Here is a 57,184-nt window from a genome sequence, read left to right on the forward strand (position 1 = left end):
GCAGGTGCAGCTCGCAGCTGACCGTGGTGTTCATAAGCGCCAGGGCCTTTCGCTCAGTGTGCGCTCGGGGATTCGCACGTCGGCGAAATCGACATGCCACCTACGGTGCCGTTGTAAACCCCTCTGAGTGTTTTGCGTGTGTTTACGTAACTCTTCCGGCCGAGAACCTGGGCGTGATCTACGACCATTCCGGTGACCGGAATCGCTCAGGTAGGGTTTGGTCGTATGAATACGGGGAGTAACGAACCGGGTGAGGCCGCCGTGGCCTCGGACGGGAGCGAGGTGGACGGGACGGCGACGGACCGGGGGCGCGACGAGCGGGGGCTCGGGTCGCGGGCGCCCGAGTTCGTCAGGGCGCGCCGGGTGCTGCACCTGAGCTGGCAGGTCGGGGTCTTCGCGATCGGCCTGGCGGTGGTGGCCGTCGGCATCGTCCTGCTGCCGCTGCCCGGACCCGGCTGGGTGATCATCTTCGCGGGCATGGCGATCTGGGCCACCGAGTTCGTCTGGGCCCAGCTGGTGCTGCGCTGGACGAAGCGCAAGGTCACGGAGGCGGCCCAGAAGGCCCTCGACCCCAAGGTGCGCCGCCGCAACATCACCCTCACGACGATCGGCCTGGTGGTCGTCGCAGCTGGTGCCGGGATATACCTGTCCAGGTTCGGGGTCGTGATGCCCTGGAAGATCGAGGAGTGACCAGGCCGGCGGCCACGGGCCCCCGGCGACTGGTCGGGGGCACCCCTGACATGGGGTAATGTTCTTCCTGCGCCCGGGCGATTAGCTCAGTGGGAGAGCGCTTCGTTCACACCGAAGAGGTCACTGGTTCGAACCCAGTATCGCCCACCCGGAACCGCGGCCCATCTGCGAGAGAGCAGGTGGGCTGCGGTCGTTTCGGGGTTCGGGGCTCGGAGCAGCGTGGCGGCGGTGCGGGGCGTGCGGCGGTGGGCGGCGCCCGAAGTGGCCATGCTCCCGCCGGGCGGTTGAGCGGCCTGCGCCCGTCCTCGCCCAGGTGGCGGTGGCGGCTACCAGGGCACTGAGCGGTGCGAGGAGTCGCCGCTTCGCCCAGACCTCCGACGACTACCCGCCTCGGCCACGGCCACCCCACCCTCCTCCTCCGCCCTGCGCCGCGCCCGAGCCACCCTCGGAGCCGCCCGCCCCGCTCCGCAGCCCCCTACGCCCCACTCGTCGAAGCCGACCCGTAACCGCCGCCTCCCGTGCGCCACTTCACGTTCGGCCCCCCGACCGCGCGCCCCTCACCTGCGACGTTTCCCGCCTCCCGGCCCCCACGATCGCACCACCCCGTGGCGGCCCTCCGGCCCCGCCCGCAAGAAATTCCTGTGCGAATCATTGACGCCTCACCGGCCCCTCCGTAACTTGTGCCAGCAAGCGCTTACTTGAAACGATTCATGCAGGCGTCGGTGACGCTGCGGGGAGGGGCCCGACTGTGGGAACCAGCAGGAATGTGGAGAGGCGCACCATCCTGAAGGCGGCCGGGGCCTCGGCGGCCGCGTTCGGGCTCGCCGCGACGGCCGGGTGCGGCGGCGGCAGCGGTTCGGGAGACGGAACCGTGACGATCCGTTACTCCTGGTGGGGTGCGGAGGAGCGCGCGCAGAAGATCAACAAGACGATCGCGCTCTTCGAGGCGAAGTACCCGAAGATCAAGGTCAAGACCGACTTTCAGACGTATGCATCGTTCTGGGAGAAGTTCCAGACCCAGGCGGCCGGCGGAAATCCCCCGGATGTTTTCCAAAATGCCGTCACCTTTCTCCGGAAGTACGACAAGCGCGGAATTCTCCTCGACCTCAAGTCACAGGTTCAGGCAGGAAATCTGAGCCTGGATCACTTCCGGGCCGGGGTGACCAAGGTCGGCGAGGTCGACGGAAAGCAGCTCGGAATCCCCGTCGGCTCCAACACCATGGCGCTGGTCATCGACAAGAAGGTCTACGAGAAAGCCGGCGTCGAGCCGCACACGGGCTGGACCTGGGACGACTACTTCAAGGCCCTGAAGACCATCCACGACAGGACCAAGGTCGCGGGGGACACCGGCTACTTCACCATCATGTATCTGTACGACCTCTACCTCCGCCAGAACGGCAAGGCGTTCTACACCGACGACGGGCTCGGCTTCGACAAGGCCGACCTGACGGAGTGGTGGACCGACGGCTACAACCGCGTCAAGGCAGGCATCGTCACCGACCCGAAGGTCGTGGCCCAGGACTTCCCCAAGTCCTCCCTGTCGGCCGGCCACGGTGCCTCGGAGTTCACCTGGGACAACTTCACCGTCCGCTACTCCGCCGAGGGCGACAGCACCTACGGGCTCGCCCCGATCCCGACCACGGACGGCAAGCACACCGGGCAGTACCTCGCCTCCCTGATGCTGAGCGCCTCCGCCCGCACCTCCCACCCCAAGGAGGTCGCGCAGTTCATCGACCTCATGGTCCACGACCCCGAGGTCGGCAAGATCATGGGCTACGACCGGGGCATCCTCGCGAGCACCGAGCAGTACACGGCGTACCGGCCGGCGGACGCGGTGAACAAGGAGATCGCGCAGTACGAGGACGACACCGCCAAGGCCGGCGTCCTCGGCACGATCACCCCGCACCCCTCCGGTGCCGACACCATCGAGGCCGCCTTCCTGCGCATCGGCGGCGACCTCGGCCAGGGCAAGACCAAGGTCTCCGACGCGGTGAAGCAGTTCTTCACCGAGTCCGAGGCTGCCTTCCAGGCCTGATGGGACCGGCCGTGACGCTCGTCAAGGACTCCCTGCCCGCCGCCCGCAAGCCGCGCCCGGCCGCCTCCGCCACCACGGGGCGGCGGCCCGGCCGCCGGCGCGAGAACCTCGCCGGCTACCTCTTCATGTCCCCCTGGATCGCGGGCTTCCTGCTGCTGACCGCGGGGCCGATGGTCGCCTCGCTCTACTTCGCGTTCACCGACTACAACCTCTTCAACACCCCGAAGTGGGTCGGATTCGACAACTTCACCAAGATGTTCGACGACCCCCGCTGGCAGAAGTCGGTGGAGGTGACCGCGAAGTACGTGGTCATCGGCACCCCGCTGAAGCTGCTCCTCGCCCTCGGGGTGGCCCTGCTCCTCGCCCAGAGCCGCCGCGGCCAGGCCTTCTACCGGGCCGCCTTCTACGCCCCCTCACTCATCGGCGCGAGCGTCTCGGTCGGCTTCGTGTGGCGGTCCCTGTTCTCCGACGACGCGATCGTGGACCGCACCCAGTCCCTGTTCGGCTGGCACGTCGGCGGCTGGGTCGGCAACGCCGACTGGGTGCTGTACTCCCTGGTCGCACTGACCGTCTGGCAGTTCGGCGCGCCCATGGTCATCTTCCTGGCCGGCCTGAAGCAGGTGCCGAAGGAGCTCTACGAGGCGGCCGAGATGGACGGCGCCGGACCGCTGCGCAGGTTCTGGAACATCACCCTGCCGATGATCTCCCCGGTGCTGTTCTTCAACGTGCTCCTGGAGACCATCCACTCCTTCCAGATCTTCGGCTCGGCGTACGTCGTCTCCAACGGCACCTGCGGACCGGCCGACGCCACGCTCGTCTACACCTGCTACCTCTACGAGCAGGGCTTCAGGAACGCCCAGATGGGCTTCGCCGCCGCGATGGCCTGGATGCTGCTGGTGGCGGTGGCCCTGGTGACGGCCGTCCTGTTCTGGTCCCAGAAGAAGTGGGTGCACTACGAGGAGGACGCCCGATGAGCGCGACGACCACCAAGCCGGTTCCCGCGTCCACGGCCGGGCAGCCCCTGCTGAGCCGCCGCCGGAGCGGATCTCTCGGCTGGCACCTGGGCGCCCTGCTGATCCTCGCGGTCATCCTCTACCCGGTGGTCTGGGTGATCGGAGCGTCCTTCAAGCCCAGCAAGGACATCATCAACAGCCTCCAGCTGTTCCCGGCCCACCCGATCGTGTCCAACTTCAAGGGCCTGGCAGACGGCATAGCGGACATCAGCATCTGGACGTTCTTCCAGAACTCCCTCTTCTACGCCGGCGGTGCCGTCGTCGGCGTGCTGATCTCCTGCTCCCTCACCGCCTACGCCTTCGCCCGCATCCGCTTCGCCGGCCGCAACCTGCTCTTCTCCCTGATGATCGGCACCCTGCTCCTGCCGTACCACGTCCTGCTGATCCCGCAGTACGTGATGTTCCAGAAGCTGGGCTGGATCAACACCTACACCCCGCTGCTGATCGGCAAGTACCTCGCCACCGAGGCGTTCTTCGTCTTCCTGATGGTGCAGTTCATGCGGAACCTGCCCCGGGAACTCGACGAGGCGGCCAGGCTCGACGGCTGCGGGCACTTCCGCATCTACTGGTCGATCGTGCTGCCGCTGTGCCGGCCCGCCCTCATCACCAGCGCGATCTTCACCTTCATCAACGCCTGGAACGACTTCATGGGTCCGCTGATCTATCTCAACGAGCCGGGCAAGTACACGGTCTCCCTGGGCCTGATGATGTTCCGCGACTCCGACGGCGTGGCCGCGAACTACGGCGGGATGATCGCCATGTCCCTCGTCGCGCTGCTGCCCGTGCTGCTGTTCTTCCTCGCCTTCCAGCGCTATCTGATCGACGGAATGGCGACCTCCGGACTGAAGGGCTGATGACGTCGTGGCCGACGTGCGCGCAAGGCCGTCCGTCTTCGCGGAGCGGTTCGGAGTCTTCGCCGAATGTCTGCTCACCGGGGTCTGGATCGCCGTCGCCTCCCTCGGGATCGTCACCTGTCCGGCCGCTTTCGCCGCCGGCGCCCGGCACCTGCGCCGCCGTACCGGTCAGGTGAAGGGCGGCTGGCGGGAGTTCGTGAGCGACTTCCGGGCCGCCCTGCCCGGCGGCGCGCTCGTCGGGCTCGCCGGCTGGGCTGCGGTCGCCGCCGCCTGGGTGGACGTCCGGGCGGTGCGTGCCGGGCTGCCCGGCGGTCCGCTCGTCGGGGCCGCCGGCCTGTTCGCGGTGATCGGCCTCGCGGTCGCGGTGCTGCGCGCGGCGGCCGTCTGGTCCCCCGGCGACCGCTGGCGCACCCTGCTCGCGGCGGCCGGCCGCCGTACCGTGCGGGACCCTGGCGGATCCTTCCTGCTCGTCGGGGGAGCGGCCCTCGTGGTCTGTTCCGCCCTGCTCATCGCGCCGCTGGCGGTGCCCGTGCTGGGCGCCGTGGCGGCCGCGGCCGTCGCGGTCGAGGAGCGGCACCGGCGTCGCCACGGCTGACCGGCCCGCACCAGGGTGGGCGCCCGGCGCCGCACCTCACTCTGTCATGCCCCTGACCATTTCCATGATCGCCCCTGTATCCGCACGGAAAGGAAAGGCGGACCATGTCTCCCATCCCCCGCAGATCCCTCCTCAAGGCGGCCGCCGTCGCCGGCGCCGCCGCCCAGTTCAGCTGGGCCCTCGGCGCGAAGGACGCGCAGGCCGCGCCCGGAGCCGAGACCGCCGACGCGGACCCGGTGACCCTGGACTGGCTGGAGGACGGCGGCCTCGGCGCCGCCCCCGGTTCGACCGTCGGCGTGCCCTGGCCGATGGGCGCGTTCCGGGCGGACCAGGCCTTCGCGCTGACCGACCAGGACGGCAAGGACGTGGCGGTCCAGTCCTGGCCGATCGCCTACTGGCCCGACGGCTCCCTCAAGTGGACCGCCCACGCGGTGAGTTCGGGCAACGGCAAGCTCACCCTCGCGGCGGGCGAACCGGCAGCCCCCGACCGGAAGGTCACCGTCGACCAGCACGGCGGCACGATCGACGTGTCCACCGGCGTGATCGCCGTGAAGATCGGCAAGGACGGCTCCACGATCATCAAGACCGTCACCCGAGGCGCCACCGAGATCGCCAGGAACGGGCGGCTGGTCCTCATCCGCCAGCCCGAGATCGAGGACGAGGACCAGGGCACGGTCAGGACCGAGCGCTTCGACGGGGCGATCGACTCCGTCACCGTCGAACAGGAGGGCCCGGTCCGGGCCGTGGTCCGCATCGACGGCAAGCACCGCAAGGGAAGCCGCAGTTGGCTGCCGTTCTCCATCCGCCTCTACTTCTACGCGGGCGCCGACTCCTTCCGCATGGTCCACACGATCACCTACGACGGCACGCAGGAGCCGGGCAAGGCGAGCGGTGACTTCATCCGCGGGCTCGGCGTCCGTTTCGGCGTGCCGATGCGCGACGCGGCGTACGACCGGCACATCCGGATCGGAGGTGAGGGAACGGGCCTGCTGCGGGAGGCCGTCCAGGGCATCACCGGGCTGCGCCGCGACCCGGGCGCGGCCGTGCAGGCGGCCCAGTACGCGGGGGAGAAGCTGCCCGACCCGTCCACCTGGGACCAGCGCGTCACCACCCGCCTCCAGTACATCCCGCACTGGGGCGACTACACCCTCGCCCAGCTCTCCGCCGACGGCTTCACCCTGCGCAAGCGCACCAGGAAGGGGTACGGCTGGATCGCGGCCGGCGGCGGCAAGCGGGCCTCCGGGTTCGGATACGTGGGCGGGGCGAGCGGCGGATTCTCCTTCGGCCTGAGGGACTTCTGGGAGAAGTTCCCGGCCCAGCTCGACATCCGCGACGCCCACACCGACGAGGCCGAGGTCACCCTCTGGCTGTGGTCGCCCGAGGCACAGCCCATGGACCTGCGCTTCTACCACGACGGCATGGGCCAGGACACCTACGCCGAACAGCTCGAAGGCCTCAACATCACCTACGAGGACTACGAGCCGGAGTTCGGCACCCCCTACGGCATCGCCCGCACCTCGGAGCTGTTGTTCTGGGCCAACGAGACGACGCCGACACCGCAGGCGCTGGCCGACCAGGTCGACGCGGTCCGGGTGCTCCCGCAACTCACGGCCCCGCCCCAGCAGTTGATCAAGGCCAAGGTCTTCGGCCCCGGCCTCTACTCCGAGCCCGACCGCTCCACCCCCGCCAAGGCGAAGATCGAGGACCACCTCGACTTCCTCTTCACCTACTACAAGGACCAGGTGGAGCAACGCCGTTGGTACGGCTTCTGGGACTACGGAGACTTCATGCACACCTACGACACCGTGCGCCACCAGTGGCGGTACGACGTCGGCGGCTACGCCTGGGACAACTCCGAACTCTCGCCCGACCTGTGGCTCTGGTACGCCTACCTGAGAAGCGGCCGCTCGGACATCTTCCGGTTCGCCGAGGCGCTCACCCGGCACACCGGCGAGGTCGACGTCTACCACATCGGCCAGTGGGCGGGGCTCGGCACCCGGCACGGCGTCCAGCACTACGCGGACAGCGCCAAGCAGCAGCGCATCTCCAACACCACCTACCGGCGCTTCTACTACTTCCTCACCGCCGACGAACGCGTCGGCGACCTCATGGCCGCCAACGTCGACTCCGACGAGACCTTCCTCGTCCTCGATCCGCAGCGCAAGGTCCGCACCGACCCCTACACCCCCGACCGGCACGCCCTCTCCATCGGCTTCGGCACCGACTGGAGCGGCCTGGTCTCGGCCTGGCTGACCGAGTGGGAGCGCAAGGGCCCCAAATGGGAGAAGGCCAAGGCCCGCGTCCTGTCGACCATGGAGGGCATCGCCGCCCAGCCCAACGGCTTCGTCCAGGGCAGCGGCCTCTACGACCTCGACACCGGCAGGTTCGCGACCGCCACCACCCCGGTGGTCTCCGTCTCCCACCTCTCGGCCGTCTTCGGCCTCAACGAACTCTGCGCCGAACTCATCTATCTGGTCGACATGCCGGAGTTCAATCAGGCGTACTTGGACTACTGCCGCTACTTCAACGCCACCAAGACGGAACAAGCGGCACGCTACGGCTCCAACTTCGGCACCCTGCTGCTGTTCCAGGGCCACTCGCGCCTCGACGCGTACGCCGCCGTCCAGACCGGCGACGCCACGCTCGCCCGGCGCGCGTGGACGAAGTTCTACAGCTCGGACGGCTACACCGAGTCCTCGCCGTGGAAGACCGAGCCGCTCTCCGGTCCGGTCACGCTCGTCGCGGGCAGCGAGGCCGGCTGGGTGTCCTCCAACGACACCGCGCTGTACGGGCTCGCCGCGATCGAGAACCTGGCCCTGCTCGGCGACAAGATGCCCTCGTAGAGGGAGTGGGGGAGCGCCGTCGCACGGGCGGCGGCGCTCGTACCGGTGAGTGTGGTCCAGGTCACTTCGAACGGGCATGAGTACGCGTACTCAGATCCGCGGTCTGCGACAGACTGCCGCCATGGACTGGAACCACTACCGTTTCCGCAGCCTGTGGTCCCTCCCGGTACCGCTCACCACCGTGTACGAGGCGCTGCGGGAGGTGGAGGAGTACCCGCGGTGGTGGCCCCAGGTGCGCGCGGTGAGGCGGCTGGACGACACCGCCGCCGTCCTCACCGTCCGCTCGTTCCTCCCGTACGACCTCACGTTCACCGCACGCGAGGCGCGGCGCGACCCGGAGGCCGGCGTGCTGGAGATCTCGATGACCGGTGACATCGAGGGCTGGGCGCGCTGGATGATCACGGCCGACGGTACCGGCAGCCTCGCCCGCTACGACCAGGTGGTCGACGTCCACAAGCCGCTGCTGCGGCGACTCGCCCTGCTGGGGCGGCCGTTCTTCCGGCTCAACCACCGGATGATGATGAGCTCCGGACGGCGCGGACTGCTCGGGCACCTCCAAGCGGTTTGAACGACACCCGCCGGTACCTGTATCGTTCACTGCGTTCCCGGGCGATTAGCTCAGTGGGAGAGCGCTTCGTTCACACCGAAGAGGTCACTGGTTCGAACCCAGTATCGCCCACCACCGGGAAGGCCGGTCCGCCCCTGCGGACCGGCCTTTTTGCTGCTCGGCCAGCCGACTCTCGCAGCCCGGCGCAGTGACTCCGGTGAGCCGAAGCCGGTGCGCCGGGCCACCGTGGCCATGGGGTCGTCGCTGCCTTCATCGCCTGGGCGGCTTCCATGCGGATCCGCTCGACATAGCGGGCCGGGGTCGTCCGCATCTCGTCGCGGAACAGCCGCGTCATGTGACGGGGGCTCACACCCGCCCGGCGCGCCATGGCGGCCAGGGTGTGGGGGGCGGACGGTCCTCGGCGACCGCGTCCAGGACCCGGCGCAGCATCTCCTGCCTCGCGTGCGGGGGTGTGCGTGCGGACACTCGGCTGCGACTGGCCGCCCGGTCGGCATGAACACGACCATGTCCTTGGCCGTGGCGCGGGCGGCATCGGCACCGAGGTGCTCCTCGACCAGAGGGCGAGTCAAACTTCCCGCCGTGGCGGCCGCTCCATGTCCTGGTGTGAGGGCGTCCTGGCGCGTGCTGCTCTGGGGCGGGATCTCCGTCGCGCCATACGTTCGAAGGCGTCGGCCGCCCGACGGCCCCGGCCGCGGTCGGACCGGCGCCCGAGAAGATCCGGCACAAGAAGAGAAGGCCCTGCACGTCGTGGCACCCCACACCAGCACCACCCAGGCGGTCCCGCCCCAGGGCGGCCCGGATCCGAGCAGTTCCGGACGAGCCCGGGCCCGGCCGGCCGGGGCGGACGGCACAGGGCGACGGCCGCTCGGGCCCGGCTGGTTCGCGGCCGTCATGGGCACCGGGATCGTCGCCGTCGCGGCCGCCACCCTGCCGCGCACCCTTCCCGGGCTCCGCCCGGCCGCCACGGTGGTCTGGGCGGCGGCCGGACTGCTGCTGATCGTGCTGGCCGTGCGGTATCTCGGGCAGCGCAGGCTCCGGGTACACGCCGGTGATCCGCTGCTTGCGCAGTTCCTCGGGGCGCCACCGATGGCGCTGCTCACCGTGGGCGCCGGGACGCTGCTGCTCGGCCCGCGGCTGCTGGGGGAGCGGGTGGCGCTGGACGTGGACCGGGTGCTGTGGTCGGCCGGTACGGTGCTCGGCCTCGCCAGCGCCTGCGCGGTGCCCTGCCTGATGGTCACGCGGCACCGGTTCACGCCGGACGCGGCGTCCGGCGGCTGGCTGCTGCCGGTGGTGCCGCCGATCGTCTCCGCCGCGACGGGTGCCCTGCTCGTCCCGCGGACGCCGGCCGGGCAGCCGCGGCTCGCCCTGCTGCTGGGCTGCTACGCGATGCTCGGGCTCGGGCTGGTGGCGGTCCTGCTGGTACTGGCCATGGTGTACAGCCGTCTGGTGCACCACGAGGCGCCCAGCGGTGCGGCGGTGCCCACCGTGTGGATCGGAGTGGGGGCACTGGACCAGGCGGTGACGGCGCTGGGCGCCCTCGCCAAGGCCGCGCCGAGCACACTGCCCGCCCCCTACGCGCGCGGCAGCGCGGTCGCGGCGCTCCTCGGCGGACTCGGGATATGGGGCTTCGCCCTGCTGTGGCTGGTGCTCGCCCTGACGCTGACCGTGCGAGAGGTCCGCAGAGGGCTGCCCTTCGCACCCACCTGGTGGTCCTTCATCTTCCCCCTGGGCGCCTGCGTCACCGGCACCAGCGCCATCGCCGCGCGGACCGGCTCGGAGCCGTTCGTCTGGAGCGCCGTCGCCCTGTACGTGCTGCTGGTCGCCGCCTGGGTGGTGGTCGGCTGGCACTCCCTGCGGCACGCCGCCGGACTGCGGCGCCGGGCCGGTGGGCCGCCCGCGCACAAGGCTTCCTGACCAGGGCCGCGCCTCCGGGGGCGCCCGGTTCGGCGAGGTGGCGGCGACGGAACCCGCCGAACCGGTGCAAGCGGTCACCCGGAGGCCGCCGCCACGAGATCCTGGCAGACCTCGCCCGAGCACAGCAGTACGCGCACGACCCGGGCGGGGTCCACCGTGTCGTCCGGCAGCACCGCGCGGAAGCGGCCCTGAGTGAACTCCGCGAGCGGGGAGGCGGCCGCCGCCTTCGACCGCAGCATCGACTTCTCAGGACGCGTGGGTGCACGGTGCAGCCCGGCGGCAGGTCCCGGCCCTCCGGGACGGCCGCGGCCGGCGGGGCCGCGAAGAAGACCCGCCACGTCTGGTCGACCGAGTCCGGGTCGTGCAGGTAGCGCTGCCGCTGTTCGTCCACGACCCGTTGGTTGAGTCCGAAATCCAGCCCGTGCACCGCGGCTGGAGCGGTTTCTGATGGCGACGTCATGGCGCGGAACGCCTTCTTCCCTGTGAGCAGTCGTCGGATCCCGGCGCGGCCCGGCGGCCGTCCGGCCGTGTCGGGCTGTCGACGCTAGAGCGCGGGAAGCGCGGAGACGGACGGCCCCGCAGGTCGCATTTGCCTCACATCGGGACATCGGGCGACGTGCTGCGCCTGGTGGCGTCGGGGTGGGGCGCCGGCGGCGGCGCCCCACCCGTCACGCCGCCGTCGGCAGGTCCGGCCGCAGCGGCCAGTACGTGTTCACCGTCTCCGGCGTGCCGCTGCGGGTGAACCACGCCTGCAGGCCCCGCGCCTGCGCCGCGTGCCAGGTCGTCTGCAGGGTGTGCAGCTCGGCCGGGGTCAGGCGCTCCAGGCGGGCCGCGAAACGGCGGCCCAGCGCCCGTACGAGCTCCAGGGACGCGAGAGCGTCCGCGCCCGCGTCGTGCGCGCCCTCGAGGGTGACCTCGTAGTGCGTGCACAGGTCGGTCAGCGTCCTGCGGCCCTTGCGATAGCGGTCCAGATGCTTGTCCAGGACCCGGGGGTCGAGGACGAGCAGGGGGCTCGCCTCGAACCAGCGGTCCAGTGCGGACGCCCGGTGCCGGCGCAACTCCCGGTCCAGAAGCGTCAGATCGAACGGCGCGTTCATCACCACCAGCGGGCGGTGCATCGCCGCGTGCTCGGCCAGTTCCTCGGCTATCTCATGCATCACCGGCGCCGGCCAACGGCCGTTGCGCTGGAGGTGTTCGTCCGTCAGCCCGTGCACCGCCGTCGCCGCCTCCGGCACCGGCACACCCGGGTTGACCAGCCAGCGGGTCACCCGGGGGCGGGTGCCCGGGGCGTCCTGGACGACGACCGCGGCGGACACGATGCGGTCGGTCTCCACGTCCACGCCCGTGGTCTCCGTGTCGAAGGCCGCCAAGGGCCCCTCGTACCAGCACGTCATGCCAATACAACTCCTCGTTCACCCACGGCAGGTGACGTTCCGTCTTCTGCCCCTTTGGTGATACCCGGGCCGTTTGCGACGTACGCCGGAAGGACACAACAGGAGTGCGGGTCTTTGCAGTTCAGGGGCCCGCCACGGGGAAACTCTTTGGCTGGGAAGGCTGTTGGTCATGGCGATAGCGCAGCCCGAACGGGGCGGGCTGCTGCCCGAACGTACGGGCCCCCATCGCGGCACACTCGCGACCACCGCCTGCATGGAGACACTGCAGGTGGGCTATCTGCATGCCGTCGCGGCGGCGGCCGGCTGCTCGCTGTCGCAGCCCTTCCCGGACAACGGCATCGACTGGCACGTCAGCCACGGTTCGCCGGGTCACACCGTCGACGACGAGGTGACGATAAAGGTGCAGCTCAAGTGCACGTACCAGCTCGCACCCAACCCGCCCACCCGTCTCCCACCACCACCCTCAACGGAGAGGGCTGCGCCCCCGCCCCCCCGATTGGGACGTTTCTTCTCCTTCACGCTGGACAACGACCACCTGCGCAAGCTCGCCCGCACACCGGTGTCGGTGCACAAGATCCTCGTGGTGATGCTGGTACCGCGCTCCCAGGACGACTGGCTGCGCGCCAGCCACGACCGGCTCGATCTGCGCCACTGCTGCTACTGGGTCAACCTGGCAGGGCACCCGATCACCGGCCGGCACCGGACCACCGTGCGGGTTCCGACCTCGCGCATCTTCGACGACCGGGCGCTCTGCGAGATCATGACGCGGGTCGGGACGGGAGGCAGACCATGAGGCACCGTCCGTACGAGGAGCAGCTGCGGGAGGTCCGGCCGCACCCCGACGATCTCCACGGGCCCCACTGGAGCAGTCCCCCCGAGCCCGCCGAGGTCGACCCGGCCGTGCTCGGCGCCCTGCTGCGCCGGCACGGCTGGCAGCGGCGCGGGGGAGCCCCCGGGCGCTACGGCCGCTGGACCCCACCCGGGCCGGGCAGCACCGGCACCAGCCTGCTGGTACCCGAGAGCCGCGCCTTCCCGGACAGTGACGACCTGCTCGGGGAGGCGCTCACGGCTCTCGTGCGCAGCGGTACGCCTGCCGCGCGCGAGGTGCTGGTCGGGCTCGCCGTGCCCAGTGACGAGATCCGCTGGTGGCGGGACGTGCCCGGCGGGCCGGTGGACGCCGCGTCCTGGACCGTCGAGGAGCAGCTGCGCACCGCCGCCCGGCAGACCCTGCTGGCCGGCGCGCTCGCCACCCGCGCGCGTGCCGGCTACTACGGCGCCCGGCACAAGCGCGCGGCCGCCGCCATGCTGGAATCCGTCCTCGTGGGCTCGGCGGACGGCGGCCGCGGCCTGGCCGCGTTCGTGCCCGTCGGCACCGGACGGCCCCTCGCCGTACGCCTCCACCAGGCCCTGTACGCCGCCCGCGAGGCGATCGACTACCAGCGGGCCACCGGGGGCATGGACGCCTTCGACGGAGCCGTCGAGGCGGGCGTGAGCAGGGAGCTGACCGATGCCCTCGTCACGCTCGTACGCGGCGCGGAGGGCGCCCGCGTCTCCGTGGAGTGGGCGCCGGGCGCCGGCGTCCCCGACGACTGCGCGGCCAACCCCGAGCCCATCGAGTTCTCGCCCGGCGACCTGCCCGTGCTGCGCGAGGCCGGCGCCCGCTATCTGCGCGACGAACCCTCGGTCGCGGTCCGGGTCACCGGCACCGTCGTCCGCATGCGCCGCTCCGAGCCGCGCGGCGAGGGCGCGGTACGGCTCCGGGTGATCGCCGGGGCCGAGGTGCCCTACGTCCGCGTCACCCTCGACGAGGAGGACTACCGGATCGCCGGCCAGGCGCACCTCGTGGGGCTCCCGGTGCGGGTGCACGGGCGGCTGGAGAGCCGGGGCGGCTTCCGGCGGCTGTCCGGCGCCTTCGGGGTCGTGCCGGTCCAGGTGGACGAGGCCGAACGCGACCGGCTGGTGAAGTCGCTCCAGGAGAACCTCGACTTCTTCGAGGAGGCGTGCACCGGGGACGACTGCGACTGACCGGAGACTGTCGGTAACCGTTTCGCGGACGGAGGGTCGGGGTCGGTACGATCCCCTATTGCGCGCGCTCCTGGTATGGCGCCGCATCCACCTTCAGTCAGGAGAGACCGGTGTCAGACGTCCGTGTGATCATCCAACGCGATTCCGAGCGGGAAGAGCGCGTGGTGACGACGGGCACTACGGCCGCCGAGCTCTTCGCCGGCGAGCGCTCGATCATCGCCGCCCGGGTGGCCGGTGAGCTCAAGGACCTCGCGTACGAGGTGAAGGACGGCGAGACCGTCGAGGGCGTCGAGATCTCCTCCGAGGACGGCCTCAACATCCTGCGCCACTCCACCGCGCACGTCATGGCCCAGGCCGTCCAGGAGCTCTTCCCCGAGGCCAAGCTGGGCATCGGCCCGCCGGTCAAGGACGGTTTCTACTACGACTTCGACGTCGAGAAGCCGTTCCACCCCGATGACCTCAAGGCCATCGAGAAGAAGATGCAGGAGATCCAGAAGCGGGGGCAGAAGTTCTCCCGCCGCGTGGTGACCGACGAGGCGGCCCGCGCGGAGCTCGCGGACGAGCCGTACAAGCTGGAGCTGATCGGCCTCAAGGGCTCCGCGTCCAGCGACGACGGCGCGGACGTCGAGGTCGGCGCCGGTGAGCTGACGATCTACGACAACCTCGACGCCAAGACCGGCGAGCTGTGCTGGAAGGACCTCTGCCGCGGTCCCCACCTGCCCTCCACCCGCCTGATCCCGGCGTTCAAGCTGATGCGCAACGCGGCCGCCTACTGGCGCGGCAGCGAGAAGAACCCGATGCTCCAGCGCATCTACGGCACCGCCTGGCCGTCCAAGGACGAGCTGAAGGAGTACCTGGACTTCCTCGCCGAGGCCGAGAAGCGCGACCACCGCAAGCTGGGCAGCGAGCTGGACCTGTTCTCCGTCCCGGAGCAGATCGGCTCCGGCCTCGCCGTCTTCCACCCCAAGGGCGGCGTCGTGCGCCGCGTGATGGAGGACTACTCGCGCCGCCGGCACGAGGAGGAGGGCTACGAGTTCGTCTACACCCCGCACGCCACGAAGGGGAAGCTCTTCGAGACGTCCGGGCACCTGGACTGGTACGCCGACGGCATGTACCCGCCCATGCAGCTCGACGAGGGCGTGGACTACTACCTCAAGCCGATGAACTGCCCGATGCACAACCTGATCTTCGACGCGCGCGGCCGGTCCTACCGTGAACTGCCCCTGCGCCTCTTCGAGTTCGGGACCGTGTACCGGTACGAGAAGTCGGGCGTGGTGCACGGCCTGACCCGGGCCCGCGGCTTCACCCAGGACGACGCGCACATCTACTGCACCAAGGAGCAGATGGCGGAGGAGCTCGACAAGACGCTCACCTTCGTCCTGAACCTGCTGCGCGACTACGGCCTGACCGACTTCTACCTGGAGCTGTCCACCAAGGACCCGGAGAAGTTCGTCGGCTCCGACGAGGTGTGGGAGGAGGCCACGGAGACGCTCCGCGCGGTCGCCGAGAAGCAGGGCCTCCCGCTCGTCCCCGACCCGGGCGGCGCCGCCTTCTACGGCCCGAAGATCTCCGTGCAGACCAAGGACGCCATCGGCCGCACCTGGCAGATGTCGACCGTCCAGCTCGACTTCAACCTGCCCGAGCGCTTCGACCTTGAGTACACCGCCGCCGACGGCTCCAAGCAGCGCCCGGTGATGATCCACCGCGCCCTGTTCGGCTCCATCGAGCGGTTCTTCGCGGTGCTCCTGGAGCACTACGCGGGCGCCTTCCCGGCGTGGCTCGCGCCGGTCCAGGCGGTGGGCATCCCGATCGGTGACGGGCACGTCGAGTACCTGCAGAAGTTCGCCGCCGAGGCGAAGAAGCAGGGGCTGCGGGTCGAGGTGGACGCGTCCTCGGACCGCATGCAGAAGAAGATCCGCAACGCCCAGAAGCAGAAGGTGCCCTTCATGGTCATCGCGGGCGACGAGGACATGGCGGCCGGCTCGGTCTCCTTCCGCTACCGCGACGGCTCCCAGGAGAACGGCATCCCGTTCGACGAGGCCATCGCCAAGATCGTGAAGGTGGTCGAGGAGCGGACCCAGGTCTGATCCGCCTCACCTCGGGCCCCCGGAGATCAGTTCTCCGGGGGCCTTCTCTCGTCCTCGCTCCTCGAGAACCGCTGCAGCATCCAGGACGAGAAGGACCCTGTGACCGTGCCCAGCAACGCCAGACCGCAGGCCATCAGCCCCGCGGCGATGAACCGGCCCAGGGTGGTCACCGGGACGTAGTCGCCGTAACCGACCGTGGAGAGGGTCGAGCAGGTCCACCAGAGGGAGTCGCCGAAGGTGCGGATACTGGCGTTCGGGGCCGAGCGTTCGACCTGGTAGACGGCGAGGGCGCCGGAGAACCCCAGCAGTGAGATCGACAGCGTCGAGTAGAGCGCCACGCGCGCGTGCAGCGGGAGCCGGGGTTCCCCGCGCCGGCGCTGGATCGACTCGTAGGTCCGCACGACCCGCAGCGGCCGCAGCAGGGGCAGCACCAGGACGAGCGTGTCCAGCCAGTGCCGCCGTACGAACCCCCGCCCCTCGCCGCTCAGCCGCCAGCGCACCGCGTAGTCGACGGCGAACATCGCCCAGGCCGTGTACATCAGCGACAGGAAGAGGGCGTGCGCGGCCGCCGGCAGGCCCGGCTCCAGCACATGCACCGCGTACGAGCCGAGGAAGACCAGCGACGCGACGCCGAGCGGCAGGTCGGTCCTGCGGTCCCAGCGGTTCAGCCGGCTGTCGTCGTGCATCCCTCCAGCTTCGCCGCCGGGGGCTTTCCTCCTGCCCCGGCGACACGCCGCGAACGGGCGAAGCCATATGCTGCGTAGCATGACGAGTGAGCCGGAGCAGCAGATCGGAGTGGGGACGCAGGACGCGTTCCAGCGCCTGTGGACGCCCCACCGGATGGCCTACATCCAGGGCGAGAACAAGCCGACCGGTCCTGGGGCCGATGACGGCTGCCCCTTCTGCTCCATCCCGGCCAAGTCCGACGAGGACGGGCTGATCGTCCGGCGCGGTGAGCACGTCTACGCGGTGCTCAACCTCTACCCGTACAACGGCGGTCACCTGATGACGGTCCCGTACCGCCATGTCGCCGACTACACGGACCTGACCGGCCCGGAGACGGTCGAACTGGCCGAGCTGACCAAGCAGGCGATGACCGCGCTGCGCACGGCGTCCGGCGCCCACGGCTTCAACATCGGCATGAACCAGGGCACGGTGGCGGGCGCAGGCATCGCGGCCCACCTGCACCAGCACATCGTCCCGCGCTGGGGCGGCGACACGAACTTCATGCCGGTGGTGGGCCACACGCGGGTGCTGCCGCAGCTGCTGGCGGACACCCGGAAGATGCTGGCCGAGGCCTGGCCGTCGGCACACTGAGCAGCCCGTCCGGGGGGTGCCCCCTCTGGTGGAGATCGAGGGCGCGGCCGTTCAGGCCGGACCGCCGGAGGCTCACGCGTCGTAGGTGTCGGCCTTCTTCGGTGACGCCTCCTGGACCGCCCCGCTGAGCGCTCCCGCCCGCGCGTTGAACTTGTCCATGTTGACGTCGTGATCCTTCAGCACGGTGAACGCGGCCCGGTGCACCGCCCGGAGCACCGGCGTGGCCGCGCGCAGCGCGTCGTCGGCCATGAAGCGGTGCTTCCAGGGCTGGTCGGCCCAGGCGTGCCGGAGGCCGAAAGGCTCGGGCAGGCCTATGGAACCGCCGAGCCACTTCAGCAGCGGCGGATACCAGCTGATCGCCGCCCGGGCGGCGAGCCGCACCACCTCGTCCGGGGTGACCAGGGGCAGCTTGACGGTCCGGGTCTCCCAGAACCGGACGGTCTTGGCGACCGTCTTGGTGGGGGCTTCCGGCTTGCCGCTGAACAGGCCGTTGACCGGACCGAGGGCGTGGCCGGTGACCTCGATCCGCAGGGTCTCCTTCAGCACGGTGACGGTGGTCATCATCGTGATGATCAGGCCGCCGTCCCACAGGTGCGGCCACTGCACGCCCAGGTAGTGCCGTTCGCCCTTGCCGAAGTGGTTGTTGTTGCAGATCCGCTCCACGTCGGCGGGTCCCACCTGGTAGTCGGTCCCCTCGGGCCTGGAGACCTCCTTGGCGCCCTCGCCGACATGGGTGACGATCCAGTGCTTGACCTGAGGTGTCGGGAAGCCGCCGGTCTTGAGGTGCTGCCGGTGCAGCACGCTCAGCTCCTTCTCGATCTCCCGGACCACCGTCCAGGCGCGGAACTCGTGGACCCCCTTGACCGGATCGAGCGGGACCAGCTCCTCGGCGAGGTGCCAGGATCCCCAGCGGGTGCCCATGCCGAGTATGCCCTTGGGGCCTGCGTAGAAGACCGAGTTGGACTGCTGCTCGGCGCTGAGCCGGGCCAGGGACTGGCGCAGCTGCTCGGCGGCGGCCTGGTCGGGGCTGGTCGGCACCGCCTCGGGGACCTTCGCGCCGACGCTGCCGCCGGAGAGCAGGCCGTCCCAGGCCTCGCGCAGATCCCTCGCGGTGCGCTCGCAGAGCCGCTTGGCGAGGTACCAGCCGACGACCGGGAGCACGATGCAGCCGCGTGCGTACCAGCCCCAGAAGCCGGCGAGGGGCATCCGGATCAGGAAGACGATCGCGAGGACGCCGACGGCGGCCAGCAGGGCGCTGCCGAACCCGGAGACCCGCTTGTTGTCCGCCTTCAGCATGGTGGCCCGGAGCTGGAAGACGCCCAGCCAGACCAGCAGTCCGGGCAGGAAGAGCACACCGAACACGGACATGACGGCGGTGAGCCGTGTGTCGCGTTCCCGGCGGATGCGGTTGGCGGCCAGGCAGTGCTCGACGACCACCTGGGGTTCGCTGCCGAAGGACTGGACGAGGGGTTTGCGGCCGACCCCCAGCATGCGGTCGATGACCGCCTGGGAGTACGCCTCACCGAAGTTGGGCCGGAATATCTTGGCCCACCTGCGGCCCTCCTTGACCTCGGACTGGTGCCACTCGTTGTCGGCCTTCTTGATCTCCTCCATCGGCGTGTCCCGGTAGGCCGCCGAGGCCAGGGCATAGGTCGGTGCCTGTGCCTCACCGCCCGGCCTGGGCACCTGTGGCCCGAAGAAGTCCTCGAAGCTCATTCCCGCCCCCACTTGCCGCCGTCCCGCTCCTGCGGCCTTCCCGACTTCCGTACTCCGCACACCTGTTGATCAAGTACTCAGGGTATCCCCAGCCACCGACAACCGTCGGCGGACGGCCGAAGCCGCCCGCCGAACACGTGCTGTGACACCGGTCAGGAGGGTTCTTTGGCCTGTTGGCGGATCTTCTCGGCGATCTGCGGGGGCATCGGCTCGTGCCGGGCGTACGAGCGGCTGAAACGCGCCGTGCCGTGCGACAGCGAGCGCAGGTCGACCGCGTACCGGCCGATCTCGAACTCCGGTACCTCGGCCTTGACGAGGGTGCGCCCGCCGCTGGTCTGCTCGGTGCCGAGCACCCGGCCGCGCCGCCCGGACAGGTCGCTCATCACCGCGCCCACGTAGTCGTCGCCGACCAGCACGGACACCTCGGCGACCGGTTCGAGGAGATGGATCTTCGCGTCCGCGGCCGCCTCCCGCAGGGCCAGTGCGCCCGCCGTCTGGAAGGCCGCGTCGGAGGAGTCCACCGAGTGCGCCTTGCCGTCGAGCAGGGTGACCCGCACGTCGACCAGCTGGTAGCCGGCGGCGACCCCCTTGGCGGCCTGGGCCCTGATGCCCTTCTCGACCGACGGGATGAACTGCCGGGGCACCGCGCCGCCGACCACCTTGTCGACGAACTCGATGCCGGAGCCGCCCGGCAGGGGTTCCACCTCGATCTCGCAGATCGCGAACTGCCCGTGCCCACCGGACTGCTTGACGTGCCGGCCGCGCCCGGCGGACTTGCCGGCGAACGTCTCCCGGAGGGACACCTTGTGCGGTACGACGTCGACCTGGACGCCGTAGCGGCTGCGCAGCCGCTCCAGGGCCACGTCCGCGTGCGCCTCGCCCAGGCACCACAGCACCACCTGGTGGGTGTCCTGGTTCTGTTCGAGCCGCATGGTCGGGTCCTCGGCGACCAGCCGGGCGAGACCCTGCGAGAGCTTGTCCTCGTCGGCCTTGCTGTGCGCCTCGATGGCGAGCGGCAGCAGCGGGTCGGGCATCTCCCACGGCTCCATGAGCAGCGGGTCGTCCCTGGCCGAGAGGGTGTCCCCGGTCTCCGCGCGGCCGAGTTTCGCGACGCAGGCCAGGTCACCGGCGATGACGTGGGTGACCGGCCGCTGCTGTTTGCCGAACGGCGTGGACAGGGCGCCGATCTTCTCGTCGACGTCGTGGTCCTCGTGGCCGCGGTCGGCCAGCCCGTGCCCGGAGACGTGCACCGTCTCGTCGGGGCGCAGGGTGCCGGAGAAGACCCGCACCAGCGAGACCCGGCCGACGTACGGGTCGGAGGCGGTCTTCACCACCTCGGCGACCAGCGGGCCACCGGTGTCGCACGGCTTGATCTCGCGCGGTGTGCCGTCGACGGTGGTGACCCCGGGCGTGGGGTGCTCGAACGGCGTCGGGAAGCCGCCGGTGACCAGCTCCAGGAGCTCGACCGTGCCGAGGCCCTGGCGGGCGCCGTCGGCGGCCGGTGCGGCGGCCAGGACCGGGAAGAAGGCCCCGCGGGCCACGGCCCGCTCCAGGTCCTCGATCAGCGTCTTGAGGTCGATCTGCTCGCCGCCCAGATAGCGGTCCATGAGGGTCTCGTCCTCGCTCTCCGCGATGATCCCCTCGATGAGCCGGTTGCGGGCGTCCTCGATGTCCGGCAGCTGGTCGGGGCCCGGCTCGGACTCCTTGCGCTCCCCGGTGGAGTAGTCGAACAGCTTCTGCGTGAGCAGCCCGACCAGACCGGTCACGGGCGCGTGCCCGTCCGGGCCCTGCGGGCCGTGCAGCGGCAGGTAGAGGGGGAGCACGGCGTCCGGGTCGTCGGCGCCGAACGCCTCGGCGCACACCCGGGTCATCTCCTGGAAGTCCGCGCGGGCGGCCTCCAGGTGCGTGACGACGATCGCCCGCGGCATCCCGACGGCCGCGCACTCCTCCCACACCATCCGGGTCGAGCCGTCCACCCCGTCCGAGGCCGAGACGACGAAGAGGGCCGCGTCCGCCGCGCGCAGACCGGCCCTCAGCTCACCGACGAAGTCGGCGTATCCCGGGGTGTCCAGGATGTTGATCTTGATTCCGTTCCAGTCGACCGGTACCAGCGACAGCTGTACGGAGCGCTGCTGCCGGTGCTCGATGTCGTCGTAGTCCGAGACGGTCCCGCCGTCCTCCACGCGGCCCGCGCGGTTCACCGCTCCCGCGGTCAGCGCGAGCGCCTCCACCAAGGTGGTCTTGCCCGATCCGGAGTGGCCGACCAGCACCACATTCCGTACAGACGCGGGGTGGTCGGCCGCCCTTGCCCTGCCGGCGGCTCCGGGGTGTTCCTTGACCTTGTCGCCCATGGTTATGCCTCCCGTGCACGGTGAGGTCTCTGTGGGCGCGGGCGAGCATGCCGGGCCGCGTGCGGTGGCGGCTCCGATGACGCCCGCGGTTATTCGAGCTTTCCACTCCCGTCACGGTGCGTCCATACGAAGGACGTGATCGTGCCCGCGGGACCCCTGGCGACGGGCCGCCGGTGCCTCCTGAGAGTGCCCACCCGTCGCACACACGCGCGCGTGGCTACGATGGGCCAGCCGGGGTGGCCAGCAGGGGCCGCACGGCGCAACGACCGTCGGGAAGGCCATGCTGAACAAGTACGCGCGTGCATTCTTCACGCGTGTCCTCACACCGTTCGCCGCGTTTCTCATCCGCCGGGGCGTGAGCCCGGACACGGTCACGCTCCTCGGCACGGCCGGAGTGGTCGCGGGCGCGCTGGTCTTCTTCCCCCGGGGCGAGTTCTTCTGGGGCACGATCGTGATCACGCTGTTCGTCTTCTCGGACCTGGTGGACGGCAACATGGCCCGCCAGCTGGGCCGCACCAGCCGCTGGGGCGCCTTCCTGGACTCCACCCTGGACCGGGTCGCCGACGGCGCGATCTTCGGCGGCTTCGCCCTCTGGTACGCCGGCAACGGCGACAACAACGTCCTGTGCGCCGTATCCATCTTCTGCCTGGCCAGCGGCCAGGTGGTGTCGTACACCAAAGCGCGCGGCGAGTCGATCGGGCTGCCGGTGGCCGTCAACGGTCTGGTGGAGCGCGCCGAGCGCCTGGTGATCTCCCTGGTGGCGGCCGGTCTGGCCGGCTTCCACAAGTTCGGGGTCCCGCACATCCAGATCCTGCTGCCGATCGCCTTGTGGATCGTCGCCGGGGGCAGCCTGGTCACCCTGGTCCAGCGGGTCGTCACGGTCCGCCGGGAGTCCGCCGAGGCGGAGGCGGCGGCCGAGCGGGAGAAGGCCTCGCACGGGAGCGAGGCCTCCCAGTGACCGCCGCCGACCGGCTCACCGACTCCCTGTACGGTCTCGGCTGGAGCACCGTCAAGAAGCTTCCCGAACCGGTCGCCGTGCGCCTCGGCGACTCCATCGCGGACCTCGCCTGGAAGCAGCGCGGCAAGGGCGTCCAGCGGCTCGAGTCGAACTACGCGCGCGTGCGGCCCGACGCGAGCCCCGAGCGACTGCGCGAGCTCTCCCGGGCGGGCATGCGCTCGTACCTGCGCTACTGGATGGAGTCCTTCCGGCTGCCGTCCTGGAGCGAGGAGCGGATCCGCACCGGCTTCGTCCCCAAGGACGTCCACCACCTCACCGACGGCCTCGCCTCCGGCCGTGGTGTGATCCTCGCGCTGCCGCACCTGGCCAACTGGGACCTGGCCGGCGCCTGGGTCACCACCGAGCTGGAGACCCCGTTCACGACGGTCGCCGAGCGGCTCAAGCCGGAGACCCTGTACGACCGTTTCGTCGCCTACCGCCAGGGCCTCGGCATGGAGGTCCTCCCGCACAGCGGCGGCACCGCCTTCGGCACCCTGGCCCGCAGGCTGCGCGACGGCGGCCTGGTCTGCCTGGTCGCCGACCGTGACCTGTCCGCCTCCGGCATCGAGGTCGGCTTCTTCGGCGACACCGCGCGGATGCCCGCCGGGCCCGCCCTGCTGGCCCAGCAGACCGGCGCGCTCCTGCTGCCCGTGACGCTCTGGTACGACGACACCCCCGTCATGAAGGGCCGGGTGCACGCCCCGATCGAGGTACCCGAGTCAGGTGACAAGGCGTCGAGGACGTCTGTCATGACACAGGCGCTGGCCGACGCCTTCGCCACCGGGATCGCCGACCATCCGGAGGACTGGCACATGCTCCAGCGCTTGTGGCTCGCCGACCTCGACCCCGCGAAGGGACCGTCGTGAGGATCGGCATCGTCTGCCCCTACTCCTGGGACGTCCCGGGTGGCGTCCAGTTCCACATCCGCGACCTCGCCGAGTACTTCATCCGCCTGGGCCACGAGGTCTCCGTCCTCGCCCCCGCCGACGACGACACTCCGCTCCCGCCCTACGTCGTCTCGGCCGGCCGCGCGGTCCCGGTGCCGTACAACGGCTCGGTGGCCCGCCTCAACTTCGGCTTCCTGTCCGCCGCGCGGGTGCGCCGCTGGCTGCACGACGGCGCGTTCGACGTGGTCCACATCCACGAGCCGATCTCCCCGTCCCTCGGCCTGCTGACCTGCTGGGCGGCGCAGGGTCCGATGGTGGCGACCTTCCACACCTCCAACCCGCGCTCCCGCGCGATGATCGCCGCGTACTCGATCCTCCAGGCGGCCCTGGAGAAGATCAGCGCCCGGATCGCCGTCAGCGAGTACGCCCGCCGCACCCTGGTCGAGCACCTCGGCGGCGACGCCGTCGTGATCCCCAACGGCGTCGACGTCGACTTCTTCGCCAGGGCCGAGCCGCGCCCCGAGTGGCAGGGGGACACCATCGGCTTCATCGGCCGCATCGACGAGCCCCGCAAGGGCCTCCCGGTGCTGATGAAGGCCCTGCCCAAGATCCTCGCCGCCCGCCCGGGGGCCCGGCTCCTGGTGGCCGGCCGGGGCGACGAGGAGGCCGCGGTCGAGTCCCTGCCCGCCGAGCTGCGCTCCCGTGTCGAGTTCCTCGGCATGATCAGTGACGAGGACAAGGCCCGCTTCCTGCGCAGCCTCGACCTGTACATCGCCCCGAACACGGGCGGCGAGAGCTTCGGGATAATCCTGGTGGAAGCCCTGTCCGCGGGCGCCCCGGTCCTCGCCTCCGACCTCGACGCCTTCGCCCAGGTCCTGGACCAGGGCGCGGCGGGTGAGCTCTTCGCCAACGAGGACGCGGACGCGCTGGCGGAAGCGGCGGTACGGCTCCTTTCGGACCCCGAGCGCCGGGCCGAGCTGCGGGAACGGGGAAGCGTCCACGTGCGCCGGTTCGACTGGGCGACGGTCGGCGCGGACATCCTGTCCGTCTACGAGACGGTGACGGCGGGGGCGGCGGCGGTGGCGGCGGACGAGCGGTCGGGGCTGCGGGCGCGGTTCGGGCTGGCGCGGGACTAGGCGCTCCGCTGGAAGCGCCGCGATGTGTCGTCTGCCGTCCGTAGTGTGCGGCGCCGTCGTGGCTTGGCGCGCCCCCCCAGCCTTCGGCCGGGGGTGCCCCCAGCGCCCCTGACGGGGCGCTGTCGTGGGCGTCTGCTATAGCGTTCCGCCCGTGAGCGCTTCCCTCGTCTGGACTCTCTGGATCCTTGCCGCCCTCGTGGTGGTCGGCCTGTACCTGAGCTGGACCGCAGGCCGGCTCGACCGGCTGCACTCGCGTATCGACGCGGCCCGTGCCGCCCTCGACGCCCAGTTGCTGCGGCGCGCCTCGGTGGCACAGGAGCTGGCGACCTCCGGGGTGCTGGATCCCGCCTCCTCGATCGTGCTGTACGAGGCCGCGCACGCGGCCCGGCAGGCCGAGGAGGAGCAGCGGGAGGTCGCGGAGAGCGAGCTGAGCCAGGCCCTGCGGGCCGTCTTCGAGCACCCGCAGCAGGTCGAGGAGGTCCGCCAGGCCCCCGGCGGCGACGCCGCCGCGAGCGAGCTGGCCGAGGCCGTACGCCGGGTCCCGATGGCCCGCCGTTTCCACAACGACGCCGTCGGCGCGGCCCGCCGGCTGCGCGAACACCGCAAGGTCCGCTGGTTCCGGCTGGCCGGGCACGCCCCCTTCCCGCTGGCCTTCGAGATGGACGACGAACCGCCTGCCGCCCTGGTGGACCGCACGGCCTGACCGGAAAACGATCCACCGCCTTCCCATTGGCCCTTGCTGTGGACTGGTCCACTCGCGTTTCCTCGGTGTTTGCAGAAACCCTCTTTCAGCGAGTGAGGTCACCCGTGTCCACCAGTGAGAACCAGACCCCCGAGACCGGCACCGCCCGTGTGAAGCGCGGCATGGCCGAACAGCTCAAGGGCGGCGTGATCATGGACGTCGTCACGCCGGAGCAGGCGAAGATCGCCGAGGACGCGGGCGCCGTCGCCGTCATGGCCCTGGAGCGGGTCCCGGCCGACATCCGCAAGGACGGCGGGGTGGCCCGGATGTCCGACCCGGACATGATCGAGGGCATCATCGAGGCCGTGTCGATCCCGGTGATGGCCAAGTCCCGGATCGGCCACTTCGTCGAGGCCCAGGTCCTGCAGTCGCTCGGCGTCGACTACATCGACGAGTCCGAGGTCCTCACCCCGGCCGACGAGGTCAACCACTCCGACAAGTGGGCCTTCACCACCCCCTTCGTCTGCGGCGCGACCAACCTCGGCGAGGCCCTGCGCCGGATCGCCGAGGGCGCGGCCATGATCCGCTCCAAGGGCGAGGCCGGCACCGGCAACGTCGTCGAGGCCGTCCGCCACCTGCGCCAGATCAAGGGCGAGATCGCCAAGCTGCGCGGCTGCGACAACAACGAGCTGTACGCCGCCGCCAAGGAACTGCGCGCCCCCTACGAGCTGGTCAAGGAGGTCGCCGAGCTCGGGAAGCTGCCGGTCGTGCTGTTCTCCGCCGGCGGCGTCGCCACCCCCGCCGACGCGGCCCTGATGCGTCAGCTCGGCGCCGAGGGCGTCTTCGTCGGCTCCGGCATCTTCAAGTCCGGCGACCCGGCCAAGCGCGCCGCCGCCATCGTCAAGGCGACCACCTTCTACGACGACCCCAAGATCATCGCGGACGCGTCCCGCAACCTCGGCGAGGCCATGGTCGGCATCAACTGCGACACCCTCCCCGAGGCCGAGCGCTACGCCAACCGCGGCTGGTAAGGCCAGAGGGTTTCGCAGACATGACCGACGCACCTGTCATAGGCGTCCTGGCCCTCCAGGGCGACGTACGGGAGCACCTCATCGCCCTGGCCGCGGCCGACGCCGTGGCCAGGCCGGTCAGGCGCCCCGAGGAACTCGCCGAGGTGGACGGCCTCGTCATCCCCGGCGGCGAGTCCACCACCATCTCCAAGCTGGCCGTCCTGTTCGGCGTGATGGAGCCCCTCCGCGCGCGTGTGCGCGACGGAATGCCCGTCTACGGCACCTGCGCCGGCATGATCATGCTCGCCGACAAGATCCTCGACCCGCGCTCGGGCCAGGAGACGATCGGCGGCATCGACATGATCGTGCGCCGCAACGCCTTCGGGCGGCAGAACGAGTCGTTCGAGGCGGCGGTCGACGTCCGCGGGATCGACGGCGATCCTGTAGAGGGCGTGTTCATCCGCGCTCCCTGGGTCGAGTCGGTCGGCGCCGGGGCAGAGGTGCTCGCCGAGCACGACGGCCACATCGTCGCGGTCCGCCAGGGCAACGTGCTCGCCACCTCGTTCCACCCGGAACTGACCGGCGACCACCGTGTGCACGCCCTGTTCGTCGACATGGTGCACGCGAACCGGGCGACGGAGTCCTAGTAGGATCTCTGGCGTTCGTTGTTGGATGGGTTACGCGAAGGAGACAGGCAGATGTCCGGCCACTCTAAATGGGCTACGACGAAGCACAAGAAGGCCGTGATCGACGCCAAGCGCGGCAAGCTCTTCGCGAAGCTCATCAAGAACATCGAGGTCGCGGCCCGCATGGGCGGGGTCGACATCGAGGGCAACCCGACTCTCTACGACGCCATCCAGAAGGCGAAGAAGCAGTCGGTCCCGAACAAGAACATCGACTCCGCGGTCAAGCGCGGCGGTGGCCTCGAGGCCGGTGGCGCCGACTACGAGACGATCATGTACGAGGGCTACGGCCCGAACGGCGTCGCGGTGCTCATCGAGTGCCTCACGGACAACCGCAACCGCGCCGCCTCCGACGTCCGCGTCGCCATGACCCGCAACGGCGGTTCGATGGCCGACCCGGGCTCGGTGTCGTACCTCTTCAACCGCAAGGGCGTCGTGATCGTCCCCAAGGGCGAGCTGAGCGAGGACGACGTGCTCGGCGCGGTCCTGGACGCGGGCGCCGAGGAGGTCAACGACCTCGGTGAGTCCTTCGAGGTGCTGAGCGAGGCCACCGACCTGGTCGCCGTCCGCACCGCCCTCCAGGACTCCGGGATCGACTACGACTCCGCCGAGGCCAACTTCGTCCCGACCATGCAGGTCGAGCTGGACGAGGAGGGCGCCAAGAAGATCTTCAAGCTGATCGACGCCCTCGAGGACAGCGACGACGTGCAGAACGTCTTCGCCAACTTCGACGTCAGCGACGAGGTCATGGAGAAGGTCGACGCGTAGCGCAGCCTCGGGCTGAGCGGACTCGGCGGGCCGGTGGGACACGTCCCACCGGCCCGCCGCCGTTGTCGGTGGTAGCGACTAGCCTGGCACCATCCGTCGATCACCGTCCATGGACCGCAACCATCAATTGAGGAACCACGACGGCGCTCAGCCAGGTCCGCGAGAGCGGCGGCGGCTCAGCCGCAAAGAGGGGAGGGGCGCGGTGCGCGTACTGGGGGTGGACCCCGGGCTGACGCGGTGTGGTGTCGGCGTCGTCGAGGGTGTCGCCGGGCGGCCGCTCACCATGGTCGGCGTGGGGGTCGTACGGACACCCGCGGACGCTGAGCTCGGCCATCGCCTCGTCGCCATCGAGCAGGGCATCGAGCGGTGGCTGGACGAGCACCGGCCCGAGTTCGTCGCCGTGGAGCGGGTGTTCAGCCAGCACAACGTACGGACCGTGATGGGCACCGCCCAGGCCAGCGCCGTCGCCATGCTGTGCGCCGCCCGCCGGGGCATCCCGGTCGCCCTGCACACCCCCAGCGAGGTCAAGGCCGCCGTCACCGGCTCCGGGCGCGCCGACAAGGCCCAGGTCGGCGCCATGGTCACCCGGCTGCTCAGGCTCGGCGCCCCGCCCAAGCCCGCGGACGCCGCCGACGCCCTCGCACTCGCCATCTGCCACATCTGGCGCGCCCCCGCGCAGAACCGACTCCAGCAGGCCGTCGCCCTGCATGCAGCCAACGCAACGAAAGGCCGTACGGCATGATCGCGTTCGTCAGCGGCCCGGTCGCCGCCCTCGCCCCGGACTCGGCCGTCGTCGAGGTGGGCGGGATCGGCATCGCCGTCCAGTGCACCCCCAACACGCTGTCCGGACTGCGCACGGGCCAGCCCGCCAGGCTCGCCACCTCCCTGGTCGTACGCGAGGACTCGCTCACCCTCTACGGCTTCGTGGACGACGACGAGCGCCAGGTCTTCGAGCTGCTCCAGACGGCGAGCGGGGTCGGCCCGCGGCTCGCCCAGGCCATGCTCGCCGTGCACAGCCCGGACGCGCTGCGCCGCGCGGTCGCCACGGGTGACGAGAAGGCGCTGATCGCCGTCCCCGGCATCGGCAAGAAGGGCGCGCAGAAGCTGCTGCTGGAGCTGAAGGACCGCCTCGGCGAACCCCTGGGATCCGCCCCCGCGATCGGCGCCCCGGTCACCCAGGGCTGGCGCGACCAGCTGCACGCCGCCCTGATCGGCCTGGGGTACGCGACCCGGGAGGCCGAGGAGGCCGTCACCGCCGTGGCCCCGCAGGCCGAGGCCGCCGGGGGCAACCCCCAGGTCGGCCCGCTGCTCAAGGCGGCCCTGCAGACCCTCAACCGCGCCCGCTGACCCCACCACCGCTGAGGCACATCACTTATGAACTGGGACGACACGACCGACACCGGCGCCGACGGCGAGCGGCTGGTGGGCGCCGTCGCCGACCGTGAGGACCAGGCCGTCGAGGCCGCCCTGCGCCCCAAGGACCTGGGCGAGTTCATCGGCCAGGAGAAGGTCCGCGAACAGCTCGACCTGGTGCTGCGCGCCGCACGCGCGCGTGGCGCCACCGCCGACCACGTGCTGCTCTCCGGCGCCCCCGGCCTGGGCAAGACCACCCTCTCCATGATCATCGCGGCCGAGATGGGCGCCCCGATCCGCATCACCTCGGGCCCCGCCATCCAGCACGCCGGCGACCTGGCCGCGATCCTCTCCTCCCTCCAGGAGGGCGAGGTCCTCTTCCTCGACGAGATCCACCGCATGTCGCGGCCCGCCGAGGAGATGCTGTACATGGCGATGGAGGACTTCCGCGTCGACGTCATCGTCGGCAAGGGGCCGGGCGCCACCGCCATCCCCCTGGAGCTGCCCCCGTTCACGCTGGTCGGCGCCACCACCCGCGCGGGGCTGCTGCCGCCTCCGCTGCGCGACCGGTTCGGCTTCACCGCGCACATGGAGTTCTACGAGCCGCGCGAGCTGGAGCGGGTGGTGCACCGCTCGGCCAACCTGCTGGACGTCGGGATCGACCCGGCCGGCGCCGCCGAGATCGCCGGCCGCTCGCGCGGCACGCCGCGCATCGCCAACCGGCTGCTGCGCCGGGTCCGCGACTACGCGCAGGTCAAGGCGGACGGACTGATCACCCGTGAGATCGCGCACGCGGCGCTCGCCGTCTACGAGGTGGACGAGCGCGGCCTGGACCGGCTGGACCGCGCGGTCCTGGAGGCCCTGCTCAAGCTGTTCGGCGGCGGGCCGGTCGGCCTGTCCACCCTCGCCGTCGCGGTGGGGGAGGAGCGCGAGACGGTCGAGGAGGTCGCCGAACCCTTCCTGGTCCGCGAGGGCCTGCTGGCCCGCACCCCGCGCGGCCGCGTGGCCACCCCCGCGGCCTGGGCCCACCTGGGCCTGACCGCCCCGCGCGGCGCGGCGGGCGGAACCGGCCAGCAGGACCTGTTCGGCACCTGACACCGACCCGGCGGGGCCGCGGACCTCCGGGCCGCGGCGCTGCGAGAACCGGCCCACCGCCCCGGAACCCGGTGCCCGGACCCGCGCGGGTCCGGGGCCCGATCCGCCCCGGTTCCGGGACCTGGCCTCGTGTACCTCCGGTTCCCGAACCATTGCCGATGAGAACGCCTCGTGCCCGTCGTATCCCGGGACCGGCCCCGGACCCGGGCCCGCGCCGCCCGGACGGTCGGCCGCCCGCCGACCAGGTTCCCGCCGCAGACGTGATCGCTTCGTGACGGCGGGGCATTGGCGGGCCCAGGAACCCAGGTGCCATGCTGAGCGTTGTTCCATGCGCGCGGACTCGCTTAGACTCCGCCGATGCCGCCTATGCGGGCGGCGCCGACCACACCCCCATCATCCAGGCCGCTCACCGCCGCGGCTGCGCGAAGGAAATTCCGTCCCGTGAATAGCTTGCCTCTTCTCGTGTTCATCGTCCTCATCGCGGCCATGTTCCTGATGACGCGTTCCACCCGGAAGCGCCAGCAGCAGGCCACGCAGATGCGGAACGAGATCCAGCCCGGCAACGGGGTCCGCACCATCGGGGGCATGTACGCGACGGTCAAGGAAGTCAACGAGGACACGGTCCTCCTCGACGCCGGCCCGGGTGTCGAGCTCCTCTTCGCGAAGAACGCGATCGGCGCCATCCTCACGGACGACGAGTACAACCGCATCGTGCACGGTATCGAGCACGACCTGAAGTCCGACGCCGACGTCGTCCCGGACGACGCCTCCTCCCTCACCGAGACCGACGACGAGCCTGCCGACGCTGCCGCCGCCTCCGACGACAAGCCCGTCGACCTCGGGAAGAAGGACGCCGCAGGGGACAAGGCCGCGGACGCGGAGAACAAGACCGACGGGCCGGCCGAGTCCGCGACCGCCGAGGCGAAGGCTGACGAAGAGCCGAAGAAGACCGACGGCGACTCCGACGCGAAGTAGCCGTGTCCCGGGGAGCGGTGCGTACATCCCACGCGCACCTCGCACCCCGGGCGCGTCTGTTTCCCGCACGGGATCCCGACACCATGTCATGGCCGACCGCACCGACCAGGCGCGCGGCGGCCCGAGAGGGAGTACGAGAAGGTGGCAGCACCTAAGAGGGGCCGGAGCGCGAGCGCCCAGAGCAAGCCAGGGCGCTCGCTGGCCCTCATCCTGATCGCCATCGTGGCGCTCACCGGCGGAATGTTCGCCTCCGGAAACACCACTCCGCGTCTCGGTATCGACCTGGCCGGTGGTACGAGCATCACGCTGCAGGCGAGGAACGAGCCGGGCCAGCCCAACGCGATCAACAAGACCAACATGAACACCGCGGTCGAGATCATGAACCGCCGTGTCAACGGTCTGGGCGTGTCCGAAGCGGAGGTCCAGACCCAGGGCACCAGCAACATCATCGTCAACATCCCCAAGGGCACGAACTCCGCAGAGGCCCGCCAGCAGGTCGGCACCACCGCGAAGCTGTACTTCCGCCCGGTCCTGGCCCAGGAGGCCAGCGGCGCCGCGGCGTCGAGCGCCTCCCCGAGCGCGTCCGCCAGCGGCAGCTCCACCGCCTCCCCGAGCGCCTCCCCGTCGAGCAGCGCGTCGACGTCCCAGAAGGCCACCGGGTCGTCCGCCTCGCCGTCCTCCTCGGCCACCTCGCAGGGCCGCGCGGTCACCGACGCCCTGAAGGCCGGCTCCACGTCGTCGTCCTCGGCGTCCGCCTCCTCCTCGGCGAGCCCCTCCGCCACCTCCTCGGCCGACGCGAGCGCCTCCGCCGCGGCCTCGAAGCTGGAGGCCGAGTACACCGCGCTGGACTGCACCAAGGCCGCCCAGCGCGCCACCGCAGGCAAGAGCGCCAAGCCGACCGACACCACCGTGGCCTGCGGCAAGATCGGCGGCGCCTGGTTCAAGTACGTGCTCGGCCCGGCCCGCGTCGACGGCACCGATGTCAAGAAGGCCCAGGCCGTCTTCGACACGCAGGGCGCCGCAGGCTGGCAGGTCCAGATGACCTTCACCGGCAGCGGATCCAAGAAGTTCGCGGACGTCACCGGCGAGCTCGCCAAGAACACCACACAGCCGACGAACGAGTTCGGCATCGTCCTCGACGGCGAGGTCGTCTCCAGCCCGACCGTGAGCCAGTCCATCACCGGCGGCTCGGCGGAGATCTCCGGCAGCTTCACCCAGCAAGAGGCCCAGAGCCTCGCCAACGTGCTGTCGTACGGCGCGCTCCCGCTCTCCTTCAGGACGGAGAGCGTCACCACGGTCACCGCCGCCCTCGGCGGTCAGCAGCTGCACGCCGGTCTGCTGGCCGGTGCCATCGGCCTCGCGCTGGTCATCATCTACCTGGTGGCCTTCTACCGCGGCCTGTCGCTGATCGCGATCCCCTCGCTGCTGGTGTCCGCGATCCTGACCTACACGATCATGTCGCTGCTCGGCCCCACGATCCACTTCGCGCTGAACCTGCCCGCGGTCTGCGGTGCGATCGTCGCGATCGGCATCACGGCGGACTCGTTCATCGTGTTCTTCGAGCGCATCCGGGACGAGATCCGCGAGGGCCGTACGCTGCGCCCCGCCGTCGAGCGGGCCTGGCCGCGCGCCCGGCGCACCATCCTGGTCTCCGACTTCGTGTCGTTCCTGGCCGCGGCCGTGCTGTTCATCGTGACCGTCGGCAAGGTCCAGGGCTTCGCGTTCACGCTCGGTCTGACCACCGTGCTCGACGTGGTCGTCGTCTTCTTCTTCACCAAGCCGCTGATGACGATTTTCGCCCGGCGTAAGTTCTTCGCGAGCGGCCACAAGTGGTCCGGGCTCGACCCGAAGGGTCTGGGCGCCAAGGCCCCGCTGCGCCGCACTCGCCGTCCCGCCGGCCCCGTCGCCGGCCCTGTCGACCCGAAGGAAGCGTGAGCGATGTCGAAACTCGGCAACCTCGGCGCCCGACTCCACCGCGGCGAGATCAGCTACGACTTCGTCGGCAAGCGCAAGATCTGGTACGGCGTCTCCATCCTGATCACCATCACGGCCATCGTCGGCCTGGCGGTGCGCGGCCTGAACATGGGCATCGACTTCCAGGGCGGCGCCGTCTTCACCACCTCGAAGACCAGCGTCTCGGTCTCCCAGGCGGAGAGCTATGCGCAGCAGGCCTCCGGCCACGACGCGGTCGTGCAGAAGCTCGGCACGGGCGGTCTGCGCATCCAGATCGCCGGCATGGACACCGAGAAGTCGGACGCGACCAAGGCCGCGCTGGCCAAGGACATGAAGGTGGACCCCGAGTCCATCAACTCCGACCTGGTCGGCCCGAGCTGGGGTGACGAGATCGCCAACAAGGCCTGGGAGGGCCTCGGCATCTTCATGGTCCTCGTGGTGATCTACCTGGCGATCGCCTTCGAGTGGCGCATGGCGCTCGCGGCCCTGGTCGCGCTGATCCACGACATCACCATCACGACCGGTATCTACGCCCTGGTCGGCTTCGAGGTCACGCCCGGTACGGTCATCGGTCTGCTGACGATCCTCGGTTACTCGCTCTACGACACGGTCGTCGTCTTCGACAGCCTCAAGGAGCAGACGAAGGACATCACCAAGCAGACCCGCTTCACCTACAGCGACATCGCCAACCACTCGATCAACGGGACCCTGGTCCGTTCGATCAACACCACGGTGGTCGCGCTGCTGCCGGTCGCGGGCCTGCTGTTCATCGGCGGCGGCTTCCTCGGCGCGGGCACGCTCAACGACATCTCGCTGTCGCTGTTCGTCGGTCTCGCCGCCGGTGCCTACTCGTCGATCTTCATCGCCACGCCGCTCGTCGCCGACCTCAAGGAGGCCGAGCCGCAGATGAAGGCCCTGAAGAAGCGCGTCCTCGCCAAGCGTGCCCAGGCCGCGGCCGAGGAGGAGATGGCCGACGCCCGGGTGGGCGGCTCCGACGAGGGACCCGAGGACGCCGCTCCGGCCGTCGTCGGCCCGCGCAACCAGCCCGCCTCCCGCAACCGGGGCGGCCGCGGCCGTCCGTCGGGGAAGCGCCGGTGACCGACATCAAGGAACTGCTGCTCAGCCGTATCCGGGACGTCGAGGACTACCCGGAGCAGGGCGTGATGTTCAAGGACATCACCCCGCTCCTGGCGGACCCCGCCGCGTTCACCGCGCTCACCGACGCCCTCGCGGAGATCGCCGAGCGCACCGGCGCCACCAAGGTCGTCGGCCTGGAGGCCCGGGGCTTCATCCTGGGCGCCCCGGTCGCCGTCCGCGCCGGTCTCGGCTTCATCCCGGTCCGCAAGGCGGGCAAGCTCCCCGGAGCCACCCTCCGCCAGTCCTACGAGCTGGAGTACGGCTCGGCCGAGATCGAGGTGCACGCCGAGGACCTCGGGGCGGACGACCGGATCCTGATCGTCGACGACGTGCTCGCCACCGGCGGCACCGCCGAGGCCGCGATCCAGCTGATCCACCGGGCCGGCGCCGAGGTCGCGGGCGTCGCGGTCCTGATGGAGCTGGGCTTCCTCGGCGGCCGCGGCCGCCTGGAGCCCGCCCTGCGGGGAGCGCCGCTGGAGGCCCTCCTCCAGGTCTGAGCGGCCTACGACCGACGCGGCGGCCGTCCCCTCGGGGGCGGCCGCCGCGCGTTCCGCGGGACCCGGGGCCACCGGCAGGACACCCCTGCGGAATCCCACCGCAGCCTCCGGTGTTTCTCCCGTATACGGTCCTCTGTCCGGCCTGCAGGCGATGACATGGCCCAGGATCGCTACCATGGGCACTCCGGAGCCTGACCGGGGGACCCGGATCGCGCACGAGGAGCCCTCTTGCCAGACGAGGCCCAGCCACTGACAGCCGCCAAGCCCGAGTCCGCCTCGGCGCCCGCGGCCAAGCCCGCGCCGAACGTGTCGCAGACGAAGAACGACACCCGTGGGCCGGTCGAGCACGCCCAGTCCGCACCGGTCGAGAAGTCGGCCGAGACCTCGCGCCCGAAGCCGGCCCCGCCCGAACGCCCCGCGACCCGCCCCAACAGCGGCCAGCCCGCACGCTCCGGCTCCTCCAACCGCGTCCGGGCCCGCCTCGCCCGCCTCGGCGTACAGCGCGCGAACCCGTACAACCCGGTCCTGGAGCCGCTGCTGCGCATAGTCCGCAGCAACGACCCCAAGATCGAGAACGCCACGCTCCGCCAGATCGAGCGCGCCTACCAGGTCGCCGAGCGCTGGCACCGCGGCCAGAAGCGCAAGAGCGGCGACCCGTACATCACGCACCCGCTCGCGGTGACCACCATCCTCGCCGAGCTGGGCATGGACCCGGCGACCCTGATGGCGGGCCTGCTGCACGACACCGTCGAGGACACCGAGTACGGCCTGGAGGACCTGCGCCGCGACTTCGGCGACGTCGTCGCGCTGCTCGTCGACGGCGTGACCAAGCTGGACAAGGTCAAGTTCGGCGAGGCCGCGCAGGCCGAGACCGTGCGCAAGATGGTCGTCGCCATGGCCAAGGACCCGCGCGTCCTGGTCATCAAGCTCGCCGACCGCCTGCACAACATGCGCACCATGCGCTACCTCAAGCGCGAGAAGCAGGAGAAGAAGGCGCGCGAGACGCTGGAGATCTACGCGCCGCTCGCCCACCGGCTGGGCATGAACACCATCAAGTGGGAGCTGGAGGACCTCGCGTTCGCGATCCTCTACCCCAAGATGTACGACGAAATCGTCCGGCTGGTCGCCGAGCGCGCACCCAAGCGCGACGAGTACCTCGCCATAGTGACCGACGAGGTCCAGGCCGACCTGCGCGCGGCCCGGATCAAGGCGACCGTCACCGGCCGCCCGAAGCACTACTACAGCGTCTACCAGAAGATGATCGTCCGCGGCCGGGACTTCGCGGAGATCTACGACCTGGTGGGCATCCGCGTCCTGGTGGACACCGTCCGCGACTGCTACGCGGCCCTGGGCACCGTCCACGCGCGCTGGAACCCGGTTCCGGGGCGCTTCAAGGACTACATCGCGATGCCCAAGTTCAACATGTACCAGTCGCTGCACACGACGGTCATCGGCCCCAACGGCAAGCCGGTCGAACTCCAGATCCGCACGTTCGACATGCACCGCCGCGCCGAGTACGGCATCGCCGCGCACTGGAAGTACAAGCAGGAGGCCGTCGCCGGCGCCTCCAAGGTGCGCACCGACGTGCCGAAGTCGGCCGGCAAGGGCAAGGACGACCACCTCAACGACATGGCGTGGCTGCGCCAGTTGCTGGACTGGCAGAAGGAGACCGAGGACCCCAGCGAGTTCCTGGAGTCCCTGCGCTTCGACCTGTCCCGCAACGAGGTCTTCGTCTTCACGCCCAAGGGCGACGTCATAGCGCTCCCGGCCGGGGCCACCCCGGTCGACTTCGCCTACGCCGTCCACACCGAGGTCGGCCACCGCACGATAGGGGCCAGGGTCAACGGCCGTCTCGTCCCGCTCGAATCGACGCTGGACAACGGCGACCTGGTCGAGGTCTTCACCTCCAAGGCGACCGGCGCCGGACCGTCCCGCGACTGGCTCGGCTTCGTCAAGTCCCCGCGTGCCCGCAACAAGATCCGCGGCTGGTTCTCCAAGGAGCGCCGGGACGAGGCGATCGAGCACGGCAAGGACGCCATCGTCCGCGCGATGCGCAAGCAGAACCTGCCGATCCAGCGCATCCTCACCGGCGACTCGCTGGTCACCCTCGCGCACGAGATGCGCTACCCGGACATCTCCTCGCTGTACGCGGCGATCGGCGAGGGCCATGTGGCCGCGCAGAACGTCGTGCAGAAGCTGGTGCAGGCGCTCGGCGGCGAGGAGGCGGCCACCGAGGAGATCGACGAGTCGGTCCCGCCGACCCGCGGCCGCCGCAGCAAGCGGCGCAGCAGCCAGGACCCCGGCGTGGTCGTGAAGGGCGTCGACGACGTCTGGGTCAAGCTGGCCCGCTGCTGCACCCCCGTGCCCGGCGACCCGATCATCGGCTTCGTCACGCGCGGCAGCGGGGTCTCGGTGCACCGCAGCGACTGCGTCAACGTCGAGTCACTGTCCCGCGAGCCCGAGCGCATCCTCGACGTCGAGTGGGCGCCCACCCAGTCCTCGGTCTTCCTGGTCGCCATCCAGGTCGAGGCACTGGACCGCTCCCGGCTCCTCTCGGACGTCACCCGCGTCCTGTCCGACCAGCACGTCAACATCCTCTCCGCGGCCGTCCAGACCTCCCGCGACCGGGTGGCCACCTCCCGCTTCACCTTCGAGATGGGCGACCCCAAGCACCTGGGCCACGTCCTGAAGGCCGTACGGGGCGTGGAGGGCGTGTACGACGTCTACCGGGTCACCTCGGCGCGCAGCCGGTCGTAGCGGCGTACAGGCATACGACGAAGGGGCCCCGTACGCCGTGTACGGGGCCCCTCGTAGAACATCCTGCGGAGGTTCAGCCGCCGAACTCCTGGAGGCCCTTCAGGGCCTGGTCCAGGAGCGCCTGGCGGCCCTCCAGCTCACGCTCCAGCTTCTCCGCCTTCGACGCGTTGCCCTGGGCGCGGGCCTGCTCGATCTGCGTATGCAGCTTGTCGACGGCGGCCTGCAGCTGGCCGGTCAGGCCCGCGGCACGCGCGCGTGCCTCCGGGTTGGTCCGGCGCCACTCGGCCTCCTCGGCCTCCTGGATGGCCCGGTCGACCGTGTGCATCCGGCCCTCGACCTTCGGACGCGCGTCGCGCGGCACGTGGCCGATGGCCTCCCACCGCTCGTTGATCGAGCGGAAGGCGGACCGCGCGGACTTCAAGTCCGTGATGGGCAGGAGCTTCTCGGCCTCGGCGGCCAGCTCCTCCTTCAGCTTCAGGTTCTCCGTCTGCTCCGCGTCCCGCTCCGCGAAGGCGGACCCGCGCGCCGCGAAGAACACGTCCTGGGCGCCGCGGAAGCGGTTCCACAGGTCGTCCTCGTGCTCGCGCTGGGCGCGGCCGACGGCCTTCCACTCGGCCATCAGCTCGCGGTAGCGCGCGGCCGTCGGACCCCAGTCCGTCGAGTCCGACAGCGACTCGGCCTCGGCGACCAGCTTCTCCTTGGCCTTGCGGGCGTCCTCGCGCTGGGCGTCCAGCTGCGCGAAGTGCGCCTTGCGGCGCTTGGAGAACGCCGAGCGGGCGTGCGAGAAGCGGTGCCACAGCTCGTCGTCCGACTTGCGGTCGAGACGCGGCAGGCCCTTCCACGTGTCCACCAGGGACCGCAGCCGCTCACCGGCCGCCCGCCACTGGTCGGACTGCGCCAGCTGCTCCGCCTCGGCGACCAGGTCCTCCTTGGCCTGGCGGGCCTGGTCGGACTGCTTGGCACGCTGCGCCCTGCGCTCCTCGCGGCGCGAGTCCACGGTCTTCACCAGCTCGCCGAGCCGGGTGCGCAGCGCCTCCAGGTCACCGACCGCGTGGTGCGCCTCCACCTGCTCGCGCAGGTGCTCGATGGCGGCCTGGGCGTCCTTCGCGGACAGGTCGGTGGTCTGTACTCGCTTTTCGAGGAGGCCGATCTCGACAACCAGGCCCTCGTACTTGCGCTCGAAGTAGGCCAGCGCCTCCTCGGGGGAGCCGGCCTGCCAGGACCCGACGACCTGCTCGCCGTCGGCCGTACGCACGTACACGGTCCCCGTCTCGTCGACGCGGCCCCACGGGTCGCTGCTCACAGCGCCTCCTCCACATGATGCCCGCGAGGGGCCTCAGCGCCCCCGGGCATCGTCCACAGTTTCGTCACGGCCAACATAGGCGACCGGCGGGTTGCCTGTCCGCATCCCGCGCGACCGAAATTTCGCAGTTCGTGGTCAGGATTTCGTGACCGTGGCCTTGTTGATCACGACCGTTGCGTTCGGGGCTCCGTCACCCTGTCCCGTGCTCTCACCCGCGGCGGCGATTTTCTTGAGGATCTTCAGGCCGGCGGCGTCGACCGTGCCGAACGGGGTGTAGCTGGCCGGCAACTGGCTGTCCTGGTAGACCAGGAAGAACTGGCTGCCGCCGGTGTGCTTCTGGCCCGTGTTGGCCATCGCGACGGTGCCCGCCGGGTAGACACCGCCCTTCAGACTCGTGTCCTTCAGGTTCTCGTCAGGGATCGTGTACCCCGGACCGCCGCTTCCGGTACCCGTCGGGTCGCCGCACTGCAGCACGTAGATGCCGTTGGTGGTGAGCCGGTGGCACTTGGTGTGGTCGAAGTAGCCCTTCGACGCGAGGAAGTCGAACGAGTTCACGGTGTGCGGGGCCGCCGACGTCTTCAGCGCGATGCCGATGTCGCCGCAGGTCGTCGACAGCGTCATCGTGTACTTCGCCGACGTGTCGATCGTCATCGCCGGCTCCTTCTTCCAGCTCATCTTCTTCACCGAGCCGGCCGCGGCCTTCTCGCACGGGTCAGGAGCCTTGCTGGGCGAGGCGGAGGCGCTGGGAGTCGTCTCCGAACCGGCGTTCACCTTGTCGTCGTTGCCCTTCAGCGCACCGGTCGTGTAGAGCGTGACTCCCACGATCACGACCACGCCGAGCACCGAAGCGATCACCGAGTTGCGCATGCGTGTCTTGCGCCGTGCGCTGGTACGCCGTTGCTGCTGCCGCAAGAACTTCTCCCGGGCGAGCTGACGCCGCCGCTGCTCCTGGCTGACCACCGGGTTCTCTCCTCATGCGTGTCGTGTGTCGACCGGTACGCGTGCGTCCTGTGCGCTGTGTGAGCCGACTGCTGCGTGTAGCCCCGTACCGTATATGGGTTCGCTGAGGAAACGGCAGCGCCGGTAGGCTCTGGACCACAGCTTGCAGCCACCCGAACCGACACAACGAAGGACGATCGTGCTCATTGCCGGGTTCCCCGCCGGGGCCTGGGGGACGAACTGTTATCTCGTCGCCCCCGCCGCCGGTGCGGAGTGCGTGATCATCGACCCCGGCCACCAGGCCGCCGAAGGCGTCGAGGAAGCACTGCGGAAGCATCGGCTCAAGCCCGTCGCCGTCGTCCTCACTCACGGCCACATCGACCACGTGGCCTCGGTCGTCCCCGTCTGCGGAGCGCACGGCGTACCGGCCTGGATCCACCCCGAGGACCGGTACATGATGAGCGATCCCGAGAAGGCGCTCGGCCGGTCCATCGGCATGCCGCTGATGGGCGAGCTGACGGTGGGGGAGCCGGACGACGTCTTCGAACTGACCGACGGCGCGAAGCTGGAGCTGGCCGGACTCGAACTCTCCGTCGCGCACGCGCCGGGCCATACCAGGGGGTCGGTGACCTTCCAGATGCCGGAGACGGCCGACATTCCGTCGGTCTTCTTCTCGGGCGATCTGCTCTTCGCCGGCTCCATCGGACGCACGGACCTGCCGGGCGGCTCCATGGACGACATGCTGGCCTCGGTGGCCCGCGTGTGCCTGCCGCTCGACGACTCCACCGTGGTGCTGTCCGGCCACGGCCCCCAGACGACCATCGGCCAGGAGCGCGCCACCAACGCCTACTTGCGGCGGGTGGCCGCCGGCCAGGGAGCGACGGACGCTCCCCGACGAGGAATGTGACGAGAGACCTCCCGTGAGCACCTTTCAGGCCCCCAAGGGCACCTACGACCTGATCCCGCCGGACTCCGCCAAGTACCTCGCCGTCCGCGAGGCGATCGCCGCGCCGCTGCGCAACTCCGGCTACGGCTACATCGAGACCCCGGGCTTCGAGAACGTCGAGCTCTTCGCGCGCGGTGTCGGTGAGTCCACCGACATCGTCACGAAGGAGATGTACGCGTTCGAGACGAAGGGCGGCGACAGGCTGGCCCTGCGTCCCGAGGGCACGGCCTCCGTGCTGCGCGCCGCACTGGAGGCGAACCTCCACAAGTCCGGCAACCTCCCCGTCAAGCTCTGGTACTCCGGCTCGTACTACCGCTACGAGCGCCCGCAGAAGGGCCGTTACCGCCACTTCTCGCAGGTCGGTGCGGAGGCGATCGGCGCCGAGGACCCGGCGCTGGACGCCGAGCTGATCATCCTCGCCGACCAGGCGTACCGCTCGCTGGGGCTGCGCGACTTCCGCATCCTGCTGAACAGCCTGGGCGACAAGGAGTGCCGCCCGGTCTACCGTGCGGCTCTCCAGGACTTCCTGCGCGGCCTGGACCTGGACGAGGACACCCTGCGCCGGGCCGAGATCAACCCCCTGCGCGTCCTGGACGACAAGCGCGAGTCGGTCCAGAAGCAGTTGGGCGACGCGCCTCTCCTCCGTGACTACCTGTGCGACGCCTGCAAGGCGTACCACGAGGAGGTCCGCGAGCTGATCACGGCGGCGGGCGTCGCCTTCGAGGACGACCCGAAGCTGGTCCGCGGCCTGGACTACTACACCCGCACCACCTTCGAGTTCGTCCACGACGGTCTGGGCTCCCAGTCCGCGGTGGGCGGCGGCGGCCGCTACGACGGCCTCTCCGAGATGATCGGCGGGCCCGCGCTGCCGTCCGTCGGCTGGGCCCTGGGCGTGGACCGCACGGTGCTGGCGCTGGAGGCCGAGGGCGTCGAACTGGACATCCCGTCCGCCACCAGCGTCTTCGCGGTACCGCTCGGCGAGGAGGCACGCCGCGTGCTCTTCGCGAAGGTCACGGAGCTGCGCCGGGTGGGCATCGCGGCGGACTTCTCCTACGGCGCCAAGGGCCTCAAGGGCGCCATGAAGAACGCCAACCGCAGCGGCGCCCGCTACACGATCGTCGCCGGTGAACGGGATCTCGCGGAGGGCGTGGTCCAGCTGAAGGACATGGAGTCCGGCGAGCAGTCCGCGGTGGGTGTGAACGAGATCGTCGCGGAGCTGGAGTCGAGGCTCGGCTAGCGGGACCGGGTGGCCGGTCGCCCCCGCCACCGGCCGGTCAACTCGCCGAGAACTGGGCGCAGTTGACCGGCACGGTAAACGCTTGGCGATGTCTCCGAACAGGTGTGCGTGGCCTCCCTATGCTGCGCGCATGAAACTCTTCCGGTCGCGCGACCGCGTGGACACCCCACCCCCGGCGGGCTCTCCCCTGCACCTGGCGAACGACCACTTCCGGGCCGGGCGGTACGCCGAGGCGGCGGCCGAGGCGCGGGCGGTGGCCGAGGGCGATCCCCGGCACGCTCCGCCGGCTCGGAGCATCGTCGCGACGGCCCTGGGCGCCCAGGGCCGTCATGCCGAGGCCCTCGCCGAGTACGACGCGCTGCTGCCCGTCTTCGGCAGGAAATACGGCGCCGAACACCTGCTGACGCTGCAACTGCGCTCGAACCGCGCCCAGACGCTGATCGCGCTCGACCGGTACGCCGAGTGCGAGGTGGAGTGCGCCGCCGTCGCCCGGGCCGCGGTCCGCGGCACCGGACCGCAGATCCCGATCCTGGCGGGAGCCGCCCGCAACGGACAGATCTACGCCGTCAACGCACAGGGCCGGCACGAGGAGGCCGAGGCGCTCGCCCGCGACGCCCTGACCGCCCGTGACTCGCCCGACCGGCTCACCCTGGCCCTGCGGCTCGGCCTGGCCCGCAGTCTCAACGGGCAGGCCCGCCACGAGGAGGCCCTCACGGAGGCGCAGCGCGCCGAAGATCTGCAGCGGAGTCTGTCCGAGGCCCAGCGCCGCCCGGAGACCGGTGCCGTCGAACTGGCCACGGCCACCGCCCTCGTGGGGCTGGGCCGCAGCGCCGAGGCCCGCCCGCTGGTGGTGGCCGCCCGGGACGCCTGCGTCGCCGCCTTCGGGCCGGACCACTACCGCGTCGCCGAGGCCCGGGCCCTGCTCGACCGCATCGACGGCGCCTGACCGGACGTGCGTCACCGGTCGAGCAGCCCGCACTGCATGGCGCCGGTGGCGGCCGCCGTGCGGTCGGACACGCCCAACTTGCAGCTCGCGGACCGTCAACTCGGCGGGCGCCGATTCGTCCTGCCAGACGATGCCCACCCGGGACCGCCACGCGCGCGTGCCCGTCGCCGGGTCCGCGCCCGGGTCCGACACCTCGGCCGCGTCCCGGCCCCGGTCGCCCTGGAGGATCTCCACCGTCGTGCTCTTGCCCGCCCCGCCCCGCCGGATGCCCAGGTCGATGCCGTCCACCGCGGTCACGCCGCCGTACCGCTTGCGCGGTCCGCGGACGTCCACCCCGAGTTCGTACCCGTGTGCTGTCATGGCCCCGAGCATCGGCCGGAACCGAGCTTTCCGGGACGACCGTGCGTACTTCCTTATGTCCACCGAACGGTGGGCAGGGCGCCTCGTGCGGCACAATGGCCCCTGCCCGAAGAAGTTCCAACTCTCAAACAGACGGAATCGGCGTGATGAGCAAGACGACAGTCAAGGACGTCTCCACCGAGCCCGAGCCCGAGCACGCCTCCGCGGCAGCGCGGACCGAGGGCGGCAGCCGCGCCTTCGCGCTGCTGCTGATCATCACCGGCGCCGCCGGACTGCTCGCCGCGTGGGTCATCACGATCGACAAGTTCAAGCTGCTGGAAGCGAAGGTCGAGGGCAAGACGTTCACCCCCGGGTGCAGCCTCAACCCGGTGGTCTCCTGCGGCAGCGTCATGGAGTCCAAGCAGGCCGCCGCCTTCGGCTTCCCGAACCCGATGCTCGGCCTGGTCTGCTACGGCATCGTCATCTGCGTCGGCATGAGCCTGCTGGCCCGCGCCCGCTTCCCGCGCTGGTACTGGCTGACCTTCAACTTCGGCACGCTCTTCGGCGTGGGCTTCTGCACCTGGCTGCAGTTCCAGTCCCTGTACCGGATCAACGCGCTGTGCCTGTGGTGCTCGCTGGCCTGGGTCGCCACCATCACCATGTTCTGGTACGTGACCTCCTTCAACATCCGCAAGGGCTTCCTGCCGACCCCGAAGTGGCTGAAGTCGTTCTTCGGCGAGTTCACCTGGGTGCTGCCGGTCCTGCACATCGGCATCATCGGCATGCTGATCCTGACCCGCTGGTGGGACTTCTGGACCAGCTGACGACCGGGGCCGCCGGCGGCCCCGGCCGGATTGTCAGTGCCGTGACTTAGGGTTTCAGCGTGGAACCCGACCTGTTCACCGCCGCCGCAGAAGAACGCCAGGAGAAGGACCCGACCGGCAGCCCCCTGGCGGTGCGGATGCGCCCGCGCACCCTCGACGAGGTGGTGGGCCAGCAGCATCTGCTCAAGCCGGGATCCCCGCTGCGCAGACTGGTCGGCGCGGGCTCCGGCGGCCCGGCCGGACCGTCCTCCGTGATCCTCTGGGGGCCGCCCGGTACCGGCAAGACGACCCTCGCGTACGTCGTCTCCAAGGCGACCGACAAGCGGTTCGTGGAGCTCTCGGCGATCACCGCCGGCGTCAAGGAGGTCCGCGCGGTCATCGACGGCGCCCGCCGGGCCACCGGGGGCTACGGCAAGGAGACCGTCCTCTTCCTGGACGAGATCCACCGCTTCAGCAAGGCCCAGCAGGACTCCCTGCTCCCGGCCGTCGAGAACCGCTGGGTCACCCTGATCGCCGCGACCACCGAGAACCCGTACTTCTCGGTGATCTCCCCGCTCCTGTCCCGCTCCCTGCTCCTCACCCTCGAACCGCTCACCGACGACGACGTCCGCGGCCTGCTGCGCCGTGCCCTCACCGACGAGCGGGGCCTGAAGGACGCCGTCGCCCTCCCCGGGGACACCGAGGAGCACCTGCTGCGCATCGCCGGCGGCGACGCCCGCCGCGCCCTGACCGCCCTGGAGGCCGCCGCCGGGGCCGCCCTCGACAAGGGCGAGACGGAGATCGGCCTGGCGACCCTGGAGGAGGTCGTCGACCGGGCCGCGGTGAAGTACGACCGCGACGGTGACCAGCACTACGACGTCGCCAGCGCCCTGATCAAGTCCATCAGGGGGTCGGACGTCGACGCGGCCCTGCACTACCTGGCCCGGATGATCGAGGCCGGGGAGGACCCCCGCTTCATCGCCCGCCGTCTGATGATCTCGGCGAGCGAGGACATCGGCCTCGCCGACCCGAACGCCCTGCCCATAGCCGTGGCCGCCGCCCAGGCCGTCGCCATGATCGGCTTCCCCGAGGCCGCCCTCACCCTCAGCCATGCCACCATCGCCCTCGCCCTGGCCCCCAAGTCCAACTCCGCGACCACCGCGATCGGCGCCGCCCTGGAGGACGTCCGCAAGGGCCTGGCCGGACAGGTGCCCCCGCACCTGCGCGACGGCCACTACAAGGGCGCCGCCAAGCTGGGCCACGCGCAGGGCTACGTCTACCCGCACGACCTGCCCGAGGGCATCGCCGAGCAGCAGTACGCCCCGGACACCGTCAGGGACCGGGAGTACTACACCCCGACCCGGCACGGCGCCGAGGCGCGGTACGCCGACGCGGTCGAGTGGACCAGGAAGCACCTCGGTCGCAGGCGGTCCTGAGCAGCCTGTAGACTGCCCGGAAGCGCCGAGTCCCGCGCAGTCAGAGCGGGACAGCCGGCCGGAACCCCCGCGAGGGGGCTCCAGGAGCGTCGCGCACCGTCGAACGGTGTCGCGGGCAGCCCACCACCACTCGCCGCACGGCGGAATCGGTCGGTGGGCCACTCGCGTGCTGCACGTATGTGCCCAGACCAGGGGAGCGGCTGCCCACCAGGCCCGGCAACGGGTTGTGGAGGGTTTCCCCGGCTGCGGATTGCGACCTCCCTCAACCCTGACGAGCCGAATAGTCAGAAGGAAGAAAGAGACAGTGGCGAACCAGTCCCGCCCCAAGGTCAAGAAGTCGCGTGCCCTCGGCATCGCGCTGACCCCGAAGGCCGTCAAGTACTTCGAGGCCCGCCCCTACCCGCCGGGTGAGCACGGTCGCGGTCGCAAGCAGAACTCGGACTACAAGGTCCGTCTGCTGGAGAAGCAGCGTCTGCGCGCGCAGTACGACATCTCCGAGCGTCAGCTGGTCCGTGCCTACGAGCGTGCCTCCAAGGTGCAGGGCAAGACCGGTGAGGCCCTGATCGTCGAGCTGGAGCGCCGCCTCGACGCGCTGGTCCTGCGTTCGGGCATCGCCCGCACGATCTACCAGGCCCGCCAGATGGTCGTCCACGGCCACATCCAGGTCAACGGCCAGAAGACCGACAAGCCGTCCTTCCGGGTCCGCCCGGACGACGTCGTGCAGGTCCGCGACCGTTCCAAGGACAAGACGCTCTTCCAGATCGCCCGTGAGGGCGGCTTCGCCCCCGACGGCGAGACCCCCCGCTACCTGCAGGTGAACCTCAAGGCCCTGGCGTTCCGCCTGGACCGCGAGCCGAACCGCAAGGAAGTTCCGGTCATCTGCGACGAGCAGCTCGTCGTCGAGTACTACGCCCGCTGATCACCGGCCGGGTGTAGCACCTCAGCGTCAGCCCGCCGTCTCCCCGCCCTTCCGGGCGGGCGAGGCGGCGGGCTTCCGCATGTGTGTGCTCGGTCCGTACGACCGCTTCCCACAACTCCGCTCTCCGCGCGCGCTAATCCGGTACGGACCCCGAGCCCCGGCGCGATAGGCTCGGTGCAGACTTTTCGTGGTAGATCCACGTTGATCCACGGAGGAGTTGATCCACGTGGTCCGGGACGAGACAGGGAGCGGGTGCGCGCGGTGTCCGGTGGAGAGGTGGCCGGGATCCTGGTGGCCGTCTTCTGGGCGATCCTGGTCTCCTTCCTCGCGGTGGCTCTCGTGAGGCTGGCCCAGACGCTCAAGGCGACCACCAAGCTGGTGGCGGACGTGACCGACCAGGCCGTCCCGCTGCTCGCCGACGCCTCCGCGGCCGTACGCTCCGCGCAGACCCAGATCGACCGGGTCGACGCGATCGCCTCCGACGTCCAGGAGGTCACGTCCAACGCCTCCGCACTGTCCACCACGGTCGCCTCCACCTTCGGCGGCCCGCTGGTCAAGGTCGCGGCCTTCGGCTACGGCGTGCGCCGGGCGCTGGCCGGCCGCAAGGCGGACGTGCCCGTGAAGGAGCCCAGGCGTACGGTGATCGTGGGCCGGACCGTCCCCGCCGCACGTCGGAAGAACCGGGGAAAGTAGGAGCCAGGCCATATGTTCCGCCGTACGTTCTGGTTCACCACCGGTGTCGCCGCCGGAGTGTGGGCCACCACCAAGGTCAACCGCAAGCTGAAGCAGCTGACCCCCGAGAGCCTCGCCGCCACCGCCGCGAACAAGGCCCTGGAGACCGGCCACCGGATCAAGGACCGGGCGGTCGGCTTCGCGCTCGACGTCCGCGACAACATGGCCCAGCGGGAGGAAGAGCTGGGCGACGCGCTGGGCATCAACGCGAATCCCGAGCTCCCCGCGCCCCGGCGGCTCGCCGCCATCGAGAACCGCAGCAACCCGAAGTACGCCGATGACAGGACGACGTACTCGTACAACCGGAATGAGGACCACTGATGGAGTCGGCTGAGATCCGCCGCCGCTGGCTGAGCTTCTACGAGGAGCGCGGGCACACCGTCGTCCCTTCGGCGTCGCTCATCGCGGACGACCCGACTCTGCTCCTCGTCCCGGCCGGCATGGTGCCCTTCAAGCCCTACTTCCTCGGTGAGGTCAAGCCGCCCTGGGCGCGCGCCACCAGCGTGCAGAAGTGCGTGCGCACCCCTGACATCGAAGAGGTCGGCAAGACCACCCGGCACGGCACCTTCTTCCAGATGTGCGGCAACTTCTCCTTCGGCGACTACTTCAAGGAAGGCGCCATCAAGTACGCCTGGGAGCTGCTCACCACGCCCCAGGACAAGGGTGGTTACGGCCTGGAGCCGGACCGGCTGTGGATCACCGTCTACAAGGACGACGACGAGGCCGAGCGCATCTGGCACGAGGTCATCGGCGTGCCCAAGGAGCGCATCCAGCGCCTCGGCATGAAGGACAACTACTGGTCCATGGGCGTCCCCGGCCCGTGCGGCCCGTGTTCCGAGATCAACTACGACCGCGGCCCCGAGTTCGGCGTCGAGGGCGGCCCCGCCGTCAACGACGAGCGGTACGTGGAGATCTGGAACCTGGTCTTCATGCAGTACGAGCGTGGCGAGGGCATCGGCAAGGACAACTTCGAGATCCTCGGCGAGCTGCCCAGCAAGAACATCGACACGGGCCTCGGCCTGGAGCGTCTCGCCATGATTCTGCAGGGCGTGCAGAACATGTACGAGATCGACACTTCCATGGCCGTCATCAAGAAGGCCACCGAGCTGACCGGCGTCCACTACGGCGACGCCCACGCCTCGGACGTCTCGCTGCGGGTCGTCACCGACCACATGCGCACGTCGGTCATGCTCATCGGTGACGGCGTCACCCCCGGCAACGAGGGCCGCGGCTACGTGCTGCGCCGCATCATGCGCCGTGCCATCCGCAACATGCGGCTGCTCGGCGCCACCGGTCCGGTCGTCCTCGACCTGATCGACACCGTGATCGCCATGATGGGCCAGCAGTACCCGGAGCTGGTCACCGACCGCGAGCGCATCGAGAAGGTCGCCGTCGCCGAGGAGAACGCCTTCCTCAAGACGCTGAAGGCCGGTACGAACATCCTCGACACCGCCGTCACCGAGACCAAGGAGTCCGGCGGCTCGGTGCTGGCCGGCGACAAGGCGTTCCTGCTCCACGACACCTGGGGCTTCCCGATCGACCTCACCCTCGAAATGGCCGCCGAGCAGGGTCTCTCGGTGGACGAGGAGGGCTTCCGCCGCCTGATGAAGGAGCAGCGGGAGCGCGCCAAGGCCGACGCCCAGGCCAAGAAGACCGGGCACGCCGGCGCCGGCGCCTACCGCGAGATCGCCGACAGGACCGGCGAGACCGACTTCATCGGCTACAGCGACACCGAGGGCGAGACCACCATCGTCGGCATCCTCGTGGACGGCGTCTCCTCGCCGGCCGCCGGTGAGGGCGACGAGGTCGAGATCGTCCTGGACCGCACCCCGTTCTACGCCGAGGGCGGTGGCCAGATCGGCGACACCGGCCGGATCAGGGTCGACTCCGGTGCCGTCATCGAGGTCCGCGACACCCAGAAGCCGGTCCCGGGCGTCTACGTCCACAAGGGCGTCGTCCAGGTCGGCGAGGTCACCGTCGGTGCCAAGGCCCACGCCTCGATCGACTCCCGGCGCCGGACCGCCATCGCCCGCGCCCACTCGGCCACCCACCTCACCCACCAGGCGCTGCGCGACGCCCTCGGCCCGACGGCCGCCCAGGCCGGTTCCGAGAACCAGCCCGGCCGCTTCCGCTTCGACTTCGGCTCGCCGTCCGCCGTTCCGACGGCCGTGATGACCGACGTCGAGCAGAAGATCAACGAGGTGCTCGCCCGCGACCTCGACGTGCGCGCCGACATCATGGGCATCGACGAGGCCAAGAAGCAGGGCGCCATCGCCGAGTTCGGCGAGAAGTACGGCGAGCGGGTCCGTGTGGTGACCATCGGCGACTTCTCCAAGGAGCTGTGCGGCGGCACCCACGTGCACAACACCTCCCAGCTCGGCCTGGTGAAGCTGCTCGGCGAGTCGTCGATCGGCTCGGGTGTCCGTCGTATCGAGGCCCTCGTCGGCGTCGACGCCTACAACTTCCTCGCCCGTGAGCACACGGTCGTCGCCCAGCTCCAGGAGCTGATCAAGGGCCGTCCGGAGGAGCTCCCGGAGAAGGTCTCCGCCATGCTCGGCAAGCTGAAGGACGCCGAGAAGGAGATCGAGAAGTTCCGCGCGGAGAAGGTGCTGCAGGCCGCCGGCGGTCTCGTCGAGTCCGCCAAGGACGTCCGCGGGATCGCCGTGGTGACCGGGCAGGTCCCGGACGGCACCACCGCGGACGACCTGCGCAGGCTGGTCCTCGACGTGCGCGGCCGCATCCAGGGCGGACGCGCCGCCGTGGTCGCCCTGTTCACGGTCAACAACGGCAAGCCGCTCACGGTCATCGCCACCAACGACGCCGCCCGCGACCGCGGCCTCAAGGCCGGTGACCTGGTCCGCGCCGCCGCCAAGGCCCTCGGCGGCGGCGGTGGCGGCAAGCCGGACGTCGCCCAGGGCGGCGGCCAGAACCCGGCCGCGGTCGGCGAGGCCATCGACGCCGTCGAACGCCTCGTGACCGAGTCCGCCAAGTAAGGAAACGGTCGGAAATGCGCAAAGGACGTCGACTCGCGATCGACGTCGGGGACGCCCGGATCGGGGTCGCCTCGTGCGACCCCGACGGGATCCTCGCCACCCCGGTCGAGACGGTCCCCGGCCGCGACATCCCGGCGGCCCACCGCAGGCTGCGGCAGCTGGTCGAGGAGTACGAACCGGTCGAGGTCGTCGTCGGGCTCCCGCGCTCTCTCAAGGGAGGCGAGGGCCCGGCCGCCGTCAAGGTCCGGGCCTTCGCCCAGGAGCTCGCCCAGGGCGTCAAACCGGTGCCGGTCCGGCTGGTCGACGAGCGGATGACGACCGTGACGGCCAGTCAGGGGCTGCGCGCGTCGGGGGTGAAGTCCAAGAAGGGGCGCTCGGTCATCGACCAGGCCGCCGCTGTGATCATCCTCCAGCAGGCGCTGGAATCCGAACGGGTGTCAGGTAAACCACCCGGCGAGGGCGTCGAAGTAGTCATCTGATCGCGATACGGTAACGTTCCGCGCGATGCGATGGTTTTCGAACAGCCACCGCACAGCAAGAGGCGGAACGGTCGGTCGGCCCACCAGCCGCGTGACGCGCCGCCTCGCGGCTCTAGGGGATCGATGACTGAGTATGGCCGGGGCCCAGGCTCCGAACCGTGGCACCCGGAGGACCCGTTGTACGGGGACGACGGGTGGGGAGGACAGCAGGCCCACGTGGGTCAGCAGTCCCCCTACGGCGGCCAGCCGCAGCACTACCCGCAGCAGTCGCAGCAGGAGCAGTACGGCGACTGGGGCCAGCACCCGCAGGGCGGGTACGACCAGCAGCAGTACGCGTACTACGACGAACAGGGCCAACTCCAGTACGCCGACGGGCACGGCCAGCACGCCCACGGGCACGGGCAGCCGCAGTACGACCAACAGTACGTCGGCCATGCCCCGCAGCAGTACCACCAGGGCACCTGGGACGCGACCGGCACCCACGGCCACGTCCCCTACGCCGCCGACCCGGGCGACCCCTACGGGCAGCAGCCCGTGGCCTACGGCGCCGAACAGCCCGACTTCTACGGCACCGAGGACGCCTACCCGCCCCCGGAGCCGCCCGGCCGCCGGCGCCCCGAGCCGGAACCGCAGCCGGAGCCGGCCGTCGAGGAGGAGGAAGAGCAGCACCCCTTCTTCACAGGCGCCGACGACGATGACGACGACGGGGACGACGACCCGAAAGGGCGCCGCGGTGGTGGCCGCGGCAAGGACGCCAAGGGGGGCAAGGGCGCCAAGAAACGCCGCAGCGGCTGTGCCTGCCTGGTGGTCTGCCTGGTCTTCGGCGGCGGCGCGGCCACCGTCGGCTACTTCGGCTGGCACTTCTACCAAAATCGTTTCGGCGCGGCCCCGGACTACGCGGGCGGCGGCACCGCCGAGACCGTGACCGTCCAGATCCCCAAGGGCGCGGGCGGATACGACATCGGCCGTCGGCTGAAGGAGGCCGGTGTCGTCAAGAGCGTCGACGCGTTCGTCCACGCGCAGACGCAGAACCCGAAGGGCAACACGATCCAGGCGGGTGCGTACACCCTCAAGAAGGAGATGTCCGCCGCCAGCTGCGTACTGCTGATGCTCGACCCGAAGAGCCAGGCCAATGTGGTGGTCACCCCCGGCGAGCGTGCGGCGGCCGTCTATGTGGCCCTCGACAAGAAACTCGGCCTTTCCGCCGGCTCCTCCAAGAAGATCGCCAGGGCCGAGTACAAGAACCTCGGCCTGCCGAGCTACGCGAACTCCAACAGCAAGATCATGGACCCGCTGGAAGGATTCCTCTACCCGGGTACCTATCCCGCGGCCAAGGGCATGAAGCCCGACGCGATCCTGAAGCAGATGGTCGCCGCGGCCAAGGAGCAGTACGCCGGCTACGACCTCGAGGCGGAGGCCAAGAAGTACGACCTGGACAGCCCGCTGCAGGTCATCACGGTCGCGAGCCTCGTCCAGGCCGAAGGAAAGACACACGACGACTTCCGCAAGATGGCGGAAGTGATCTACAACCGTCTCAAGCCCACGAACACCGAGACGAACCAGAAGCTGCAATTCGACTCGACCTTCAACTACCTGAAGGGCACCAGCAACATCCACATCAGCGAGTCGGAGATCAACAGCAACAGGGACCCGTACAACACCTACACCCAGAAGGGGCTTCCGCCCGGTCCGATCGGCAACCCCGGCGAGGACGCGCTGAAGGCGGCACTGAATCCGACCGACGACGGCTGGATCTACTTCGTGGCGACCGACGGCCAGAACAACACCGAATTCGCCAAGACCTACGCGGAATTCCAGCAGCTCAAGGAAAAATTCAATGCCAACTCGGGCAACTGACGCCCGCCGGGCCGCCGTGCTCGGTAAGCCCATCGCCCACTCCCTCTCCCCGGTGCTGCACCGGGCCGCGTACGACGAACTCGGGCTCACCGGCTGGTCCTACGAGCGCATCGAGGTCGACGAGGCCGGACTGCCCGGCTTCCTCGGGGCGCTGGGACCGGAGTGGGCGGGGCTGTCGCTGACCATGCCGCTGAAGCGGGCGGTCATCCCGCTGCTCGACGAGGTCAGCGAGACGGCCGCCTCGGTCGACGCGGTCAACACCGTCGTCCTCACCGAGGACGGGCGACGCATCGGTGACAACACCGACATCCCGGGCATGGTCGCCGCGCTCCGTGAGCACGGCATCGAACAGGTCGGCTCCGCCGCCGTCCTCGGTGCCGGTGCCACCGCCTCCTCCGCCCTGGCCGCCCTGGCCCGGATCTGCACCGGCGAGGTCGTCGCCTACGTCCGCAGCGAGGAACGCGCCGCCGAGATGCGGCACTGGGGCGAGCGGCTCGACGTCGAGGTCCGCACCGCCGACTGGGCCGACGCCGAGCAGGCCCTGCACGCCCCGCTGGTGATCGCCACCACCCCCGCGGGCACCACCGACGCCCTCGCGGCAGCCGTGCCGGAGCGCCCCACCACCCTCTTCGACGTCCTCTACCACCCCTGGCCCACCGCTCTGGCTGCCCGCTGGTCCATGTCCGGAGGCGCCGTCGTCAGCGGCCTCGACCTCCTGGTGCACCAGGCCGTGCTGCAGGTCGAACAGATGACCGGCCGCGCCCCGGCGCCGCTGGACGCCATGCGGCGGGCCGGCGAGAAGGCGCTCGCCGAGCGCTGACCTGACAGATCCGCGTCCGTCTGCTGGACCGGGGACCGGGTCGAGGGCCCGGACGTGGGAGGATCGGACATGACGGACCGGGGCCCGCGCACCCGGTCGGCCGTCGCCGTACGCGAGGACGCGCGTACGCAGGGCAGTACCAGGGCGCGAGCACTGAGGAGCATCGTTGAGCAGGCTGCGTTGGCTGACCGCGGGGGAGTCCCACGGTCCCGCACTTGTCGCGACGCTGGAGGGCCTTCCCGCCGGCGTGCCGATCACGACCGAGATGGTCGCCGACCACCTGGAGCGGCGGCGGCTCGGCTACGGCCGCGGTGCGCGCATGAAGTTCGAGCGTGACGAGGTCACCTTCCTCGGCGGTGTCCGGCACGGCCTCACCCTCGGCTCCCCGGTCGCGATCATGGTGGGCAACACCGAGTGGCCCAAGTGGGAGCAGGTCATGGCGGCCGACCCGGTCGACCCCGAGATCCTCGCCGGGCTGGCCCGCAACGCCCCGCTGACCCGGCCCCGTCCCGGCCACGCCGACCTGGCCGGTATGCAGAAGTACGGCTTCGACGAGGCCCGGCCGGTCCTGGAGCGGGCCTCCGCGCGGGAGACCGCGGCCCGGGTGGCGCTCGGCGCCGTCGCCCGGTCCTACCTGAAGGAGACGGCGGGCATCGAGATCGTCTCGCACGTCGTCGAGCTGTGCTCCGTGAAGGCGCCGGCCGGCGTCTACCCCACCCCGGCCGACGTCGAGAAGCTGGACGCCGATCCGCTGCGCTGCCTGGACGCGGACGCGTCGAAGGCGATGGTCGCGGAGGTCGACCAGGCCCACAAGGACGGCGACACCCTCGGCGGTGTGGTGGAGGTGCTGGCGTACGGCGTCCCCGTCGGCCTCGGCTCGCACGTCCACTGGGACCGCAAGCTGGACGCCCGGCTCGCCGGGGCCCTGATGGGCATCCAGGCGATCAAGGGCGTCGAGATCGGCGACGGGTTCGAGCTGGCCCGGGTGCCCGGCTCCCAGGCGCACGACGAGATCGTCGGGACGCCGGAGGGCATCCGCCGGGTCTCCGGCCGGGCCGGCGGCACCGAGGGCGGTCTCTCCACCGGTGAGCTGCTGCGGGTGCGGGCCGCGATGAAGCCGATCGCGACCGTGCCGCGGGCCCTGCGGACCGTGGACGTGGCGACCGGCGAGGCCACCCAGGCCCATCACCAGCGCTCGGACGTGTCGGCTGTCCCGGCCGCCGGGATCGTGGCCGAGGCGATGGTCGCACTCGTCCTGGCGGACGCGGTCGCGGAGAAGTTCGGCGGCGACTCGGTCCCCGAGACCCGGCGGAACGTCCGGTCGTACCTCGAGAACCTGGCCATCCGGTGACCAGCACGCCGAGGGTGGTGCTGGTCGGGCCGATGGGCGTGGGCAAGTCCACGGTCGGGCAGCTGCTCGCCGAGCGGCTCGGGGTCGGCTACCGGGACACCGACGACGACATCGTCGCCACCGAGGGCCGCACCGTCGCCGACATCTTCGTCGCCGAGGGCGAGCCGGTGTTCCGGGAGATCGAGAAGCGGGCGGTGCGGGTGGCGCTGGCCGAGCACGAGGGTGTCCTCGCGCTCGGCGGGGGCGCGATCCTCGACGCGGAGACCCGTGGTCTGCTCGCCGACTGCAGGGTGGTCTACCTCTCGATGGACGTCGAGGAGGCCGTCAAGCGCACCGGCCTGAACGCGGCCCGGCCGCTGCTCGCCATCAACCCGCGCAAGCAGTGGCGCGAGCTGATGGAGGCGCGGCGGCACCTGTACGAGGAGGTCGCCACGGCCGTCGTGGCGACCGACGGCCGTACGCCCGAAGAGGTCACCCAAGTAGCCCTGGACGCACTGGAGTTGAAGGAAGCATGAGCGAGGCAGTCACCCGGATCCAGGTCGGCGGCACGGCGGGCACCGAGCCGTACGAGGTCCTGGTGGGCCGTCAGCTCCTCGGTGAGCTGGGCGGGTTGGTCGGGCACCGGGCGAAGCGGGTGGCCGTGATCCACCCCGAGGCCCTCGCCGAGACCGGCGACGCGCTCCGCGCCGACCTGGCCGGACAGGGCTACGACGCCGTCGCCATCCAGGTGCCCAACGCCGAGGAGGCCAAGACCGCCGAGGTCGCCGCCTACTGCTGGAAGGCGCTCGGCCAGTCCGGCTTCACCCGCTCCGACGTGATCGTCGGTGTGGGCGGCGGTGCCACCACGGACCTCGCCGGTTTCGTGGCCGCGACCTGGCTGCGCGGGGTCCGCTGGATCGCCGTCCCGACGACCGTGATGGCCATGGTCGACGTGGCGGTGGGCGGCAAGACCGGCATCAACACCGCCGAGGGCAAGAACCTGGTCGGCGCCTTCCACCCCCCGGCGGGCGTGCTCTGCGACCTCGCCGCCCTGGACTCGCTCCCCGTCAACGACTACGTCTCCGGGCTCGCCGAGATCATCAAGGCCGGCTTCATCGCCGACCCGGTGATCCTCGAGCTCATCGAGTCCGACCCAGAGGCCGCGCGCACCCCGGCGGGCCCGCACACGGCGGAGCTGATCGAGCGCTCCATCCGGGTGAAGGCGGAGGTCGTCTCCTCCGACCTCAAGGAGTCGGGTCTGCGCGAGATCCTCAACTACGGCCACACGCTCGGCCACGCCATCGAGAAGAACGAGCGCTACAAGTGGCGGCACGGTGCCGCGGTCGCCGTCGGCATGCACTTCGCCGCGGAGCTGGGCCGGCTGGCCGGCCGCCTGGACGACGCGACGGCCGACCGCCACCGTACGGTCCTGGAGTCCGTCGGCCTCCCGCTGCACTACCGCTACGACCAGTGGCCCAAGCTGGTCGAGACGATGAAGGTCGACAAGAAGTCCCGCGGCGACCTGCTCCGCTTCATCGTCCTGGACGGCCTCGCCAAGCCCACCGTCCTGGAGGGCCCTGACCCGGCCGTGCTGCTCGCCGCGTACGGCGAGGTCGGCCAGTAGACCGGCCCTGCCGGACGGGCACTTCGGACCGTCTCCGGCCGTTGCACCAAACGACGACCGGGGGCGGTACCGTTCGGTAACGAGCGCAGCCGAACATGACGAGACGGAGTGGCACCGGATGCAGCACGCAGTGGGATCTCCGCTGCCGCCGCCCCATCAGCCGGGGCAGGGACCGACCGGCTGGCAGCCGGCCGCACAGCACCCGGGAGCGCCGCAGGGCCCCGCGCCCGTGCCGCCGCCACCGCCCGCGCCCCCGCAGCCGCCGCTCCCACCGCTTCCCTCGGCCCCGCCGCCGCCCGACACCACGGGCCACGTACCGCTGCCGCCGGGTGCCCCGGTGGGCATGCCGAGCGCGCTCCCCGCCGCCACGGTCCCCGACTCGACGACCACCACCCTGGCCGTCCTGCTGATCGGGCCGGCCGGCGCGGGCAAGACCAGCGTGGCCAAGTACTGGGCCGACCGCCGCCGGGTCCCCACCGCCCACATCAGCCTCGACGACGTCCGCGAGTGGGTCCGCTCCGGCTTCGCCGACCCCCAGTCCGGGTGGAACGACCACTCCGAGGCCCAGTACCGCCTCGCCCGCCGCACCTGCGGCTTCGCCGCGCGCAACTTCCTCGCCAACGGCATCTCCTGCATCCTCGACGACGCGGTCTTCCCGGACCGCCCGGTCGTCGGCCTCGGCGGCTGGAAGCGCCACGTCGGCCCCGGCCTGCTCCCGGTCGTCCTCCTCCCCGGCCTCGACATCGTCCTGGAGCGCAACGCCGAACGCACCGGCAACCGCCGCCTCACCGACGAAGAGGTGGCCCGCATCCACGGCCGCATGGCCGGCTGGTACGGCTCCGGCCTCCCGATCATCGACAACTCCCAACTCGACGTCCCCCAAACAGCCAGAGTCCTCGACGAGGTCCTCTCCCGAGCAATAGCCAGCCCCCCAACCTGGTAACCCAGAAACGCAGGCAACTGCGCGAACGCCCCCACCGCCCGGCAGCCGGAAACCGACCGGTCTCTCCGGGGGCGCGGGGAACTGCGCGAGTACTCTCCACCGGCGGGCAGCCGGGGTGCGGCCGGTCTTTCCGGGGGGCGCGGGGAACTGCGCGAGTACTCTCCACCGGCGGGCAGCCGGGGTGCGGCCGGTCTTTCCGGGGGGCG

51 protein-coding genes, 2 tRNA genes and 3 pseudogenes are annotated in these 57,184 nt (G+C 70.7%); 45 read left to right on the forward strand and 11 right to left on the reverse strand.

What is annotated here, in order from left to right; genetic code table 11:
* Window positions 1–100: pseudogene (locus JF597_RS26375) on the reverse strand (SsgA family sporulation/cell division regulator); the annotation flags it as partial.
* A gap of 125 nt (window positions 101–225) precedes the next feature.
* On the opposite strand from JF597_RS26375, the gene JF597_RS26380 reads away from it, so the two are divergent.
* The 9 genes from JF597_RS26380 (at window position 226) to JF597_RS26420 (ending at window position 8,712) form a co-directional block, all read left to right on the forward strand.
* The gene (locus JF597_RS26380; RefSeq protein ID WP_293999585.1) at window positions 226–690 is read left to right on the forward strand and encodes a TIGR02611 family protein; all 465 of its coding nucleotides are present in this window, start codon (window positions 226–228) and stop codon (window positions 688–690) included.
* 75 nt (window positions 691–765) lie between these two features.
* A tRNA-Val gene (locus JF597_RS26385) sits at window positions 766–837 on the forward strand.
* Window positions 838–1,438: 601 nt separating this feature from the next.
* Window positions 1,439–2,725, forward strand: a complete 1,287-nt coding sequence (locus tag JF597_RS26390; RefSeq protein WP_293999588.1) for an extracellular solute-binding protein — start codon at window positions 1,439–1,441, stop codon at window positions 2,723–2,725.
* Window positions 2,726–2,736: 11 nt separating this feature from the next.
* Window positions 2,737–3,699 carry a carbohydrate ABC transporter permease gene (locus JF597_RS26395; RefSeq protein WP_293999591.1) on the forward strand — a complete coding sequence of 321 codons (963 nt, stop codon included), beginning with the start codon at window positions 2,737–2,739 and terminating at the stop codon, window positions 3,697–3,699.
* Window positions 3,696–4,592: a carbohydrate ABC transporter permease gene (locus JF597_RS26400; protein ID WP_293999593.1), complete on the forward strand. Its 897-nt coding sequence runs from the start codon at window positions 3,696–3,698 to the stop codon at window positions 4,590–4,592. Before JF597_RS26395 ends, JF597_RS26400 begins: the two co-directional genes overlap by 4 nt.
* A 16-nt stretch (window positions 4,593–4,608) precedes the next feature.
* Entirely contained in the window at window positions 4,609–5,187 is a 579-nt protein-coding gene (locus tag JF597_RS26405; protein WP_293999716.1) for a hypothetical protein, read from the forward strand.
* 104 nt (window positions 5,188–5,291) lie between these two features.
* Entirely contained in the window at window positions 5,292–8,030 is a 2,739-nt protein-coding gene (locus JF597_RS26410) for a Tat pathway signal sequence domain protein (protein ID WP_293999595.1), read from the forward strand.
* Between the two features lie 121 nt (window positions 8,031–8,151).
* Window positions 8,152–8,598 carry an SRPBCC family protein gene (locus tag JF597_RS26415; protein ID WP_293999598.1) on the forward strand — a complete coding sequence of 149 codons (447 nt, stop codon included), beginning with the start codon at window positions 8,152–8,154 and terminating at the stop codon, window positions 8,596–8,598.
* A gap of 39 nt (window positions 8,599–8,637) precedes the next feature.
* A tRNA-Val gene (locus JF597_RS26420) sits at window positions 8,638–8,712 on the forward strand.
* On the opposite strand, the gene JF597_RS55680 is transcribed toward JF597_RS26420, so the two are convergent.
* Window positions 8,669–9,130 (reverse strand): helix-turn-helix domain-containing protein, encoded by a 462-nt coding sequence (locus JF597_RS55680; RefSeq protein WP_366916448.1) that lies wholly within the window; start codon window positions 9,128–9,130, stop codon window positions 8,669–8,671. The genes JF597_RS26420 and JF597_RS55680 overlap by 44 nt on opposite strands.
* Before the next feature lie 215 nt (window positions 9,131–9,345).
* Here JF597_RS55680 and JF597_RS26425 point away from each other — a divergent pair, with 215 nt between their 5' ends.
* Window positions 9,346–10,512, forward strand: a complete 1,167-nt coding sequence (locus JF597_RS26425; protein WP_293999601.1) for a TDT family transporter — start codon at window positions 9,346–9,348, stop codon at window positions 10,510–10,512.
* Window positions 10,513–10,586: 74 nt separating this feature from the next.
* On the opposite strand, the gene JF597_RS26430 is transcribed toward JF597_RS26425, so the two are convergent.
* The 3 genes and pseudogenes from JF597_RS26430 to JF597_RS26435 form a co-directional block, all read right to left on the reverse strand.
* Window positions 10,587–10,751 carry a hypothetical protein gene (locus JF597_RS26430; protein WP_293999604.1) on the reverse strand — a complete coding sequence of 55 codons (165 nt, stop codon included), beginning with the start codon at window positions 10,749–10,751 and terminating at the stop codon, window positions 10,587–10,589.
* 92 nt (window positions 10,752–10,843) lie between these two features.
* Window positions 10,844–10,972: pseudogene (locus tag JF597_RS55685) on the reverse strand (hypothetical protein); the annotation flags it as partial.
* A gap of 208 nt (window positions 10,973–11,180) precedes the next feature.
* Window positions 11,181–11,906, reverse strand: coding sequence for a 3'-5' exonuclease (locus tag JF597_RS26435; protein ID WP_293999607.1), 726 nt, complete (start codon window positions 11,904–11,906; stop codon window positions 11,181–11,183).
* 169 nt (window positions 11,907–12,075) lie between these two features.
* Between JF597_RS26435 and JF597_RS26440 the strand changes: the two genes are divergently transcribed.
* From JF597_RS26440 to thrS, 3 genes are all read left to right on the forward strand, one after another.
* Window positions 12,076–12,699, forward strand: coding sequence for a DUF4365 domain-containing protein (locus tag JF597_RS26440; protein WP_293999611.1), 624 nt, complete (start codon window positions 12,076–12,078; stop codon window positions 12,697–12,699).
* Window positions 12,696–13,931 (forward strand): hypothetical protein, encoded by a 1,236-nt coding sequence (locus tag JF597_RS26445; protein ID WP_293999614.1) that lies wholly within the window; start codon window positions 12,696–12,698, stop codon window positions 13,929–13,931. The genes JF597_RS26440 and JF597_RS26445 overlap by 4 nt, the downstream gene beginning before the upstream one ends.
* A gap of 110 nt (window positions 13,932–14,041) precedes the next feature.
* The gene (gene thrS, locus JF597_RS26450; protein ID WP_293999617.1) at window positions 14,042–16,018 is read left to right on the forward strand and encodes a threonine--tRNA ligase; all 1,977 of its coding nucleotides are present in this window, start codon (window positions 14,042–14,044) and stop codon (window positions 16,016–16,018) included.
* 26 nt (window positions 16,019–16,044) lie between these two features.
* Here the strand turns inward: thrS and JF597_RS26455 are convergent, their stop codons facing one another.
* Window positions 16,045–16,704, reverse strand: coding sequence for a potassium channel family protein (locus JF597_RS26455; protein WP_293999620.1), 660 nt, complete (start codon window positions 16,702–16,704; stop codon window positions 16,045–16,047).
* A 67-nt stretch (window positions 16,705–16,771) separates the two neighbouring features.
* Here JF597_RS26455 and JF597_RS26460 point away from each other — a divergent pair, with 67 nt between their 5' ends.
* Window positions 16,772–17,335 (forward strand): HIT domain-containing protein, encoded by a 564-nt coding sequence (locus tag JF597_RS26460; RefSeq protein ID WP_293999623.1) that lies wholly within the window; start codon window positions 16,772–16,774, stop codon window positions 17,333–17,335.
* Window positions 17,336–17,407: 72 nt separating this feature from the next.
* Here the strand turns inward: JF597_RS26460 and JF597_RS26465 are convergent, their stop codons facing one another.
* The gene (locus JF597_RS26465) at window positions 17,408–19,051 is read right to left on the reverse strand and encodes a hypothetical protein (protein WP_293999625.1); all 1,644 of its coding nucleotides are present in this window, start codon (window positions 19,049–19,051) and stop codon (window positions 17,408–17,410) included.
* 152 nt (window positions 19,052–19,203) lie between these two features.
* Window positions 19,204–21,402, reverse strand: coding sequence for an elongation factor G-like protein EF-G2 (locus JF597_RS26470; RefSeq protein ID WP_293999628.1), 2,199 nt, complete (start codon window positions 21,400–21,402; stop codon window positions 19,204–19,206).
* Window positions 21,403–21,682: 280 nt separating this feature from the next.
* Between JF597_RS26470 and pgsA the strand changes: the two genes are divergently transcribed.
* From pgsA to JF597_RS26545, 15 genes are all read left to right on the forward strand, one after another.
* Window positions 21,683–22,360 (forward strand): phosphatidylinositol phosphate synthase, encoded by a 678-nt coding sequence (pgsA, locus tag JF597_RS26475; RefSeq protein ID WP_293999631.1) that lies wholly within the window; start codon window positions 21,683–21,685, stop codon window positions 22,358–22,360.
* Complete coding sequence (locus JF597_RS26480) at window positions 22,357–23,265, forward strand: phosphatidylinositol mannoside acyltransferase (protein WP_293999634.1); 909 nt, start codon at window positions 22,357–22,359, stop codon at window positions 23,263–23,265. The genes pgsA and JF597_RS26480 overlap by 4 nt, the downstream gene beginning before the upstream one ends.
* Window positions 23,262–24,422, forward strand: a complete 1,161-nt coding sequence (locus JF597_RS26485) for a glycosyltransferase family 4 protein (protein ID WP_293999637.1) — start codon at window positions 23,262–23,264, stop codon at window positions 24,420–24,422. The genes JF597_RS26480 and JF597_RS26485 overlap by 4 nt, the downstream gene beginning before the upstream one ends.
* 151 nt (window positions 24,423–24,573) lie before the next feature.
* Entirely contained in the window at window positions 24,574–25,125 is a 552-nt protein-coding gene (locus tag JF597_RS26490) for a hypothetical protein (RefSeq protein WP_293999640.1), read from the forward strand.
* Between the two features lie 104 nt (window positions 25,126–25,229).
* Entirely contained in the window at window positions 25,230–26,135 is a 906-nt protein-coding gene (pdxS, locus tag JF597_RS26495; RefSeq protein WP_181801787.1) for a pyridoxal 5'-phosphate synthase lyase subunit PdxS, read from the forward strand.
* A 20-nt stretch (window positions 26,136–26,155) separates the two neighbouring features.
* Window positions 26,156–26,761 (forward strand): pyridoxal 5'-phosphate synthase glutaminase subunit PdxT, encoded by a 606-nt coding sequence (gene pdxT, locus JF597_RS26500; RefSeq protein ID WP_293999651.1) that lies wholly within the window; start codon window positions 26,156–26,158, stop codon window positions 26,759–26,761.
* 51 nt (window positions 26,762–26,812) lie between these two features.
* Entirely contained in the window at window positions 26,813–27,565 is a 753-nt protein-coding gene (locus JF597_RS26505; protein ID WP_133025988.1) for a YebC/PmpR family DNA-binding transcriptional regulator, read from the forward strand.
* 202 nt (window positions 27,566–27,767) lie between these two features.
* Window positions 27,768–28,307 (forward strand): crossover junction endodeoxyribonuclease RuvC, encoded by a 540-nt coding sequence (ruvC, locus tag JF597_RS26510; protein ID WP_293999656.1) that lies wholly within the window; start codon window positions 27,768–27,770, stop codon window positions 28,305–28,307.
* The gene (gene ruvA / locus JF597_RS26515) at window positions 28,304–28,912 is read left to right on the forward strand and encodes a Holliday junction branch migration protein RuvA (protein ID WP_293999658.1); all 609 of its coding nucleotides are present in this window, start codon (window positions 28,304–28,306) and stop codon (window positions 28,910–28,912) included. Before ruvC ends, ruvA begins: the two co-directional genes overlap by 4 nt.
* Window positions 28,913–28,939: 27 nt before the next feature.
* On the forward strand, window positions 28,940–30,013 hold the full coding sequence (gene ruvB / locus JF597_RS26520) for a Holliday junction branch migration DNA helicase RuvB (RefSeq protein ID WP_293999661.1): 1,074 nt from the start codon (window positions 28,940–28,942) through the stop codon (window positions 30,011–30,013).
* A 441-nt stretch (window positions 30,014–30,454) separates the two neighbouring features.
* Complete coding sequence (yajC, locus tag JF597_RS26525; RefSeq protein ID WP_293999664.1) at window positions 30,455–30,988, forward strand: preprotein translocase subunit YajC; 534 nt, start codon at window positions 30,455–30,457, stop codon at window positions 30,986–30,988.
* A 141-nt stretch (window positions 30,989–31,129) separates the two neighbouring features.
* A complete protein-coding gene (gene secD, locus JF597_RS26530) occupies window positions 31,130–32,923 on the forward strand; it encodes a protein translocase subunit SecD (protein ID WP_293999667.1) in 1,794 nt (597 codons plus the stop codon).
* 3 nt (window positions 32,924–32,926) lie between these two features.
* Window positions 32,927–34,039 (forward strand): protein translocase subunit SecF, encoded by a 1,113-nt coding sequence (gene secF, locus JF597_RS26535; protein ID WP_293999670.1) that lies wholly within the window; start codon window positions 32,927–32,929, stop codon window positions 34,037–34,039.
* A complete protein-coding gene (locus JF597_RS26540) occupies window positions 34,036–34,575 on the forward strand; it encodes an adenine phosphoribosyltransferase (protein WP_293999672.1) in 540 nt (179 codons plus the stop codon). Before secF ends, JF597_RS26540 begins: the two co-directional genes overlap by 4 nt.
* 228 nt (window positions 34,576–34,803) lie before the next feature.
* On the forward strand, window positions 34,804–37,332 hold the full coding sequence (locus JF597_RS26545; protein WP_293999674.1) for a bifunctional (p)ppGpp synthetase/guanosine-3',5'-bis(diphosphate) 3'-pyrophosphohydrolase: 2,529 nt from the start codon (window positions 34,804–34,806) through the stop codon (window positions 37,330–37,332).
* A 73-nt stretch (window positions 37,333–37,405) separates the two neighbouring features.
* Here JF597_RS26545 and JF597_RS26550 read toward each other — a convergent pair whose 3' ends face one another.
* A complete protein-coding gene (locus JF597_RS26550; RefSeq protein ID WP_293999676.1) occupies window positions 37,406–38,635 on the reverse strand; it encodes a DUF349 domain-containing protein in 1,230 nt (409 codons plus the stop codon).
* Between the two features lie 135 nt (window positions 38,636–38,770).
* The gene (locus JF597_RS26555) at window positions 38,771–39,595 is read right to left on the reverse strand and encodes a peptidylprolyl isomerase (RefSeq protein ID WP_293999679.1); all 825 of its coding nucleotides are present in this window, start codon (window positions 39,593–39,595) and stop codon (window positions 38,771–38,773) included.
* Window positions 39,596–39,773: 178 nt separating this feature from the next.
* Between JF597_RS26555 and JF597_RS26560 the strand changes: the two genes are divergently transcribed.
* From JF597_RS26560 to JF597_RS26570, 3 genes are all read left to right on the forward strand, one after another.
* Window positions 39,774–40,481, forward strand: coding sequence for an MBL fold metallo-hydrolase (locus tag JF597_RS26560; protein ID WP_293999681.1), 708 nt, complete (start codon window positions 39,774–39,776; stop codon window positions 40,479–40,481).
* A 13-nt stretch (window positions 40,482–40,494) separates the two neighbouring features.
* Window positions 40,495–41,757: a histidine--tRNA ligase gene (gene hisS, locus JF597_RS26565; RefSeq protein WP_293999684.1), complete on the forward strand. Its 1,263-nt coding sequence runs from the start codon at window positions 40,495–40,497 to the stop codon at window positions 41,755–41,757.
* Window positions 41,758–41,887: 130 nt separating this feature from the next.
* Window positions 41,888–42,703, forward strand: a complete 816-nt coding sequence (locus JF597_RS26570; protein ID WP_293999686.1) for a tetratricopeptide repeat protein — start codon at window positions 41,888–41,890, stop codon at window positions 42,701–42,703.
* Between the two features lie 90 nt (window positions 42,704–42,793).
* Here JF597_RS26570 and JF597_RS26575 read toward each other — a convergent pair.
* Window positions 42,794–43,063, reverse strand: a pseudogene (locus tag JF597_RS26575) (ABC transporter ATP-binding protein); the annotation flags it as partial.
* Window positions 43,064–43,209: 146 nt separating this feature from the next.
* On the opposite strand from JF597_RS26575, the gene JF597_RS26580 reads away from it, so the two are divergent.
* The 13 genes from JF597_RS26580 to JF597_RS26640 all read left to right on the forward strand — a co-directional run bounded on the left by JF597_RS26580 (window position 43,210) and on the right by JF597_RS26640 (window position 56,978).
* Complete coding sequence (locus JF597_RS26580) at window positions 43,210–43,866, forward strand: vitamin K epoxide reductase family protein (RefSeq protein WP_293999689.1); 657 nt, start codon at window positions 43,210–43,212, stop codon at window positions 43,864–43,866.
* Window positions 43,867–43,925: 59 nt separating this feature from the next.
* A complete protein-coding gene (locus JF597_RS26585) occupies window positions 43,926–45,281 on the forward strand; it encodes a replication-associated recombination protein A (protein ID WP_293999691.1) in 1,356 nt (451 codons plus the stop codon).
* Between the two features lie 304 nt (window positions 45,282–45,585).
* The gene (gene rpsD, locus JF597_RS26590) at window positions 45,586–46,200 is read left to right on the forward strand and encodes a 30S ribosomal protein S4 (RefSeq protein ID WP_093505354.1); all 615 of its coding nucleotides are present in this window, start codon (window positions 45,586–45,588) and stop codon (window positions 46,198–46,200) included.
* Between the two features lie 252 nt (window positions 46,201–46,452).
* Window positions 46,453–46,893, forward strand: coding sequence for a DUF948 domain-containing protein (locus JF597_RS26595; RefSeq protein ID WP_089103241.1), 441 nt, complete (start codon window positions 46,453–46,455; stop codon window positions 46,891–46,893).
* Window positions 46,894–46,905: 12 nt separating this feature from the next.
* Window positions 46,906–47,253 (forward strand): hypothetical protein, encoded by a 348-nt coding sequence (locus JF597_RS26600; protein ID WP_293999699.1) that lies wholly within the window; start codon window positions 46,906–46,908, stop codon window positions 47,251–47,253.
* Window positions 47,253–49,925: an alanine--tRNA ligase gene (alaS, locus tag JF597_RS26605; RefSeq protein ID WP_293999702.1), complete on the forward strand. Its 2,673-nt coding sequence runs from the start codon at window positions 47,253–47,255 to the stop codon at window positions 49,923–49,925. The genes JF597_RS26600 and alaS overlap by 1 nt, the downstream gene beginning before the upstream one ends.
* A gap of 14 nt (window positions 49,926–49,939) precedes the next feature.
* A complete protein-coding gene (gene ruvX, locus JF597_RS26610) occupies window positions 49,940–50,404 on the forward strand; it encodes a Holliday junction resolvase RuvX (protein ID WP_293999704.1) in 465 nt (154 codons plus the stop codon).
* Between the two features lie 123 nt (window positions 50,405–50,527).
* Window positions 50,528–52,261, forward strand: a complete 1,734-nt coding sequence (gene mltG / locus JF597_RS26615; RefSeq protein ID WP_293999706.1) for an endolytic transglycosylase MltG — start codon at window positions 50,528–50,530, stop codon at window positions 52,259–52,261.
* Window positions 52,242–53,081 (forward strand): shikimate dehydrogenase, encoded by an 840-nt coding sequence (locus tag JF597_RS26620; RefSeq protein ID WP_293999708.1) that lies wholly within the window; start codon window positions 52,242–52,244, stop codon window positions 53,079–53,081. The genes mltG and JF597_RS26620 overlap by 20 nt, the downstream gene beginning before the upstream one ends.
* Before the next feature lie 166 nt (window positions 53,082–53,247).
* Entirely contained in the window at window positions 53,248–54,432 is a 1,185-nt protein-coding gene (gene aroC, locus JF597_RS26625) for a chorismate synthase (protein ID WP_293999710.1), read from the forward strand.
* Between the two features lie 32 nt (window positions 54,433–54,464).
* Window positions 54,465–54,947 (forward strand): shikimate kinase, encoded by a 483-nt coding sequence (locus tag JF597_RS26630; RefSeq protein ID WP_293999719.1) that lies wholly within the window; start codon window positions 54,465–54,467, stop codon window positions 54,945–54,947.
* Window positions 54,944–56,035 carry a 3-dehydroquinate synthase gene (gene aroB, locus JF597_RS26635; RefSeq protein WP_293999712.1) on the forward strand — a complete coding sequence of 364 codons (1,092 nt, stop codon included), beginning with the start codon at window positions 54,944–54,946 and terminating at the stop codon, window positions 56,033–56,035. The genes JF597_RS26630 and aroB overlap by 4 nt, the downstream gene beginning before the upstream one ends.
* Before the next feature lie 118 nt (window positions 56,036–56,153).
* On the forward strand, window positions 56,154–56,978 hold the full coding sequence (locus JF597_RS26640; RefSeq protein WP_293999714.1) for a Pro-rich N-terminal domain-containing protein: 825 nt from the start codon (window positions 56,154–56,156) through the stop codon (window positions 56,976–56,978).
* Window positions 56,979–57,184: the final 206 nt, after the last annotated feature.

Source organism: Streptomyces sp., from assembly GCF_019510245.1.
Taxonomy (GTDB): domain Bacteria; phylum Actinomycetota; class Actinomycetes; order Streptomycetales; family Streptomycetaceae; genus Streptomyces.

Bases quoted from the DNA above. Each gene is read 5' to 3' on its own strand.
- JF597_RS26470 (WP_293999628.1), bottom strand. From the start codon at position 21,402: ATGGGCGACAAGGTCAAGGAACACCCCGGAGCCGCCGGCAGGGCAAGG.
- pdxT (WP_293999651.1), top strand. From the start codon at position 26,156: ATGACCGACGCACCTGTCATAGGCGTCCTGGCCCTCCAGGGCGACGTA.
- JF597_RS55680 (WP_366916448.1), bottom strand. From the start codon at position 9,130: ATGCCGCCCGCGCCACGGCCAAGGACATGGTCGTGTTCATGCCGACCG.
- alaS (WP_293999702.1), top strand. From the start codon at position 47,253: ATGGAGTCGGCTGAGATCCGCCGCCGCTGGCTGAGCTTCTACGAGGAG.
- aroB (WP_293999712.1), top strand. From the start codon at position 54,944: ATGAGCGAGGCAGTCACCCGGATCCAGGTCGGCGGCACGGCGGGCACC.
- JF597_RS26600 (WP_293999699.1), top strand. From the start codon at position 46,906: ATGTTCCGCCGTACGTTCTGGTTCACCACCGGTGTCGCCGCCGGAGTG.
- JF597_RS26570 (WP_293999686.1), top strand. From the start codon at position 41,888: ATGAAACTCTTCCGGTCGCGCGACCGCGTGGACACCCCACCCCCGGCG.
- ruvX (WP_293999704.1), top strand. From the start codon at position 49,940: ATGCGCAAAGGACGTCGACTCGCGATCGACGTCGGGGACGCCCGGATC.
- JF597_RS26580 (WP_293999689.1), top strand. From the start codon at position 43,210: ATGAGCAAGACGACAGTCAAGGACGTCTCCACCGAGCCCGAGCCCGAG.
- pgsA (WP_293999631.1), top strand. From the start codon at position 21,683: ATGCTGAACAAGTACGCGCGTGCATTCTTCACGCGTGTCCTCACACCG.
- JF597_RS26410 (WP_293999595.1), top strand. From the start codon at position 5,292: ATGTCTCCCATCCCCCGCAGATCCCTCCTCAAGGCGGCCGCCGTCGCC.
- mltG (WP_293999706.1), top strand. From the start codon at position 50,528: ATGACTGAGTATGGCCGGGGCCCAGGCTCCGAACCGTGGCACCCGGAG.
- JF597_RS26460 (WP_293999623.1), top strand. From the start codon at position 16,772: ATGCTGCGTAGCATGACGAGTGAGCCGGAGCAGCAGATCGGAGTGGGG.
- JF597_RS26505 (WP_133025988.1), top strand. From the start codon at position 26,813: ATGTCCGGCCACTCTAAATGGGCTACGACGAAGCACAAGAAGGCCGTG.
- JF597_RS26630 (WP_293999719.1), top strand. From the start codon at position 54,465: ATGGGCGTGGGCAAGTCCACGGTCGGGCAGCTGCTCGCCGAGCGGCTC.
- JF597_RS26640 (WP_293999714.1), top strand. From the start codon at position 56,154: ATGCAGCACGCAGTGGGATCTCCGCTGCCGCCGCCCCATCAGCCGGGG.
- secF (WP_293999670.1), top strand. From the start codon at position 32,927: ATGTCGAAACTCGGCAACCTCGGCGCCCGACTCCACCGCGGCGAGATC.
- JF597_RS26380 (WP_293999585.1), top strand. From the start codon at position 226: ATGAATACGGGGAGTAACGAACCGGGTGAGGCCGCCGTGGCCTCGGAC.
- JF597_RS26440 (WP_293999611.1), top strand. From the start codon at position 12,076: ATGGCGATAGCGCAGCCCGAACGGGGCGGGCTGCTGCCCGAACGTACG.
- JF597_RS26455 (WP_293999620.1), bottom strand. From the start codon at position 16,704: ATGCACGACGACAGCCGGCTGAACCGCTGGGACCGCAGGACCGACCTG.
- JF597_RS26400 (WP_293999593.1), top strand. From the start codon at position 3,696: ATGAGCGCGACGACCACCAAGCCGGTTCCCGCGTCCACGGCCGGGCAG.
- JF597_RS26620 (WP_293999708.1), top strand. From the start codon at position 52,242: ATGCCAACTCGGGCAACTGACGCCCGCCGGGCCGCCGTGCTCGGTAAG.
- JF597_RS26445 (WP_293999614.1), top strand. From the start codon at position 12,696: ATGAGGCACCGTCCGTACGAGGAGCAGCTGCGGGAGGTCCGGCCGCAC.
- JF597_RS26465 (WP_293999625.1), bottom strand. From the start codon at position 19,051: ATGAGCTTCGAGGACTTCTTCGGGCCACAGGTGCCCAGGCCGGGCGGT.
- JF597_RS26435 (WP_293999607.1), bottom strand. From the start codon at position 11,906: ATGACGTGCTGGTACGAGGGGCCCTTGGCGGCCTTCGACACGGAGACC.
- JF597_RS26430 (WP_293999604.1), bottom strand. From the start codon at position 10,751: ATGCTGCGGTCGAAGGCGGCGGCCGCCTCCCCGCTCGCGGAGTTCACT.
- ruvB (WP_293999661.1), top strand. From the start codon at position 28,940: ATGAACTGGGACGACACGACCGACACCGGCGCCGACGGCGAGCGGCTG.
- ruvA (WP_293999658.1), top strand. From the start codon at position 28,304: ATGATCGCGTTCGTCAGCGGCCCGGTCGCCGCCCTCGCCCCGGACTCG.
- JF597_RS26415 (WP_293999598.1), top strand. From the start codon at position 8,152: ATGGACTGGAACCACTACCGTTTCCGCAGCCTGTGGTCCCTCCCGGTA.